Source organism: Pseudomonas sp. HLT2-19-2 (assembly GCF_054898005.1).
In genome coordinates this window covers 229,218-286,385 of the sequence record NZ_CM142712.1, presented here as the reverse complement: position 1 = coordinate 286,385, position 57,168 = coordinate 229,218, and the positions used below count along the sequence as shown (strand labels likewise).

At 56.2% G+C, this 57,168-nt stretch carries 54 protein-coding genes and 1 pseudogene (2 of these 55 running past the window's edge); 33 read left to right on the top strand and 22 right to left on the bottom strand.

The window, feature by feature from the left end; all coding sequences use genetic code 11:
* The 4 genes from glyS to ACYZTU_RS01310 all read left to right on the top strand — a co-directional run.
* Positions 1–187: the final stretch of a glycine--tRNA ligase subunit beta gene (gene glyS / locus ACYZTU_RS01325; protein WP_461967478.1), read on the top strand. Its footprint begins 1,868 nt before the window's first position; only the last 187 of its 2,055 coding nucleotides appear in the window; the start codon falls outside the window, past its left edge; its stop codon occupies positions 185–187.
* Positions 188–191: 4 nt separating this feature from the next.
* Positions 192–731: a D-glycero-beta-D-manno-heptose 1,7-bisphosphate 7-phosphatase gene (gmhB, locus tag ACYZTU_RS01320; protein ID WP_461971200.1), complete on the top strand. Its 540-nt coding sequence runs from the start codon at positions 192–194 to the stop codon at positions 729–731.
* Between the two features lie 82 nt (positions 732–813).
* Positions 814–1,593, top strand: a complete 780-nt coding sequence (locus tag ACYZTU_RS01315; protein ID WP_461967476.1) for a lysophospholipid acyltransferase family protein — start codon at positions 814–816, stop codon at positions 1,591–1,593.
* 992 nt (positions 1,594–2,585) lie between these two features.
* Positions 2,586–4,019 carry an aminotransferase-like domain-containing protein gene (locus ACYZTU_RS01310; RefSeq protein ID WP_461967474.1) on the top strand — a complete coding sequence of 478 codons (1,434 nt, stop codon included), beginning with the start codon at positions 2,586–2,588 and terminating at the stop codon, positions 4,017–4,019.
* Between the two features lie 14 nt (positions 4,020–4,033).
* Here the strand turns inward: ACYZTU_RS01310 and ACYZTU_RS01305 are convergent, their stop codons facing one another.
* The 7 genes from ACYZTU_RS01305 to ACYZTU_RS01275 form a co-directional block, all read right to left on the bottom strand.
* Positions 4,034–4,330, bottom strand: coding sequence for a hypothetical protein (locus ACYZTU_RS01305; RefSeq protein WP_461967472.1), 297 nt, complete (start codon positions 4,328–4,330; stop codon positions 4,034–4,036).
* A 76-nt stretch (positions 4,331–4,406) separates the two neighbouring features.
* Positions 4,407–5,207: a class I SAM-dependent methyltransferase gene (locus tag ACYZTU_RS01300; protein WP_461967470.1), complete on the bottom strand. Its 801-nt coding sequence runs from the start codon at positions 5,205–5,207 to the stop codon at positions 4,407–4,409.
* Positions 5,208–5,322: 115 nt separating this feature from the next.
* Positions 5,323–6,222: a DMT family transporter gene (locus ACYZTU_RS01295; RefSeq protein WP_461967468.1), complete on the bottom strand. Its 900-nt coding sequence runs from the start codon at positions 6,220–6,222 to the stop codon at positions 5,323–5,325.
* Positions 6,223–6,285: 63 nt separating this feature from the next.
* Positions 6,286–6,909, bottom strand: coding sequence for a 2OG-Fe(II) oxygenase (locus ACYZTU_RS01290; RefSeq protein WP_461967466.1), 624 nt, complete (start codon positions 6,907–6,909; stop codon positions 6,286–6,288).
* Between the two features lie 2 nt (positions 6,910–6,911).
* Positions 6,912–7,991 carry a hypothetical protein gene (locus ACYZTU_RS01285; protein WP_461967464.1) on the bottom strand — a complete coding sequence of 360 codons (1,080 nt, stop codon included), beginning with the start codon at positions 7,989–7,991 and terminating at the stop codon, positions 6,912–6,914.
* A 158-nt stretch (positions 7,992–8,149) separates the two neighbouring features.
* Positions 8,150–9,349, bottom strand: coding sequence for a hypothetical protein (locus tag ACYZTU_RS01280; RefSeq protein WP_461967462.1), 1,200 nt, complete (start codon positions 9,347–9,349; stop codon positions 8,150–8,152).
* A 4-nt stretch (positions 9,350–9,353) separates the two neighbouring features.
* Entirely contained in the window at positions 9,354–10,094 is a 741-nt protein-coding gene (locus tag ACYZTU_RS01275) for an SDR family NAD(P)-dependent oxidoreductase (RefSeq protein WP_461967460.1), read from the bottom strand.
* A gap of 233 nt (positions 10,095–10,327) precedes the next feature.
* Here ACYZTU_RS01275 and ACYZTU_RS01270 point away from each other — a divergent pair.
* Positions 10,328–10,734: pseudogene (locus tag ACYZTU_RS01270) on the top strand (transposase); the annotation flags it as partial.
* A gap of 450 nt (positions 10,735–11,184) precedes the next feature.
* Here the strand turns inward: ACYZTU_RS01270 and gyrB are convergent.
* Genes gyrB through dnaA form a run of 4 tightly spaced genes read right to left on the bottom strand, consistent with a single transcriptional unit; the run spans position 11,185 to position 17,395 of the window.
* Positions 11,185–13,602: a DNA topoisomerase (ATP-hydrolyzing) subunit B gene (gene gyrB / locus ACYZTU_RS01265; RefSeq protein ID WP_461967458.1), complete on the bottom strand. Its 2,418-nt coding sequence runs from the start codon at positions 13,600–13,602 to the stop codon at positions 11,185–11,187.
* Positions 13,603–13,607: 5 nt separating this feature from the next.
* The gene (recF, locus tag ACYZTU_RS01260; protein WP_449644461.1) at positions 13,608–14,711 is read right to left on the bottom strand and encodes a DNA replication/repair protein RecF; all 1,104 of its coding nucleotides are present in this window, start codon (positions 14,709–14,711) and stop codon (positions 13,608–13,610) included.
* A gap of 20 nt (positions 14,712–14,731) precedes the next feature.
* Positions 14,732–15,835, bottom strand: coding sequence for a DNA polymerase III subunit beta (gene dnaN, locus ACYZTU_RS01255; protein ID WP_461967456.1), 1,104 nt, complete (start codon positions 15,833–15,835; stop codon positions 14,732–14,734).
* A gap of 39 nt (positions 15,836–15,874) precedes the next feature.
* Entirely contained in the window at positions 15,875–17,395 is a 1,521-nt protein-coding gene (gene dnaA / locus ACYZTU_RS01250; RefSeq protein ID WP_461967454.1) for a chromosomal replication initiator protein DnaA, read from the bottom strand.
* Positions 17,396–17,962: 567 nt separating this feature from the next.
* Here dnaA and rpmH point away from each other — a divergent pair.
* The 21 genes from rpmH (at position 17,963) to glmS (ending at position 38,127) form a co-directional block, all read left to right on the top strand.
* Positions 17,963–18,097: a 50S ribosomal protein L34 gene (gene rpmH / locus ACYZTU_RS01245; RefSeq protein WP_003213577.1), complete on the top strand. Its 135-nt coding sequence runs from the start codon at positions 17,963–17,965 to the stop codon at positions 18,095–18,097.
* Between the two features lie 16 nt (positions 18,098–18,113).
* Positions 18,114–18,515: a ribonuclease P protein component gene (gene rnpA / locus ACYZTU_RS01240; protein ID WP_027926203.1), complete on the top strand. Its 402-nt coding sequence runs from the start codon at positions 18,114–18,116 to the stop codon at positions 18,513–18,515.
* On the top strand, positions 18,508–18,753 hold the full coding sequence (yidD, locus tag ACYZTU_RS01235; RefSeq protein WP_074872215.1) for a membrane protein insertion efficiency factor YidD: 246 nt from the start codon (positions 18,508–18,510) through the stop codon (positions 18,751–18,753). The genes rnpA and yidD overlap by 8 nt, the downstream gene beginning before the upstream one ends.
* A gap of 2 nt (positions 18,754–18,755) precedes the next feature.
* Entirely contained in the window at positions 18,756–20,441 is a 1,686-nt protein-coding gene (gene yidC, locus ACYZTU_RS01230; protein ID WP_461967452.1) for a membrane protein insertase YidC, read from the top strand.
* 79 nt (positions 20,442–20,520) lie between these two features.
* On the top strand, positions 20,521–21,891 hold the full coding sequence (mnmE, locus tag ACYZTU_RS01225) for a tRNA uridine-5-carboxymethylaminomethyl(34) synthesis GTPase MnmE (RefSeq protein ID WP_461967450.1): 1,371 nt from the start codon (positions 20,521–20,523) through the stop codon (positions 21,889–21,891).
* A 550-nt stretch (positions 21,892–22,441) separates the two neighbouring features.
* Positions 22,442–24,334, top strand: a complete 1,893-nt coding sequence (gene mnmG, locus ACYZTU_RS01220; protein WP_461967449.1) for a tRNA uridine-5-carboxymethylaminomethyl(34) synthesis enzyme MnmG — start codon at positions 22,442–22,444, stop codon at positions 24,332–24,334.
* Positions 24,331–24,975 carry a 16S rRNA (guanine(527)-N(7))-methyltransferase RsmG gene (rsmG, locus tag ACYZTU_RS01215; RefSeq protein WP_461967447.1) on the top strand — a complete coding sequence of 215 codons (645 nt, stop codon included), beginning with the start codon at positions 24,331–24,333 and terminating at the stop codon, positions 24,973–24,975. Before mnmG ends, rsmG begins: the two co-directional genes overlap by 4 nt.
* Positions 24,976–24,993: 18 nt before the next feature.
* Positions 24,994–25,791 (top strand): ParA family protein, encoded by a 798-nt coding sequence (locus ACYZTU_RS01210; protein ID WP_461967445.1) that lies wholly within the window; start codon positions 24,994–24,996, stop codon positions 25,789–25,791.
* Between the two features lie 9 nt (positions 25,792–25,800).
* Positions 25,801–26,673, top strand: coding sequence for a ParB/RepB/Spo0J family partition protein (locus tag ACYZTU_RS01205; RefSeq protein WP_131059035.1), 873 nt, complete (start codon positions 25,801–25,803; stop codon positions 26,671–26,673).
* 147 nt (positions 26,674–26,820) lie between these two features.
* Positions 26,821–27,228 carry a F0F1 ATP synthase subunit I gene (locus tag ACYZTU_RS01200; protein ID WP_007948092.1) on the top strand — a complete coding sequence of 136 codons (408 nt, stop codon included), beginning with the start codon at positions 26,821–26,823 and terminating at the stop codon, positions 27,226–27,228.
* 16 nt (positions 27,229–27,244) lie between these two features.
* Positions 27,245–28,114 carry a F0F1 ATP synthase subunit A gene (gene atpB, locus ACYZTU_RS01195; RefSeq protein WP_282379783.1) on the top strand — a complete coding sequence of 290 codons (870 nt, stop codon included), beginning with the start codon at positions 27,245–27,247 and terminating at the stop codon, positions 28,112–28,114.
* Positions 28,115–28,247: 133 nt separating this feature from the next.
* Positions 28,248–28,505 (top strand): F0F1 ATP synthase subunit C, encoded by a 258-nt coding sequence (atpE, locus tag ACYZTU_RS01190; RefSeq protein WP_002555987.1) that lies wholly within the window; start codon positions 28,248–28,250, stop codon positions 28,503–28,505.
* 56 nt (positions 28,506–28,561) lie between these two features.
* Entirely contained in the window at positions 28,562–29,032 is a 471-nt protein-coding gene (locus ACYZTU_RS01185; RefSeq protein WP_008027535.1) for a F0F1 ATP synthase subunit B, read from the top strand.
* Positions 29,033–29,044: 12 nt separating this feature from the next.
* Positions 29,045–29,581, top strand: coding sequence for a F0F1 ATP synthase subunit delta (locus ACYZTU_RS01180; RefSeq protein ID WP_309675632.1), 537 nt, complete (start codon positions 29,045–29,047; stop codon positions 29,579–29,581).
* 21 nt (positions 29,582–29,602) lie between these two features.
* On the top strand, positions 29,603–31,147 hold the full coding sequence (gene atpA, locus ACYZTU_RS01175) for a F0F1 ATP synthase subunit alpha (RefSeq protein ID WP_282379785.1): 1,545 nt from the start codon (positions 29,603–29,605) through the stop codon (positions 31,145–31,147).
* 50 nt (positions 31,148–31,197) lie between these two features.
* Entirely contained in the window at positions 31,198–32,058 is an 861-nt protein-coding gene (gene atpG, locus ACYZTU_RS01170; protein WP_283182329.1) for a F0F1 ATP synthase subunit gamma, read from the top strand.
* A 27-nt stretch (positions 32,059–32,085) separates the two neighbouring features.
* Positions 32,086–33,465 carry a F0F1 ATP synthase subunit beta gene (gene atpD, locus ACYZTU_RS01165; RefSeq protein ID WP_461967443.1) on the top strand — a complete coding sequence of 460 codons (1,380 nt, stop codon included), beginning with the start codon at positions 32,086–32,088 and terminating at the stop codon, positions 33,463–33,465.
* Positions 33,466–33,510: 45 nt separating this feature from the next.
* Positions 33,511–33,936: a F0F1 ATP synthase subunit epsilon gene (locus ACYZTU_RS01160; protein WP_008155716.1), complete on the top strand. Its 426-nt coding sequence runs from the start codon at positions 33,511–33,513 to the stop codon at positions 33,934–33,936.
* Between the two features lie 115 nt (positions 33,937–34,051).
* A complete protein-coding gene (gene glmU, locus ACYZTU_RS01155; protein ID WP_461967441.1) occupies positions 34,052–35,419 on the top strand; it encodes a bifunctional UDP-N-acetylglucosamine diphosphorylase/glucosamine-1-phosphate N-acetyltransferase GlmU in 1,368 nt (455 codons plus the stop codon).
* 97 nt (positions 35,420–35,516) lie between these two features.
* Positions 35,517–36,293 (top strand): DeoR/GlpR family DNA-binding transcription regulator, encoded by a 777-nt coding sequence (locus tag ACYZTU_RS01150; protein WP_461967440.1) that lies wholly within the window; start codon positions 35,517–35,519, stop codon positions 36,291–36,293.
* Between the two features lies 1 nt (position 36,294).
* Positions 36,295–38,127 carry a glutamine--fructose-6-phosphate transaminase (isomerizing) gene (gene glmS / locus ACYZTU_RS01145; protein ID WP_461967438.1) on the top strand — a complete coding sequence of 611 codons (1,833 nt, stop codon included), beginning with the start codon at positions 36,295–36,297 and terminating at the stop codon, positions 38,125–38,127.
* A 196-nt stretch (positions 38,128–38,323) separates the two neighbouring features.
* Here the strand turns inward: glmS and ACYZTU_RS01140 are convergent, their stop codons facing one another.
* From ACYZTU_RS01140 to ACYZTU_RS01105, 8 genes are all read right to left on the bottom strand, one after another.
* The gene (locus ACYZTU_RS01140) at positions 38,324–39,478 is read right to left on the bottom strand and encodes a spermidine synthase (protein WP_461967436.1); all 1,155 of its coding nucleotides are present in this window, start codon (positions 39,476–39,478) and stop codon (positions 38,324–38,326) included.
* A 48-nt stretch (positions 39,479–39,526) separates the two neighbouring features.
* Positions 39,527–40,831: an MFS transporter gene (locus ACYZTU_RS01135; protein ID WP_461967434.1), complete on the bottom strand. Its 1,305-nt coding sequence runs from the start codon at positions 40,829–40,831 to the stop codon at positions 39,527–39,529.
* 46 nt (positions 40,832–40,877) lie between these two features.
* Positions 40,878–42,005: a molybdopterin-synthase adenylyltransferase MoeB gene (gene moeB / locus ACYZTU_RS01130; RefSeq protein WP_461967432.1), complete on the bottom strand. Its 1,128-nt coding sequence runs from the start codon at positions 42,003–42,005 to the stop codon at positions 40,878–40,880.
* Between the two features lies 1 nt (position 42,006).
* Positions 42,007–42,279, bottom strand: coding sequence for a MoaD/ThiS family protein (locus ACYZTU_RS01125; protein ID WP_461967430.1), 273 nt, complete (start codon positions 42,277–42,279; stop codon positions 42,007–42,009).
* Between the two features lie 4 nt (positions 42,280–42,283).
* Positions 42,284–43,054, bottom strand: a complete 771-nt coding sequence (locus ACYZTU_RS01120) for a hypothetical protein (protein ID WP_461967428.1) — start codon at positions 43,052–43,054, stop codon at positions 42,284–42,286.
* Complete coding sequence (locus tag ACYZTU_RS01115) at positions 43,029–43,730, bottom strand: TfuA-like protein (protein WP_461967426.1); 702 nt, start codon at positions 43,728–43,730, stop codon at positions 43,029–43,031. The genes ACYZTU_RS01120 and ACYZTU_RS01115 overlap by 26 nt, the downstream gene beginning before the upstream one ends.
* Entirely contained in the window at positions 43,711–44,928 is a 1,218-nt protein-coding gene (locus ACYZTU_RS01110) for a YcaO-like family protein (RefSeq protein ID WP_461967424.1), read from the bottom strand. Before ACYZTU_RS01110 ends, ACYZTU_RS01115 begins: the two co-directional genes overlap by 20 nt.
* Before the next feature lie 93 nt (positions 44,929–45,021).
* Positions 45,022–45,198, bottom strand: a complete 177-nt coding sequence (locus ACYZTU_RS01105; RefSeq protein WP_461967422.1) for a hypothetical protein — start codon at positions 45,196–45,198, stop codon at positions 45,022–45,024.
* A gap of 745 nt (positions 45,199–45,943) precedes the next feature.
* Between ACYZTU_RS01105 and ACYZTU_RS01100 the strand changes: the two genes are divergently transcribed.
* The 5 genes from ACYZTU_RS01100 to ACYZTU_RS01080 all read left to right on the top strand — a co-directional run bounded on the left by ACYZTU_RS01100 (position 45,944) and on the right by ACYZTU_RS01080 (position 53,048).
* Complete coding sequence (locus ACYZTU_RS01100; protein ID WP_461967421.1) at positions 45,944–46,867, top strand: LysR family transcriptional regulator; 924 nt, start codon at positions 45,944–45,946, stop codon at positions 46,865–46,867.
* Positions 46,868–46,978: 111 nt separating this feature from the next.
* Entirely contained in the window at positions 46,979–47,605 is a 627-nt protein-coding gene (locus tag ACYZTU_RS01095; protein WP_461967419.1) for a glutathione S-transferase family protein, read from the top strand.
* A gap of 63 nt (positions 47,606–47,668) precedes the next feature.
* A complete protein-coding gene (locus tag ACYZTU_RS01090) occupies positions 47,669–49,699 on the top strand; it encodes a 2Fe-2S iron-sulfur cluster-binding protein (RefSeq protein WP_461967417.1) in 2,031 nt (676 codons plus the stop codon).
* A 51-nt stretch (positions 49,700–49,750) separates the two neighbouring features.
* A complete protein-coding gene (locus ACYZTU_RS01085) occupies positions 49,751–50,944 on the top strand; it encodes a DUF3142 domain-containing protein (protein WP_461967415.1) in 1,194 nt (397 codons plus the stop codon).
* Positions 50,931–53,048, top strand: coding sequence for a hypothetical protein (locus tag ACYZTU_RS01080; protein ID WP_461967413.1), 2,118 nt, complete (start codon positions 50,931–50,933; stop codon positions 53,046–53,048). Before ACYZTU_RS01085 ends, ACYZTU_RS01080 begins: the two co-directional genes overlap by 14 nt.
* 3 nt (positions 53,049–53,051) lie before the next feature.
* Here the strand turns inward: ACYZTU_RS01080 and ACYZTU_RS01075 are convergent, their stop codons facing one another.
* Positions 53,052–53,681: a LysE family translocator gene (locus ACYZTU_RS01075; RefSeq protein WP_461967411.1), complete on the bottom strand. Its 630-nt coding sequence runs from the start codon at positions 53,679–53,681 to the stop codon at positions 53,052–53,054.
* A 145-nt stretch (positions 53,682–53,826) separates the two neighbouring features.
* Here ACYZTU_RS01075 and ACYZTU_RS01070 point away from each other — a divergent pair, with 145 nt between their 5' ends.
* Complete coding sequence (locus ACYZTU_RS01070; RefSeq protein ID WP_347803289.1) at positions 53,827–54,300, top strand: Lrp/AsnC family transcriptional regulator; 474 nt, start codon at positions 53,827–53,829, stop codon at positions 54,298–54,300.
* A 350-nt stretch (positions 54,301–54,650) separates the two neighbouring features.
* On the opposite strand, the gene ACYZTU_RS01065 is transcribed toward ACYZTU_RS01070, so the two are convergent.
* Together ACYZTU_RS01065 and ACYZTU_RS01060 are read right to left on the bottom strand one after the other, a co-directional pair.
* On the bottom strand, positions 54,651–55,337 hold the full coding sequence (locus ACYZTU_RS01065) for a DUF4225 domain-containing protein (RefSeq protein WP_461967409.1): 687 nt from the start codon (positions 55,335–55,337) through the stop codon (positions 54,651–54,653).
* Positions 55,330–55,830, bottom strand: coding sequence for an Hcp family type VI secretion system effector (locus ACYZTU_RS01060; protein WP_461967408.1), 501 nt, complete (start codon positions 55,828–55,830; stop codon positions 55,330–55,332). Before ACYZTU_RS01060 ends, ACYZTU_RS01065 begins: the two co-directional genes overlap by 8 nt.
* A 249-nt stretch (positions 55,831–56,079) precedes the next feature.
* Between ACYZTU_RS01060 and hflK the strand changes: the two genes are divergently transcribed.
* A protein-coding gene (gene hflK / locus ACYZTU_RS01055; protein WP_461971198.1) for a protease modulator HflK crosses the window boundary here: on the top strand, positions 56,080–57,168 show its 5' portion. Its footprint extends 870 nt past the window's final position; the window shows 1,089 of its 1,959 coding nt (coding positions 1–1,089); it begins with the start codon at positions 56,080–56,082; the stop codon falls past the right edge of the window.

Sequence of the window (57,168 nt, the reverse complement as noted above, 5' to 3'; positions counted from 1 at the left end):
GGCCGCTGCGCGTCAGTACAGCGAATCGCTGGCGCGCCTGGCCGCCTTGCGTGAGCCGGTGGATGCGTTCTTCGAAGCAGTGATGGTCAACGCTGAAGATGCCAAGGTCCGCGCCAACCGTTATGCGTTGCTGGCACGTCTGCGTGGGCTGTTCCTCGGTGTCGCTGACATTTCGCTGCTGGGCTGAGGGGTTGCTGTTGAAACTGCTGATTCTCGATCGTGACGGGGTGATCAATTATGACTCCGACGCCTACATCAACTCGGTGGAGGAGTGGATTCCGCTCCCCGGTGCGATCGAAGCCATCGCGCAGTTGAGCAAGGCCGGCTGGACGGTAGCAGTGGCCACCAACCAGTCGGGCATCGCTCGCGGCTATTACGACATCGCCACCCTGGACGCCATGCACGAGCGCTTGCGCTCGCTGGTGGCGGAGCAGGGCGGTGAAGTCGGGCTGATCGTCTATTGCCCGCATGGGCCGGACGATGGCTGCGATTGCCGCAAACCAAAACCCGGGATGTTGAAAACCATCGCCGCTCATTACAACGTATCGCTGACGAATCTATGGTTCGTCGGCGACAGTCTCGGTGACCTGGAAGCCGCCAAAGCCGTCGATTCTCAGCCAGTTTTAGTTAAGACCGGGAAAGGCGAAAAGACTTTGGGCAAAACCCTACCGGCGGGCACCTTGATTTTTGACGATCTAGCGGCGATTGCCGCAGAACTTATCCACAATTAGAGCGTTTTCGAGATTCCTGACCAAGGATTGATCGGGAGTGTGCTTTATATAGACGGGCAGAGCCCGCACGGTAAACGTCGCCATGTCGATATTGCAGGCCATCAGATCCTTCCTCTTTTACCTGCTGCTGGGCACCAGCTCTTTGCTTTGGTGCAGCCTGAGCTTTTTTATCGCGCCTTTTCTGCCGTTCAAGGCCCGATATCGCTTCATTAATGTGTACTGGTGCCGCTGCGCCCTGTGGCTGAGTAAAGTCTTTCTCGGTATCAGCTACGAAGTGAAGGGTGCCGAGAACGTGCCAGACCAGCCCTGCGTGATTCAGTCGAACCACCAGAGCACGTGGGAGACGTTCTTTCTCTCGGCGTACTTCGAGCCGTTGAGCCAGGTGCTCAAGCGCGAATTGCTCTACGTTCCGTTCTTCGGCTGGGCCATGGCCATGCTGCGACCGATCGCCATCGACCGCGACAACCCGAAAGCGGCGCTCAAGCATGTGGCGAAGAAGGGCAATGAACTGCTGAAAGACGGTGTCTGGGTCCTGATCTTTCCAGAGGGGACACGTATTCCTTACGGGACGATCGGAAAATTCTCTCGGGGTGGTACCGCTTTGGCGGTCAACGCCGAGCTTCCTGTGCTGCCGATTGCGCACAATGCTGGCAAGTTCTGGCCGAAAACCGGTTGGGCGAAGAAGCACGGCGTCATCACCGTAATCATCGGCGCGCCAATGTACGCCGAGGGTAGCGGGCCGCGAGCCATTGCCGAGCTGAATGAGCGGGTCCAGGCCTGGAACGAGCAAATGCAGCGTGAAATGGGTTCGCTGCCTCCGGCCCCACAAGCACCGGCTGCTACCGATCAAGTGGCTGTCTGAGATTCTGTGGATAACCTGTGTACCGTTTTACCGAAAACTAACGTTTTTTTATCATATCTTTATGATTTATATACATATTTATTAAGATCATAAAACTCGGTAAATGGTGCATAAGTTTTTTTCGGGCGCAAAAAAACCGGCTGATATAGCCGGTTTTTTTATGGGCGCGATTTGCGATATTTTCGCTTCTGCGATCATTTTTTGAAGAGATAAAAAAGGCCAACACTAGGTCTTGGCCTTTTTCGTCAGGTAGGTTCGCTGATGTAGGTTCACAAAATAGATGTAGCCCAGCAAACGTTGGCAGAAATCATCTTTTTTATAAGTCCGCCGGCTGGGATTCACAAAGTAAATGAGAAAAGCCTACTCGCCTAACAGAATAGATGCGTCCGAGTAGAAACGTACTCACTTCAACCTTCAGCCGTTCAACCGTTCAACCGTTCAACCGTTCAACCGTTCATCCAGCGCGTTTGTGTATATAAAGGAAGGAAACGTAAATTTGGCGGTGGAGCGCGCATGCCACTGATCCTCAAATCTGTAGTGGTCTTTTGAGGTGAGTCAGGCTAAGACTGCAGATGACAGCATCTAAATTCTTCTGCTGCAGAAAATCGATTTCCTAGGAAGAAGGTCGAAGCTCATGAGCGCGTATGCAGCTATTCTGGGGAGTGAGCCTGCGCCGCTAACAACGTCGCCCGGCTGTCCAAGCGAAGTTTACCGTTGACTTTCAGTGATACGCAGTTCGACTCAGTACCCGCAGTCGGCAAAAATATATGACTAAAACGACGTTCATTCACGATTTCACAAAAGGCGGGCGCTGCGCCGGGCGATACGAGAACAGGCCAAAACATTTGCCAGCTCTGCGGCATACGGTGGAAACTCCGCTTAAAAGACCCTAAGTTTTGCTGGACCGTCGAGTGCTTTCAGGAGGACAGTCGATCACCATCTTCAGGTTGACCAGTTTCTACTGATGGCGATTATTTCAGTAAAGGATTGAGATGTTCGAGATAGATCGCAACAGCAAAATGTTATTGGTGGACCAGATCCAAAGCGAAATCATCGGCCGGATTGAATCTTTTCAATGGATTCAGGGCAGCCGATTGCCATCAATCAGGGCGCTTTCCAAACAATTAGGCGTTAGTATTTTCACGGTGAGCAGTGCCTACGAGGATCTAGTTGCACAACAGGTCATCGAGTCCCGACCTGGTGCGGGCTACTACATTCTCGCGTCCGCTCTTTCGGGCGCTTCCAAAGACTTGGATAAGATCAGCGCGCCGTCCAGTTTGCACGCCGGGTTTCTTTACCGGGCGCTGGACCCGTGTCAATACGATATTCCTGTCAGTTCAGGTTATTTCCCACCTGCTTGGTTGGCGGATGCAGTACCAGTATCAGTGACCGGACGACTGATTCGGAGCACACTGTCGTGCAGTACTCCGGCTCCCGCTGCGGGAAGGCAGGAGTTGCGATCGGTGATTGCGCGGAAGCTGCGGGAAATACAGATCAACGCTTCCAGTAGCCAGATTGTGGTTACCGTGGGGGCCACCCATGCATTCTCGCTGATTCGCTGTGTCATGCTTGAGCCTGGCGATTACCTGTTGGTCGAGGACCCAAGCTACTTGCTGCTCCAGTTGCGGCTGATCAAAGACCGGGATTTCAATATCATCACAGTCCCCCGCATGGCAGATGGTCCGGACCTAGATGCCATGGAGGCCATGTTGATCAAGTATCGGCCAAAGCTGTTTCTTACCCAGACCTTGATCCACAATCCTACAGGCGGCAATACCTCGCCGGCCAAAGGGTTCAAGATTCTTTCGCTGGCGCAGAAGTATGACTTTCATATTGTCGAGGACGATATCTTCGGTTCGTTATGTGTCAGGCAAACACTGCGCTTGAGCAGTCTGGATGAATGGAATCGCACCTTCTATATCAGCGGGTTCAGCAAGGTGCTTAGCCCCGCGTTGCGCCTGGGCTATGTGGTGGCACCGCCAAAGTTTGTCGAACGTCTGATCGAGCAAAAAATGTACAACGTGCTGTGTGGTTCATCATTGGACGAGACGATAGTGACCTCCACCCTGGAGTCCGGCCGCTATCGACACCATCTGGATGCGTTGCGCCAGCGGGTGATGCAGGAGCGTGTCCGAGCGCGGGAGTGGCTGGGCAAGAAGGGCGTGGTGTTTGATGATTCCGGTGCTGAGGGGGTGTTCTTGTGGGGGCGGTTTCCCCGGCATGTGGACCTACGCCGCCTGGTCGAGCAGGCGCACGATGCTCGGATTTTCTTGGCACCGGGATCATTGTTCAGCAACACGCGCGATTACGATCAGTACATTCGCCTCAACGTCAGTCATTGCAACGATATCCGCTTCAAGCGCTTCATCGACGCCCAACTGGACTGCGAAACGCCGCTCCCGACCCAGATTGAACAGGGCGCTTGACCCTCAAGACTTGGTTAGTGCCCGGTATCATGAGGCGTGCGTTGCGCCGGTTCGAGTTTCTGTTGCCAACGCTTGAAGTAATCCGCCAGGGTTGCCACCTCTCCCAGATCCTCATAGGAGTAGATGTTGCCCGTGAGGATCTGCACGTCATCGTCGTCGTGGAGCAGTTGAATCGATGAATCCTCAACGATTTCCAACCCGTTGACCACCAGGCTGATGTCATCGATCCAGTACAACGGTTTGCCGTCCTGGCCCAACCATACCTGAGCGTCGGCGTAAAACGACTTCAGGGCCAATCCATTGATTTTCATGGGCATATCGTTAACCCCGTCTCGACTGCAGAGAGTGTCCTTGATGCCTGCTGATGGATGACATCAGCCGTATTCTTCAGGTCAAACCGCACGGGCCAGACCTTTTTTCAGCCCTGAAACGCAGCCGTGTGTAGTCCACCTGCCAATGTCCGCTGGAGTCCAGGCGGCGGCTGACCAGTTCCTCCGTGACTTCCTCCAGAAACTGCGCTCGGGCATCCACCGGCAATGCGGCCAGGTAGGGGCTGCCATAGTTTTTTATCCATTCGCTGACCGGGTAATCCAGCACCATCGGACGCTCGAACCAACTGATGAACGTGACGTGGAACCCCGCGTTCTCCAACACCTGTTGGTACTCGTGGGCTGTGGGCAAATACCAGGGGTCAATCTCCTGCGCATCGACTGATCTGCGCTCCAGCGCGTCATGGATTGCTTGACGGATCGACATGGCATTCTTCGCACCGGAAAACTCGCCGACAAAACGCCCGCCGGGTTTGAGTGCCATGAAAACGCCATGGGCTACGTGATCGGCATGGCGCATCCAATGCAGGGCGACATGGCTGAATACCGCATCAAATTCCTGGTGGAAATAGAGTTCTTCGGCATTGCCCAACTTCACTTCAAGGCTGCGCGAACGTGCGGCTTGCACCTTCTCGGGGCTGGAGTCGAAACCCACCACCTCGGCGCCTTGGCATACGAGTTGTTGGCTCAAATAACCATCACCACAGCCGATGTCCAGCACCCGCTCGCCAGCTTTGAGTGCCAGCAGCTCGACCGCGCCATTGGCCCGGTGAATATGCGAGCAGGTGTTGATTTCATAAGGTAAGGCGTCCCTTTCCTGCGACGCGGAGAAGGGCCGAAAAAAGCTTGAGGCGGTCATGGGATGATCTCCGTCTGGGGGGAGGTGATGTCACTGGCGGGCTACGGCCCCCCATAGGCATCACGTTCGGCGAAGTGAAAAAAACGCGCGCCGGTTGCCCGGCGCACGGCCCTGTTCAGATGCGTTTGGACAACCAGACAAGCACGATCACCACGACACATGCAGCCGGGGTCAGCCAGTTCCAAAGCTCTCCCATCAGCCAGATCGAAAAGGCAAAAGTGAAGAACGGCTGAAGTAACTGCAACTGGCTGATGCGTTGGATCCCCCCCAAGGCCAGGGCACGGTTCCATGAAAAGAAGCCCAGCAGCGAGTTGACCAGCGCCAGGAAGAGCAGGGCCGCGACCCCTTGGACAGGCAGGTTGGCAATAGTTTCTCCGTCATACAGCCAGAGGCTGACCGGAAGCAGTACGGGCAGGCTGATGACCAGAGTCCAGCACATGACCTGCCAGCCCGGCAGTTCCTTGGACAGCGCGCCACCCTGGGCGTAGCCAAAGCCGGCCAGCAGTACGGCGCCCAGCAGCGCCAAGTCACCGATGTAGATATCCTCGACGTTCGAGTTGATCACGGTATAGGTCATGACCACCAGGAAACCCAGGCTCGACACCAGCCAGAACATTTTGGAGGGTCGGGTCCCTGTGATCAGCGTGCCGAAGATTGCCGTAGACAGCGGCAGTGCCGCGAGCACCACGCCGCCGTGACTGACCGGGACGTATTGCATGCCCAGTGCGGTAAGGATCGGAAACCCATAAACGATGCCGGTGGATGTCAGCAGCATTCGTTTGATTTGGGATCGATTAGGCAGCGTGGCGCGGCCGAGAATCAAAAAGGGAATTGCCGCAAACGCTGCCAGCACCGAGCGGAAAAAACCGACCTGCAAGGCGCTTAGGTCGCCCGCCAGAATCTTGGCAGCCGGTAGGGTCATCGCAAAAGCCGCGACCGAAATGAGACCCAGAAAGTAGGCTTGCATATCCTGGTTCTTTGATTCTTGAAAGCTGGCGACATTGGTTTGCGTCATGGGACGTTTCCTTTGGTTTCGCCGGGGGGTGCATCCGTCCGTGCGGGCGGATGCACACGCCGGTCAGATCTGTTTGTTATTGAGGTTGGGTTTGTCCAGTGGGCTGGTGCTCAGGAAAAATACCAACGATGAACGAGTGCCACTTTCCACCTTGCGCACCCCATGGGGGATTTCGCAGCGATTGATCAGCACATCGGCATAGCCGGTTTTAAACTGCGACTCCTGACCTTCATGCTCGATGAAGAACTCGCCGCCTTCGTATTGCCTGCCGAACTGAATGACCACGGAGTAGCGATATTCTAGGTTGCTGTAGGTATCAATGTGCTTGCCGATGTAGTTGCCAGCCTCCAGCAAGTTGGATTGGCAGCGACGGATAAAACACTCGCCCTCCATGATGCCGTTGAAAAACTCACGACTCTTGCCTGACGAGAGGATTTCCACTACCCGTTCGCCATACGGCGCATTTCGATACACGGGCAACTGGCCTTTTTGATCTTCCATAAAGCGTCCCACCGCCAGAAAATTCTCTTCGCCCACATCGCCGATTTCTATGATGGTTTTCGGGATGACCTGGCAGGCGGCCTCCATGTAATCCATATCCTCTTTGGAGAACAGTTGTGACGCTTTGAGAGAGGCGTAGGCGCTGCTGTGCAGCTGTTGGTTCGCCGCTTGAATCGTGTCTTGCATGGTCAGGCTCCTTGAGAGGTGGACGTGGGATACGGGCAGTTAAAAGTGTCAGAGACAGTGGTTTCGAGAGGTCCGAAAGGCTCATGCACCCCGCGGCACAAGTGGTCGCGAATCAGGTACAGCCCCGCCATGAACCCCCAGACTTCCAGGAACGGGCCATAGGGCGAGGGTTGTTGCTCGATACTGGCGCGGTAGTTGGCAATGTGCCGGAAATGCACGTTAGGGCGACGGTGATGCGCGTCGTGGTTGGGCAAGTCTTGCGGGTACACATACAAACGTACCGGCAAGTCCAGGCACACACACTTCAAGCCCCAGATCACACGGGCGATGATGCCGCGCTCCGGTGGTTTGCGGCCCTGGAAGCGACCCCATGTCAGGCGCCCGTAGCGGTCTTTTTCGCTGCGCCCGGGGTCGCGCTGATAAAACCAGAGATGCTCGGTAAACAATTGCAGCCACATGGAGTGCTCAAACAGCACGGCGCGAGGGATCACGTACATCAAGGCGAACGCCGGGAGCCAGCCCGCAGCCCACAAGAGCGCCAGCATCAACCCCCAGAAGCACCCGCGAAACAGCGTTTCACGGCGGTCAAGACGGACGAAGCAGTCAAGCCATGTCTCCCGCCATTGACTCAGCAGGTACGCAGGACGAAACGGTGTGCAGCAGACTCGCGACCAGTACGCCAGTTCGGACATTCCCGGGTAGAACCCTTGTGCCTGGATAAAGCGTTGGTCGGGGTCTTCGTCAGAACACAGCACACGTATATTGTGGTGCTCGCGCACATGGCTCTGGTTATAGCGCTCCCAGTCTTGGTACAGCAGCGGCGAGGTCAGGAAAAACCTGGCGTAGCGTTGCGCGCGTGTCTTGTCCTTGAGTACGGCGCCGTGCGTAAGGTAGTGAAAAGTGGCTTGCATGCTGCGCAGGCGATTGACCATCAAGCCCCAGGCCATTAGCACTAGCAGGACTGCGGTACCGGTATCGAAAGCACCCTCCAAAACGGCCTGGCCGAGCATGACCAGGGCGATCATCACGACCCATGTAAAGCACAGATGAGCCACCAGGTAGGGTTCCCCGGTTCTGTTCATTTCACGCTGCAATGCCTCGGTGCTCAGTGCCTGTCCCTTTCCCGTCAGCCACGTCCAGAACGTCTGAAATGGCAGGTGGGCATAGGCGGCCCGAACATCGCCCCGTGGCCCGTACTGACAGTAGTGAGTGCAGTGACGTGCACTGTTACCCGGACTCATCAGTAGACTCTGGTCAGGTAAAGGACGGGGATGGTGCTGTATAGCCAATAGAATGGCTGCATGCGGTTGTGATCAGCGCCGATGACAATGGGATTTTTCCACTGCTTGGCAAACACTTTGCCAATCGCCGCGTATTCCGCCCCCTGGGCATACAGCACCTGCATCAATTCATCATTGCTGCGCTGCTGATGCCAGGCCTGATAAAGCGCAAGCCTCGCGTTCAAGATCGCGGCGTAGTCCAGATCGTTGTCAACGATGCAGCCGTTATCGCGGTTTGCCAGGCGCTGCTGGGCCTCAACGGTCAACGCATTCCAGCTGTCCTCACCGCCGGCCGCCTCAGCGATCATGATCGTTTCAGTATCGTGCCCGAGGACGTCGAGGATCTTCTGCTGGCTGATTCGCAGTTTATGGGCGAAGCCTTCACGTGTTTCCTTGAGACGGCTCAACGTACGGGCGTCGAACCCTTCAAAATCCCCGGCGGCGATGGCGATCCGTGTATCAATGCCGTGTTTTTGCAGCACGGCCTGTAAGTCGGGCAGCGTCTTGACGACACGTCCGGCGACCAACCCGATACTTTCGCCCAAATAGTCGAAGGTGTAGCGGAGTCGGCCATTCTTGTTCTCGTAGCCATAATCAGGACAGACTGGGGAAACCAGCGTGATGGTTTCTCCGGCAAGTCCCTTGGCCAAGGTCTCAGCGAAACGCGCGACAAAGTGAGGCGCCGACTGGGCGAATGACAGACGTTCAAAAGCCTGTTCCAGGTCCACCACCAGTTCGTCCGGCAGCGCTCGCATCGCCGGGTAACGCACTTTCAAGGCCGGCGTCGTCGCCGTGTTGTCATTGACCGCGCACAGCAGCAAGTTCAACAGCGACGGGCGGCTTTGATTGATATACGGCTTTTCCAGAACTAGCGTTTTCTTGTTTTGATGGGTACGAACTTCCCATTGAAAGCCGGGAAACTTTGACTGAATAAAACGATAAAACGGCATGTAGCGCGGAAGTCCGGTGGCTTCATCGTCCGAATGTCGAAACCGGGCATATACCGCCGACAGTTTTACAACTTCTTCTTCAATGCAAAGTGCCTTGACCAGATCAGAGGGCGGTAGTTGGGAAAGCGATATGGGTGACAATACGCGCTTGCTGATGAGTTTGTGGGTAAGTTTATTTCTAACGTAATAGCGTGCGAGAGATTGGCTCATGGAGTCACCGGTACGAAAGTTCCTGGTCAGCAGGCATCAGTTCAATAAGATTGATATTGACGTGTGGCGGCTGTTGCAGCGCCCAAAGGATCGACTCTGCAACATCCATTGGCTCAAGCGGCGTCAGAGTGCTATACGCCCGCTCGGCCATGGTCGCGTCACCGGCACACTGAACGAGCGCAAACTCCGAGCGGGTCTTGCCGGGCGCAATGTTGGTCAGCCGTACTTTAGTGCCTACCAACTCCGTGCGCAGACACCGTCCAAAGTGATCGACAAATGCCTTGGATGCCGCATAAACATGGCCGCCCTTATAGTGATAATGAGCGCCAATGGAAGTGAGGTTGATCACATGCCCGCAGCCGCTTTTTATAAGGGTTGGTAATAGCGCTCTCGTGACATTGATCAAGCCCTTAATATTGGTATCCAGCATGGTTGACACATCGTCATCAGAAACATCCAACAGCGCGCCTTGGCCCTGGATTAAACCAGCACAGTTGATGAGTTTGCTGATCTGTGCAAAGTCAGCAGGAAGATCTTTAAGGCGAGTCTTGAGCAACGCGTTGTCACGAACGTCAATGCTCAACGAGTAAAAGCGTCCGCGGAATTCATCGGCCATGGCAGACAATCGTTCGGTACGCCGTCCGATGCCAATGACCTTGAATCCCTGCGCAATCAACCTGTTGGCACACGCCAGCCCAATGCCCGATGTCACCCCAGTTACGACGACCGTTGCGTCATTATTCAATTGAAGCGCCTTTTGATTTTTTTATGGATAACCGAGAGCAGAAGCGTCGGTGCCTAGTGAACACGTAGATTAGAAAGCATCACGGGCGGTGTACCGGTACGGCGATGGCAGGGAGCAGCAAACTGTCTGGTGCCGCGACCATGACAGTTGAAGGGCGTTCTATTTTTAGAAATCGTGAAGGGGGGGACTTTTGTAGTGGTCTAATGAAACCGGACACCCATTTAGGCGAGAATGCTCGCCGTTCACTCGGCGTCGGCGAGTCGGCACTACGCTGTTGGGTCGACCAGGTTCAGCAGGAGCGAAAAGGCGTTACCCCGCAGAGCAAAGCGCTGACACCGGAATAGCAGAAAATCCAGGAGCTGGAAGCCCGGATCACCCGGCTTGAACGGGAATAATCGATATTAAAAAAGGCTACCGCGCTCTTGATATCGGAAGATCACGAGCGTACGCGCTGATCAATCAGCTGAGCGTCCATGAGCCGGTTGATTGGCTATGCAACGTATTTGAAATCAACCGCTCAAGTTACTACGCCCACCGCCTAAAGCGCCGAACGCCGGATGTCGAACGACTTCGGTTGCGCAGCCGGGTGAGCGAGTTGTTTTCACAAAGTCGCAGTGCTGCCGGCAGCCAAGAGATTGTGTAGTTTTCTGAAGTAGTCCTTCGACACCTTGCCTTCCCAAACAACTAAACAACCTTCTTTGACGCTGCTCACCACGCTGTCCCGATTGAAACGCCCCCACATTGCCACGAGCCGAAATGTCTTCTCGATTTCCCATCCCGATCACTTCATCTGTGACGACCTGAATGAATCCGTTGGGGAATGAAGGCGAGGGTGCCTAACGCGAAAATATCAGTCTGCACCAGCTACTCGAATCCAAAGGGCAACGGGTACTTGGGGGAGGATGCAGATGAGTGACCCGCCGCATTTTGGACACACGAACAGCCTTCCCGTCTTGCACTTTGGACGAGGAAGGCTCCAGCTAGATTCCCCAAAAAAAAAGGCCAACCCCCATGGGTTGGCCTTTTTTCAAACGTGGCGAAAGCAGCATATTGAGAAATTCGGCAGCTTTTTTGTGATCCTACAGCTGAATCAGAAGTCCAGGTTAGAAACCGCCAGGGCGTTGCTTTCGATGAAGTCACGACGAGGCTCGACCGCATCACCCATCAGGGTGTTGAAGATCTGGTCTGCGCCAATGGCGTCTTCGATGGTCACTTTGAGCATCCGGCGCTGGCTTGGGTCCATGGTGGTTTCCCACAGCTGATCCGGGTTCATTTCACCCAGACCTTTGTATCGCTGGATGGTGTGACGCTTGGTGCTTTCGGTCATCAGCCATTCAAGGGCTTCCTTGAACTCGGTGACCGGCTTCTTGCGCTCGCCACGCTGGATGTACGCGCCGTCGTCCAGCAAGGTGCTCAGTTGAGCGCCCAGAGAAACCACAGTCTTGTAATCGTTGCTGCCGAAGAAATCGCGGTTGAAAGTGACGTAGTTCGACAAGCCGTGGGAGATCAGTTCGACCTCAGGCAGCCAGACATTACGTTCACGGTCTTCACGCAAGCTGGCTTTGTAAACCAGGCCAGACTTCTCGACGGTGCGCAGACGAACTTCGTACTGGGCCAGCCAATCCTGCATCGCTGCGTGATCGGACAGTTGCTCCATGCTCACTGCCGGCAAGTAGATGAAGTGTTCGGTCAGTTCCTGTGGGTACAGGCGCGACAGACGCTTGAGGGTCTTCATCACCAGACGGAAGTCATTCACCAAACGCTCAAGGGCTGCTCCGGAAATACCCGGTGCTTCCTCGTTCAAGTGCAGGCTCGCGTCTTCCAGGGCCGACTGCGTCATGTACTCTTCCATGGCGTCGTCGTCTTTGATGTATTGCTCTTGCTTGCCCTTCTTGACCTTGTACAGCGGTGGCTGAGCGATGTAGATGTAACCGCGCTCGATCAGCTCCGGCAACTGACGGAAGAAGAAGGTCAGCAGCAGGGTACGGATGTGCGAACCGTCGACGTCAGCATCGGTCATGATGATGATGTTGTGGTAACGCAGCTTCGCGATGTTGTACTCGTCGCGGCCAATACCGCAGCCAAGCGCGGTGATCAAGGTTCCCACTTCTTGCGAAGAGATCATCTTGTCGAACCGCGCCTTCTCGACGTTCAGGATCTTGCCTTTCAGCGGCAGGATGGCCTGGGTTTTACGGTTACGTCCCTGCTTGGCGGAACCGCCAGCAGAGTCACCTTCCACGAGGTACAGTTCGGAAAGGGCAGGGTCTTTTTCCTGGCAGTCAGCCAGTTTGCCCGGCAGGCCGGCGATATCCAGCGCGCCTTTGCGACGAGTCATCTCGCGGGCTTTACGTGCCGCTTCGCGAGCGCGAGCCGCATCGATCATCTTGCCGACGACCAGCTTGGCTTCGTTCGGGTTTTCCAACAGGAAGTCGGAGAAATACTTGCCCATTTCCTGTTCGACCGCGGTTTTCACTTCGGAAGAAACCAGCTTGTCTTTGGTCTGGGAGCTGAACTTCGGATCCGGCACTTTTACCGAGATGATCGCGGTCAGGCCTTCACGGGCATCGTCACCGGTGGTCGCGACTTTGTGCTTCTTCGCAAGACCTTCAGCTTCGATGTAGGTGTTCAGGTTGCGCGTCAGTGCGGAACGGAAACCCACGAGGTGAGTACCGCCATCGCGCTGCGGAATGTTGTTGGTGAAGCACAACAGGTTCTCGTTGAAGCTGTCGTTCCACTGCAGGGCGATTTCCACGCCGATGCCGTCTTCACGCTGGACGTTGAAGTGGAACACCTGGTTGACCGGCGTCTTGTTGGTGTTCAGGTATTCAACGAACGCACGCAGACCGCCTTCATACTTGAACAGCTCTTCCTTGCCGCTGCGTTCATCCTTGAGGACGATACCGACACCGGAGTTGAGGAAGGACAGTTCACGAATCCGTTTGGCCAAGATGTCCCAGCTATAGTGGATATTCTTGAAGGTTAGATCGGACGGTTTGAAGTGAATCTGGGTGCCGGTGGTTTCGCTTTCACCGACGATTTTCATCGGTTCTTGTGGAACACCGTGAATGTAGGTCTGTTCCCAGATCTTGCCGCTGCGGCGCACCGTGAGAACAAGCTCTTCGGACAGCGCGTTCACCACCGACACACCTACACCGTGCAGGCCGCCGGATACTTTGTAGGAGTTGTCATCGAACTTACCGCCGGCGTGCAGCACGGTCATGATGACCTCGGCTGCCGAAACGCCTTCCTCTTTGTGCACATCTACCGGGATGCCACGACCGTTGTCGCGAACGGTGATGGATTCGTCCGGGTGGATGATAATGCTGATGTCGTCGCAGTGGCCGGCGAGAGCTTCGTCGATCGAGTTATCGACCACTTCGAACACCATGTGGTGCAGACCGCTGCCATCGTCGGTGTCACCAATGTACATACCGGGACGTTTGCGTACGGCATCCAGGCCTTTCAGCACTTTAATGCTCGTTGAGTCGTACGTATTTTCTTCGCTCAATGCCTTCACTCCCGATGGTCGTGGGTCTGGGTGATACGGCCCTGTTCCACGTGGAACAGAGCGACTGGCGTTTCCGTCTGCCAGCCTTCCCTCAATAATTCGTGATCTACACAGGTGATAAACACCTGGCAGCGTAAGTCTTCCAGCAAGCGGCAAAGCGCGCGACGGTGGTGCTCGTCCAATTCGGACGGCAGGTCATCCACCAGATAAATACACTGGCCGCGTCGGGCCTGGCTGACCAAATGCCCTTGGGCAATCCGCAAAGCACAGACCACCAGCTTCTGCTGACCCCGGGACAAGATGTCTGCGGCATTGTGTGCGCCCAATCTAAGACGCAAATCAGCACGCTGTGGTCCTGCCTGGGTATGACCCATTTGCTGATCGCGCTGAAGGGACCCGGTGAGCACTGCACTCAGTTCGCGGTCTTTGTCCCAACCTCGGTAATAGCTGAGCGTTAAGCCCTCGAGCTCAACCAGTTCGCTCAAGGTCTGTTCAAAGACTGGTTTCAAGGCTTTGATATAAGCGCGGCGGTATTCATCAATTTCAGCGCTGGCCTGGCACAGTTCCCTGTCCCAAACCGCTTGCGAAACGGCGTCAAGTGTACCATGCCGCAGCCAAGAGTTTCTCTGGCGCAGGGCCTTCTGCAAGCGCTGCCAGGTAGACATGAACCGTGGTTCCACGTGGAACACGCCCCAGTCGAGAAACTGCCGACGAATCTTCGGCGCGCCTTCCAGCAATCGGAAGCTGTCTGGGTTGATCAACTGCAGTGGCAGGATTTCCGCCAGTTGCGCCGCGCTGCGTGCGTTCTGCCCGTCGATGCGGATCTGAAACTCCCCTTGGCGGTCGCGGGAGATCCCCAAGGCGCTGTGCCCGCCCTCGGCCAATTCAACCTGGCCAAACACCGTGCACGCCAATTGCTCGTACTGAATGACCGGCAGAAGACGGCTGCTACGAAACGAACGGGCAAGCCCCAGCAGGTGAATGGCTTCCAGTACACTGGTTTTGCCGCTGCCGTTGGCGCCGTAAAGAATGTTGATTCGGGGGGAGGGGGAGAAGGTCACCGGGTGCAGATTGCGCACCGCGGTGACCGAGACGCGACTTAAGGACATCTAGCTTCTGCTGAGCATGATTACAGACGCATCGGCATGACAACGTAAGCCGAGTCGTCGTTGTCAGACTCTTGCACCAGCGCACTGCTGTTGGAGTCGGACAGGATCAGACGAACCTGCTCGGTGGTCATCACACCCAGCACGTCAAGCAGATAGCTCACGTTGAATCCGATTTCCAGATTGCCGCCGTTGTATTCAACGCCCACTTCTTCTTCCGCTTCTTCCTGCTCCGGGTTGTTCGCTTGAATCTTCAGCTGGCCGTTAGCCAGTTGCAGACGAATGCCGCGGTACTTCTCATTGGACAGAATCGCAGTACGGCTGAAGGCTTCACGCAGAGCCTGGCGATCGCCGAGTACCAGTTTGTCGCCGCCCTTAGGCAGGACGCGCTCGTAGTCAGGGAATTTGCCGTCGACCAGTTTCGAGGTGAAGGTGAATTCGCCAGTGGTGGCGCGGATGTGGTGTTGACCCAACACGATGCTGACAAGGCCATCCGGTTCGGTCAGCAGGCGCGCCAGCTCGAGAATACCTTTGCGTGGAACGATGACTTGATGACGATCCGGCTGACCGATATCGGCCTGCATTGAGCACATGGCCAGGCGGTGACCATCAGTGGCCACGGCGCGGATAATGCCAGCCGAAACTTCCAGCAGCATGCCGTTGAGGTAGTAACGCACATCCTGCTGAGCCATCGCGAAGCTGGTGCGTTCGATCAGGCGACGCAGTTTGCTTTGCTCAAGGCTGCACGTCAGCGAGCCTGGGCCTTCTTCCACAGTCGGGAAGTCATTGGCCGGCAGTGTCGACAGGGTGAAGCGGCTACGGCCGGCCTTCACCACGAGCTTCTGCTCGTCGACCTTGATGTCGATCAGCGCATCGTTCGGCAAGCTCTTGCAGATGTCCATCAGCTTGCGCGCAGGCACAGTGATAGAACCTGGATCCGCAGGCTCTTCGAGTTGCACACGACCGACCAGCTCGACTTCCAGGTCGGTACCGGTCAGCGACAGTTGCTGGCCTTCGACAACCAGCAGCACGTTGGAGAGCACCGGCAAGGTCTGTCGACGCTCGACGACGCCTGCGACCAGTTGCAGGGGTTTCAACAGGGCTTCGCGTTGAATGGTGAAATGCATGGTCTCGTCCCTTGCCTTAATAAGCTGCGCTGGTGTTCATCAAGTGGTCAGTGTACGCAGCAGGTTCTTGTAGTCCTCGCGAATGTCCGCGTCGGATTCCTTGAGTTCGTTGATCTTGCGGCAGGCGTGCAAAACAGTCGTGTGGTCTCGGCCGCCAAACACGTCGCCGATTTCTGGCAGGCTGTGGTTGGTCAGTTCTTTGGACAAAGCCATGGCGACCTGACGCGGACGAGCTACCGAGCGCGAACGACGTTTAGACAGCAAGTCGGAGATCTTGATCTTGTAATACTCAGCGACAGTGCGCTGAATGTTATCCACAGAGACCAGTTTGTCTTGCAGTGCCAATAGATCTTTCAGGGATTCGCGAATCAGCTCGATGGTGATATCGCGGCCCATGAAGTGCGAGTGGGCGATTACGCGTTTGAGCGCGCCTTCCAGCTCACGGACGTTGGAACGGATACGCTGGGCGATGAAGAACGCCGCGTCATGGGGCAGATCGACTTTGGCCTGATCGGCCTTTTTCATCAGGATCGCCACGCGGGTTTCCAGCTCCGGCGGCTCGACGGCGACCGTCAGGCCCCAACCGAAACGGGATTTGAGTCGCTCTTCGAGGCCTTCGATTTCTTTCGGGTAGCGGTCACTGGTAAGAATGACCTGCTGGCCACCTTCAAGCAGGGCGTTGAAGGTGTGGAAAAACTCTTCCTGGGAACGTTCCTTGCGGGCGAAGAACTGAATGTCATCGATCAACAACGCATCCACCGAACGGTAGAAGCGCTTGAACTCGTTGATCGCGTTCAGCTGCAGGGCCTTGACCATGTCCGCCACGAACCGCTCGGAATGCAGGTACACGACCTTGGCATTCGGATTCTTCTTTAATAGGTGGTTACCCACAGCGTGCATCAAGTGGGTTTTACCCAAGCCGACGCCACCATAAAGGAACAGCGGGTTGTAACCGTGCTTGGGGTTGTCCGCCACTTGCCAGGCCGCAGCCCGTGCCAGTTGGTTTGACTTGCCCTCGACGAAGTTTTCGAAGGTAAAGGTGCGGTTCAGGTAGCTGGTGTGCTTGAGCGCACCTTCGACCTGCACCGTGCGCTGTTCGGCGCGAATCGGTGCCTGTTGCGAACTGGCACCGGCCATCGGGTCGAAGCTGTCACGTGAAGGCTCTTGATTAACCTCGGCAATTTTTTGCGTCGAACGCTTGGCCGGGGCGGCTACCGAGGATGGCGCCGGTGCGCTGGCAGGTGCGTGAGCGGCCTGAGCCTGTGAGGCAGCGGCGGCCAACGGAGCATTCGGGGCGGCACGTGGTGCCGAACTGCGTTTGCTGCCTATTAATAAGGAAAGCGCCGGCGCTGTGCCATTGCCATTCTCATCCAGCAGTTCAAGGACGCGGCCCAGGTACTTTTCGTTGACCCAGTCGAGAACAAAACGATTCGGTGCGTAAACACGCAACTCGTCGCCTTCGGCTTCGACCTGTAGTGGACGGATCCAAGTGTTGAATTGTTGGGCAGGCAGCTCATCGCGCAAAAGCTCCACGCACTGCTGCCAAAGTTCCACTGACACGGATATCCCCTAAGTTGAAAGCCGGTGAGGCAAAAACAAGCCGCCATTGTAGCCGACCAGACGCCGACTTATCCACATGAAGGTTGTCTACTGCCCAAGAAGAATCAGTGCGTTATACGAAAAAAAGACGACCAGCGGTCTGTGCATAAGCTCTGTGGATAACCGGGTCTAAGGTCGTTGCACAAGTGGGGGCAAAACTCGGTGGATAACCTCTCTGTGGATAAGTCCCCCTTTCACACACAGCTTATCCGATAGTGCAGCACAGGCTGAACACCGTTTTCCACTGTACTTGTCATTCTCTGTACATCACGTATTTAAAGGGCTAATGGCAGTTATCCACAGAGAATCGTGCCCTTAGCTTTTATAAGCGTTATAGAAAAGCTTTAAATACTTTCCTTTTTAATTTTTATATCTATCGAAGGACCCGGGGCAGGAAAACGCCTGGAGATCTATTTATAAGGAAACGCTGGTTGGAAATTGACCTAGAGGCTTGCTTTCTCTAGAATCCCCGGTCTCTTAAAACGGGGGCCATTCCGGCCCGTTGTGGACGAACCAGGTAACACGACAATGAAACGTACTTTCCAACCAAGCACTATCAAACGCGCTCGTACCCACGGTTTCCGTGCTCGCATGGCTACCAAAAACGGTCGTGCCGTCCTGTCGCGTCGTCGCGCCAAAGGTCGTGCGCGTCTGGCAGTTTGATAATCCGGCACTGGAGGTGAGTCAGGACTTCAGTCGGGAAAAGCGCCTGCTTACTCCCCGGCATTTCAAGGCAGTCTTTGACTCCCCTACCGGCAAGGTTCCGGGGAAAAATCTCCTGCTCCTTGCGCGCAACAACGATCTTGATCACCCCCGTCTCGGGCTGGTTATCGGGAAAAAGAGCGTAAAGCTCTCCGTCGAGCGCAATCGCCTCAAACGTCTGATGCGCGAATCGTTCCGTCTGCACCAGGATTCACTGGTCGGCTGGGACATTGTTATCGTCGCGCGCAAAGGTTTGGGGGACGTAGAAAACCCCGAATTGATTCAGCATTTCGGCAAACTCTGGAAGCGTCTGGCACGCAGCACGCCAGTACCAGCAGTCAAAACCGAAACTGTAGGGGTCGACAGTCCCGATGCGTAAACTGGCACTCGTTCCGATCCAGTTTTATCGCTATGCCATTAGTCCTCTGATGGCCAGTCACTGTCGCTTCTACCCCAGTTGTTCCTGCTACGCGTATGAAGCCATAGAAAATCATGGCCTTCTGCGCGGTGGCTGGCTGGCCTTTCGTCGTTTAGGTCGCTGTCATCCGTGGAATCCCGGTGGTTATGACCCGGTTCCATCTATCCCTACCTCCCGTTCTTCTTCGATGGCCGAGTAATCATGGATATCAAACGCACGATCCTGATCGTCGCCCTGGCAATCGTGACCTACGTTATGGTTCTTAAATGGAACCAGGACTATGGCCAGGCTGCCCTGCCGACTCAGAATGTTGCTTCCAGTACTACCGCACCGGGCCTACCGGATACGGCGACTGGCAATAATGCTTCTGTCAGTGACGACATTCCACGCGCCGCAAGCGAAACCAGTGCAACTGCACCTGCTGAAACGCCAGTGGCTGCAAGCAAAGACCTCATCCAGATCAAAACGGATGTGCTCAACCTGGCTGTCGATCCACAAGGTGGCGATGTTGCCCAGTTGACGCTGCCACTGTATCCACGTCGCCAGGACCATCCGGACATTCCATTCCAGCTGTTCGATAACGGCAACGAACGGACTTATCTGGCCCAGAGCGGTTTGATCGGCACCAACGGTCCGGACGCAAATCCTGCAGGTCGTCCGGTTTACTCCTCAGAGAAGAAGGTTTACCAGTTGGCTGACGGTCAGGACCAATTGGTCGTAGACCTGAAGTTCAGCAAGGACGGCGTCAACTACATCAAGCGTTTCACCGTGAAACGTGGCCTGTATGACGTAACCGTTTCCTACCTGATCGATAACCAGAGCGCTCAGCCTTGGTCCGGTGCAATGTTTGCGCAGTTGAAGCGTGACGCCAGCTCCGATCCTTCTTCCAGCACGGCGACCGGCACCGCGACTTACCTGGGCGCCGCCCTGTGGACAAGTAACGAGCCGTACAAGAAAGTGTCGATGAGCGACATGGACAAGGCTCAGCTGAAAGAAACCGTAACCGGTGGTTGGGTTGCCTGGTTGCAGCACTACTTCGTGACCGCATGGATTCCGGCCAAGGGCGAAAATAACGTCGTCCAGACCCGTAAAGACAGCAAAGGCAACTACATCATCGGCTACACCGCCCCGGCGATGACTGTCGCGCCAGGTGCAAAAGCCGAGACCAGCGCCGTTCTATACGCCGGTCCGAAAAGCCAGGCTGTGTTGAAAGAGTTGTCCCCAGGTCTGGAACTGACCGTCGACTACGGCATTCTGTGGTTCATTGCCCAGCCAATTTTCTGGCTGCTGCAACATATCCACGCGCTGATCGGCAACTGGGGCTGGTCAATCATCTTCCTGACCATGCTGATCAAAGGGATCTTCTTCCCGCTGTCGGCAGCCAGCTACAAATCCATGGCCCGCATGCGTGCAGTGGCACCGAAACTGGCCGCGCTGAAAGAGCAACATGGCGACGACCGGCAGAAAATGTCGCAAGCCATGATGGAACTGTACAAGAAAGAGAAGATCAATCCGCTGGGTGGTTGCTTGCCAATCCTCGTGCAGATGCCGGTTTTCCTTTCGCTGTACTGGGTTCTGCTGGAAAGCGTTGAAATGCGCCAAGCGCCGTTCATGCTGTGGATTACTGACCTGTCGATCAAGGATCCGTTCTTCATTCTGCCGATTATCATGGGTGCAACCATGTTCATCCAGCAGCAGTTGAACCCGACACCTCCGGATCCGATGCAGGCCAAGGTGATGAAGCTGATGCCAATCATCTTCACCTTCTTCTTCCTGTGGTTCCCGGCTGGTCTGGTGCTGTATTGGGTCGTGAACAACTGCCTGTCGATCGCCCAACAGTGGTACATCACTCGTAAAGTCGAAGCGGCTACTAAAGCAGCTGCCTGATTTACACTGTGAATAACCACTCAAAACGCCCCCTAGTGGGGCGTTTTGCTATCTGTCACTTTTGTCTGGATACCGGTTTATGAGCGTTCCTCGTGAAACCATTGCCGCCGTCGCCACCGCGCAGGGTCGCGGCGGTGTGGGCATCGTCCGCATTTCCGGGCCGCTGGCGCGCGTTGCGGCCAAAGCCTTCAGCGGTCGTGAACTCAAGCCACGATTCGCCCACTACGGCCCATTTCTCAGTGAAAACGATGAGGTCCTGGATCAAGGCATCGCACTGTATTTTCCGGGCCCGAACTCGTTCACCGGTGAGGATGTGCTGGAACTTCAGGGCCATGGCGGTCCGGTAGTTCTGGATATGCTGCTTCAGCGTTGCCTGGAACTCGGCTGTCGGTTGGCACGGCCAGGTGAATTCAGCGAGCGGGCGTTCCTCAACGACAAACTCGATCTGGCTCAGGCCGAGGCAATTGCCGACTTGATCGAGGCGAGTTCTGCACAGGCTGCACGAAATGCCCTGCGTTCCTTGCAGGGCGCATTTTCCGAGCGTGTGCATAACCTCACCGAGCAACTGATTGGCCTGCGCATCTACGTCGAAGCGGCTATCGACTTCCCGGAAGAAGAAATCGACTTCCTCGCCGATGGCCATGTACTGAGCATGCTCGACAAAGTGCGTGACGAGTTATCCACCGTACTCCGAGAAGCCGGGCAGGGGGCCCTGCTGCGTGACGGGATGACCGTGGTGATCGCTGGCCGGCCGAATGCCGGTAAATCTAGTTTGCTCAACGCCTTGGCCGGACGAGAAGCAGCGATCGTGACCGAGATTGCCGGTACCACCCGGGATATTCTTCGTGAACATATCCACATTGATGGCATGCCGCTGCACGTGGTCGACACCGCAGGTCTGCGAGATACCGACGACCAGGTGGAAAAAATCGGCGTCGAACGAGCGTTGAAAGCGATCGGTGAGGCTGATCGCGTGCTGTTGGTGGTCGATGCAACCGCTCCTGAGGCACTTGATCCGTTCGCGTTATGGCCGGAATTCTTGGAAGTCCGTCCGGATCCGGCGAAAGTCACGCTAATCCGTAACAAGGCTGACCTTACTGGCGAAGCCATTGCCCTGGAAATCAGCGAGGATGGCCACGTCACCATCAGCCTGAGCGCCAAGTCCGCAGGTGAAGGGCTGGAATTGCTGCGTGATCATCTCAAGGCCTGCATGGGCTACGAACAGACCTCGGAGAGCAGCTTCAGTGCTCGTAGGCGTCACCTTGACGCGTTGCGTCATGCCAGTGCTTCCCTCGAGCACGGCCGTGCGCAGTTGACCCTGGCCGGTGCCGGCGAACTGCTGGCCGAAGATTTGCGCCAGGCTCAGCACTCTTTGGGTGAAATCACCGGGGCATTCAGCTCCGATGACCTGCTGGGACGAATCTTTTCCAGCTTCTGTATCGGTAAATAATCCTTCCGTAGTCCACAGACAGGCCATTCGTGCCTGTCTGTTCCCTCCTTTTCCTGAATTGTCCTCCAGTGCCAGTCAGATTCTTTCTGCTTGTGTGGATTTTCCGTGTCCAGAATTTGCTAATTCAGCGTTTTTCTGTGGATTAAGCCCTGTGAATAACTGCCACTAAGGCCAGTTGATAACAGGGCCCCAAAACTGAAGATAACCGCCCCTGTGGATAACCACCGCTTTAATCCACAGGCTTAAACTGGTTATCCAAGGGCCTTATTGGCACATGGTCACAGGGTTTTGAATCTCTGTACATATTGAATATAAAGGCCTGTAGAGATCTATCCACAGAAATGGTGCTCAGTAGAAATAAACATAAAAACAAAGATTTAATAAATTTCTTTCTTTTTAATTTCTATAACCGCGACTTCTCCACAGCTGGTTAAATTTTGTGCAAAGGGTTCTTTAGGAAGGGCGAAGTCCCTATACTTGCCGCCCAGGTCCAAAAACCTGAGCTCAAACTATTCCTGATTACCTAACTGAAGCAGGCACGAGGTGCGTGGTGGATTTCCCTTCCCGTTTTGAAGTGATCGTCATCGGCGGCGGTCATGCCGGTACCGAGGCAGCACTGGCCTCAGCACGTATGGGTGCAAAAACCCTGTTGCTGACGCATAACGTGGAAACCCTCGGCGCCATGAGTTGCAACCCCGCTATCGGCGGCATTGGCAAAAGCCACCTGGTCAAGGAAATCGATGCCCTCGGCGGCGCGATGGCCATCGCCACCGATAAAGGTGGTATTCAGTTTCGCGTGTTGAACAGCCGTAAAGGCCCGGCCGTGCGAGCGACTCGCGCTCAGGCTGATCGGGTTCTGTACAAGGCCGCTGTCCGCGAAATCCTCGAAAACCAGCCGAACCTGTGGATATTTCAACAGGCAGCCGACGACCTGATCGTCGAGCAAGAACAAGTGCGCGGTGTTGTCACTCAAATGGGCCTGCGTTTCTTCGCGGACTCCGTGGTGTTGACCACTGGCACCTTCCTCGGTGGACTTATCCACATAGGCATGCAGAATTTTTCCGGTGGCCGTGCCGGTGATCCGCCGTCGATCGCCCTGGCTCACCGATTGCGTGAAATGCCACTGCGGGTTGGTCGACTGAAAACCGGCACACCGCCGCGTATCGACGGTCGTTCGGTGGATTTCTCGGTGATGACAGAACAAGCCGGCGATACGCCGATCCCGGTGATGTCGTTCATGGGTTCCAAAGATCAACATCCGAAACAGGTCAGCTGCTGGATTACCCACACCAACGCCCGCACCCACGAAATCATTGCCGCCAACCTTGATCGCTCGCCGATGTATTCCGGTGTGATCGAAGGAATTGGCCCGCGTTACTGCCCGTCGATCGAAGACAAGATCCATCGCTTTGCCGACAAGGAAAGCCATCAGGTCTTCATCGAACCGGAAGGCCTGACGACCAACGAGCTGTACCCGAACGGGATATCCACATCCCTGCCGTTCGACGTGCAATTGCAGATCGTGCAATCGATCCGCGGCATGGAAAACGCGCACATCGTTCGTCCGGGTTACGCCATCGAGTACGACTACTTCGACCCGCGTGACCTGAAGTACAACTTGGAAACCAAAGTCATCGGCGGTCTGTTCTTCGCCGGGCAAATCAACGGCACCACCGGCTACGAAGAAGCCGGCGCCCAAGGTTTGCTGGCCGGGGCCAACGCCGCACTGCGTGCTCAGGGCAAAGATGCCTGGTGCCCGCGTCGCGACGAGGCGTACATCGGGGTGTTGGTCGACGACCTGATTACCCTGGGTACCCAGGAACCGTATCGGATGTTTACGTCCCGCGCCGAATACCGCCTGATCCTGCGCGAAGACAACGCCGATCTGCGCTTGACCGAAAAAGGTCGCGAACTGGGTCTGGTGGACGACGCGCGTTGGTCGGCGTTTTGCATCAAACGCGAAAGCATCACGTTGGAAGAGCAGCGCCTGAAAAGTACTTGGGTTCGCCCGGGTACCGAGCAGGGCGATGCGATTTCCGAGAAGTTCGGTACGCCGCTGACCCACGAATACAACTTGCTCAATCTGCTGAGCCGTCCGGAAATCGACTACGCTGGTCTGATCGCCGTGACCGGTGGGGGCGCAGAAGATCCGCAAGTCGCCGAGCAGGTCGAAATCAAGACCAAATACGCCGGTTACATCGATCGCCAGCAGGATGAAATCGCACGGCTGCGGGCCAGCGAAGACACAAAACTGCCTGTGGATATCGATTACACGAATATTTCCGGTCTCTCCAAAGAGATCCAGAGCAAGCTCGGTGTGACCCGTCCAGAGACTCTGGGCCAGGCGTCGCGTATCCCGGGCGTGACGCCGGCAGCGATTTCGCTGTTGATGATTCATTTGAAAAAACGCGGCGCGGGCCGTCAGTTGGAGCAAAGCGCTTGAGTTCGTTGGTCACCTCGCAACATGCAGAAGAGTTATCCACAGGTGCTCGCCAACTCGGCGTGACACTGACAGAAACCCAGCATGCGCAGCTGCTGGGTTATCTAGCCCTGTTGATCAAATGGAACAAGGCGTACAACCTGACCGCCGTACGCGATCCGGATGAAATGGTTTCCCGTCACTTGCTCGATAGTTTGAGCGTGATGTCGTTCGTCAAAAACGGTCGCTGGCTGGACGTGGGCAGCGGTGGTGGCATGCCGGGTATCCCGATGGCCATTCTGTTTCCAGAGTCCCAAGTGACCTGCCTGGACAGCAACGGCAAGAAAACCCGCTTTCTGACTCAGGTCAAACTCGAACTCAAACTGGATAACCTGCAAGTTATCCACAGTCGCGTCGAAGCTTTTCAGCCTGCACTGCCGTTCAACGGGATCATTTCCCGGGCATTCAGCAGCATGGAGAACTTCAGCAACTGGACTCGTCACCTCGGCGACGCCGATACGCGTTGGTTGGCAATGAAGGGCGTTCATCCGGCCGATGAGCTGGTAGCATTGCCGGCAGACTTCCACCTCGATAGCGAACATGCCTTGGCCGTACCCGGTTGCCAAGGCCAACGCCATCTGCTGATACAGCGCCGCACGGCATGATTGGGAACACAAGCAAGAATGGCTAAGGTATTCGCGATAGCGAACCAAAAGGGTGGTGTGGGCAAGACCACCACCTGCATCAACCTCGCAGCTTCCCTGGTCGCTACCAAGCGTCGGGTGCTGTTGATCGATCTCGATCCACAGGGCAACGCCACCATGGGTAGCGGTGTGGATAAACATGGCCTGGAAAACTCGGTCTACGACCTGCTGATCGGCGAATGCGATCTGGCCCAGGCCATGCACTACTCCGAGCACGGTGGTTACCAACTGCTGCCGGCCAACCGTGACTTGACCGCGGCCGAAGTGGTTCTGCTGGAAATGCAGATGAAGGAAAGCCGCCTGCGCAGTGCGTTGGCGCCGATCCGTGAAAACTACGATTACATTTTGATCGACTGCCCGCCGTCGCTGTCGATGCTCACGCTTAACGCACTGGTTGCGGCTGACGGGGTGATTATCCCCATGCAGTGCGAGTATTTTGCGCTCGAAGGCTTGAGTGACCTTGTGGATAACATCAAGCGCATCGCAGAACTGCTGAACCCGAACCTGAAAGTCGAAGGCCTGTTGCGGACCATGTATGACCCGCGCCTGAGCCTGATGAACGATGTTTCGGCGCAGCTCAAGGAACACTTCGGCGAGCAGCTCTACGACACGGTGATTCCGCGCAACATCCGCCTGGCCGAAGCGCCAAGCTATGGCATGCCGGCGCTGGTGTACGACAAATCATCGCGGGGCGCCATTGCCTATCTGGCATTGGCCGGCGAGATGGTTCGCCGTCAACGCAAAAACTCACGCACCGCCGCTGCTCAGGCAACTTAAGGAATCCCCATGGCCGTCAAGAAACGAGGTCTCGGACGTGGACTGGATGCACTGCTGAGCGGTTCGACTGTCAGCTCGCTGGAAGAACAAGCGGTGCAGGCAGATCAGCGTGAGCTGCAGCACCTGCCCCTGGACCTGATCCAGCGCGGCAAGTACCAGCCGCGTCGGGACATGGACCCACAGGCCCTGGAAGAGCTGGCACAGTCGATCAAGGCTCAGGGCGTGATGCAGCCGATCGTGGTTCGTCCGATCGGCAGCGGTCGCTTCGAAATCATCGCAGGCGAACGTCGTTGGCGCGCCAGCCAGCAGGCTGGCCAGGAAACCATCCCGGCAATGGTTCGCGATGTGCCGGATGAAACCGCGATCGCGATGGCACTGATCGAGAACATCCAGCGCGAAGACCTCAATCCGATCGAAGAAGCGGTGGCCTTGCAGCGTTTGCAGCAGGAATTCCAGCTGACTCAGCAACAAGTGGCCGAAGCGGTGGGCAAATCACGCGTCACTGTGGCCAACCTGCTACGCTTGATCGCGTTGCCGGAAGTCATCAAAACCATGCTGTCGCACGGCGACCTGGAAATGGGTCATGCCCGTGCGTTGCTCGGTTTACCGGAGAATCAACAGGTTGAAGGGGCGCGACACGTTGTCGCACGGGGGCTGACTGTGCGTCAAACTGAAGCACTGGTTCGCCAGTGGTTGAGTGGCAAACAGGAACCTGCTGAACCGGTAAAGCCGGACCCCGATATTGCTCGACTCGAACAGCGTCTGGCTGAGCGCCTAGGCTCTGCGGTGCAGATCCGCCACGGGAAAAAGGGGAAGGGGCAGTTGGTGATCGGTTACAACTCCCTCGATGAGCTTCAAGGTGTGCTTGCACACATCCGCTGAAACATTTCCTCATGTAGCGAGCAGGTGGAAATCACTACCTGACAGTTGAATAGGGGCAGAACCGCCCCTATACTTTGCGCGCATTTTGTCGGCACAAATTATGCCAAGTTATTGAATTCTGGCAGCCGATCATTGGGAGTAAAAACGATGGAGAGCCGCACGCCAAACCGCTTGCCGTTCCATCGTCTGGCAGTTTTTCCGGTATTACTGGCTCAATTTGTCGTTTTGGTACTGGCCGCTTTGGCGCTTTGGTACTGGCATGGAGTCGTAGCCGGGTACTCAGGACTTTGCGGAGGCCTGATAGCCTTGCTGCCCAATGTTTATTTCGCTCACAGGGCATTTCGGTTTTCCGGCGCCCGGGCAGCTCAAGCCATCGTCCGGTCTTTTTATGCCGGCGAGGCGGGCAAACTAATTTTGACGGCAGTGCTCTTTGCATTGACGTTTGCAGGTGTGAAGCCATTGGCGCCGCTAGCTGTATTCGGCGTCTTCGTGTTGACCCAACTGGTCAGCTGGTTCGCGCCCCTGCTGATGAGAACAAGACTTTCGAGACCTTAGGGCGTTTGAGGCAACCATGGCAGAGACAACCGCTTCGGGCTATATCCAGCACCACTTGCAGAACCTGACCTTCGGGCAGCTACCTAACGGCGGCTGGGGCTTTGCGCACACCGCAGCAGAAGCCAAGGAAATGGGCTTCTGGGCTTTCCACGTCGATACGCTTGGCTGGTCGGTCGCGTTGGGTCTGATCTTCGTTCTTCTTTTCCGCATGGCGGCGAAGAAGGCGACTTCGGGTCAGCCTGGTGCTTTGCAGAACTTCGTTGAAGTATTGGTCGAATTCGTCGATGGCAGCGTGAAAGACAGCTTCCATGGCCGTAGCCCGGTGATTGCACCGCTGGCACTGACCATCTTCGTCTGGGTCTTCCTGATGAACGCCGTCGACCTGATCCCGGTCGACTGGATTCCTCAGCTGGCCATCCTGATCACGGGTGATGCGCACATTCCGTTCCGTGCCGTATCGACCACTGACCCGAACGCTACCCTGGGCATGGCCCTGTCGGTGTTCGCGTTGATCATTTTTTACAGCATCAAGGTCAAGGGCATCGGCGGCTTCATCGGCGAATTGACCCTGCACCCGTTCGGCAGCAAGAACATTTTTCTTCAAGCCTTGCTGATTCCGGTGAACTTCCTGCTGGAGTTCGTGACACTGATCGCCAAGCCAATCTCTCTGGCACTGCGTCTGTTCGGCAACATGTACGCCGGCGAACTGGTCTTCATTCTGATCGCTGTGATGTTCGGCAGCGGTCTGCTCTGGCTTAGTGGCCTGGGTATAGTTCTGCAGTGGGCGTGGGCTGTGTTCCACATCCTGATCATCACCCTGCAGGCGTTTATCTTCATGATGCTGACCATCGTTTACCTGTCGATGGCGCACGAAGAAAACCATTAAGACCAGTCTTGACTAGTCTGATGTCCCACTCGGTCAAACGAGTGGGTGCCCGAACAGGGCTATGAAACGATTTGTTTTACCGCTTTAAAATCTAAAAAACCTAAACCATACGACGTAAAAGTCGGGAGGAAAGATGGAAACTGTAGTTGGTCTAACCGCTATCGCTGTTGCACTGTTGATCGGCCTGGGCGCACTGGGTACCGCAATTGGTTTCGGCCTGTTGGGTGGCAAGTTCCTGGAAGGCGCAGCGCGTCAGCCAGAGATGGTTCCAATGCTGCAAGTTAAAATGTTCATCGTTGCCGGTCTGCTCGACGCCGTGACCATGATCGGTGTTGGTATCGCTCTGTTCTTCACCTTCGCGAACCCATTCGTTGGTCAACTCGCTGGCTAATCACTCGAACCTTCGAGTAATTGGTGTGATGTGCAACGAACGAGCGAGGTGTTGGCGTGAACATTAATGCAACCCTGATTGGCCAGTCCGTTGCGTTCTTCATTTTTGTACTGTTTTGCATGAAGTTCGTGTGGCCTCCGGTCATCGCGGCTTTGCACGAACGTCAGAAGAAGATCGCGGATGGACTGGACGCTGCCGCCCGAGCAGCTCGCGACCTGGAGTTGGCCCAAGATAAAGCGGGTCAACAACTGCGCGAAGCTAAAGCTCAGGCAGCCGAAATCATTGAGCAAGCCAAGAAACGCGGTAATCAGATCGTTGAAGAGGCTGTTGAAAAAGCCCGAATCGACGCTGACCGTGTGAAGGTTCAGGCTCAGGCCGAGATCGAGCAGGAACTGAACAGTGTCAAAGACGCGCTGCGTGCCCAATTGGGTGCTCTGGCCGTTGGCGGCGCTGAGAAGATCCTGGGTGCCACAATCGATCAAAACGCGCACGCGGAGCTGGTAAACAAACTGGCTGCTGAAATTTAAGCGAGGGCGATCATGGCAGAATTGACCACGTTGGCCCGACCTTACGCTAAGGCAGCCTTCGAGCACGCCCAGGCCCACCAGCAACTGGCCTCTTGGTCAGCCATGCTCGGCCTGGCTGCAGCAGTGTCGCAAGACGACACTATGCAGAGCATGCTCAAGGCCCCGCGACTGACGAGCGCAAACAAGGCCACCACGTTTATTGACGTGTGTGGCGACAAGTTCGATGCCAAGGCACAGAATTTCATTCACGTCGTTGCCGAAAACGACCGTCTCCCGCTTTTGCCGGAGATCGCCGCTCTGTTTGACCTGTACAAGGCCGAACAAGAGAAATCGGTAGACGTGGACGTAACCAGTGCTTTTGCATTGAACCAAGAACAGCAAGACAAACTCGCCAAGGTTCTCAGTGCACGGCTCGGCCGGGAAGTGCGACTGCACGCTGCGGAGGATGCCACCCTTATTGGTGGTGTCATCATCCGCGCCGGCGACCTGGTAATCGATGGCTCGATTCGCGGCAAACTCGCGAACCTTGCCGAAGCATTGAAATCTTGAGTTTGAAGGGGCAGCAGAGCAATGCAGCAACTCAATCCTTCCGAAATAAGTGAAATTATCAAGGGCCGCATCGACAAACTCGATGTGACCTCCCAAGCCCGTAACGAAGGCACTGTCGTCAGCGTATCTGACGGTATCGTGCGGATTCACGGTCTGGCCGACGTAATGTACGGCGAGATGATCGAGTTTCCGGGCGGCGTCTTCGGTATGGCTCTCAACCTGGAGCAAGACTCTGTAGGTGCCGTTGTATTGGGCTCTTATCAGTCTCTGGCTGAAGGCATGAGCGCCAAGTGCACTGGCCGCATCCTCGAAGTTCCGGTTGGTAAGGAACTGCTGGGTCGCGTAGTCGACGCACTGGGTAACCCTGTTGACGGCAAAGGTCCGCTGAACAACACCGAGACCGATGCGGTCGAGAAAGTTGCTCCAGGCGTGATCTGGCGTAAGTCGGTAGACCAGCCTGTACAGACTGGCTACAAGGCTGTCGATGCCATGATCCCTGTCGGCCGTGGCCAGCGTGAGCTGATCATCGGTGACCGTCAGATCGGTAAAACCGCTCTGGCGATCGACGCGATCATTAACCAGAAAGACAGTGGCATCTTCTGCGTCTACGTAGCTATCGGTCAGAAACAATCGACCATCGCTAACGTGGTTCGCAAGCTGGAAGAAAACGGCGCACTGGCTAACACCATCGTCGTGGCTGCGAGCGCTTCGGAATCTGCAGCACTGCAATTCCTGGCACCGTACTCCGGTTGCACCATGGGTGAATTCTTCCGCGACCGCGGTGAAGACGCGCTGATCGTTTATGACGATCTGTCCAAGCAAGCAGTGGCTTACCGCCAGATTTCCCTGCTGCTGCGCCGTCCACCAGGCCGTGAAGCTTACCCAGGCGACGTGTTCTATCTCCACTCCCGTCTGCTGGAGCGCGCATCCCGCGTTTCGGAAGAGTATGTAGAGAAGTTCACCAACGGCGCAGTGACCGGCAAAACCGGTTCCCTGACCGCACTGCCGATCATCGAAACCCAGGCTGGCGACGTTTCCGCGTTCGTTCCGACCAACGTGATTTCCATCACCGACGGTCAGATCTTCCTGGAATCGGCCATGTTCAACTCCGGGATCCGTCCTGCTGTGAACGCCGGTGTTTCGGTATCCCGTGTGGGTGGTGCCGCTCAGACCAAGATCATCAAGAAGCTCTCCGGTGGTATCCGTACCGCTCTGGCTCAGTACCGTGAACTGGCGGCATTCGCCCAGTTCGCTTCTGACCTGGACGAAGCGACCCGTAAGCAACTTGAGCATGGTCAGCGCGTTACCGAGCTGATGAAGCAGAAGCAATACGCACCAATGTCGATCGCTGACATGGCGCTGTCGCTGTATGCCGCTGAGCGTGGGTTCCTGACTGACGTTGAAATCGCCAAGATCGGCAGCTTCGAACAAGCGCTGATTGCTTTCTTCAACCGCGATCACGCCGATTTGATGGCGAAGATCAACGTGAAGGGTGACTTCAATGACGAAATCGACGCTGGCCTGAAAGCCGGTATCGAGAAGTTCAAGGCCACCCAAACCTGGTAAGCCGCAGCGGGAGCCGCAAGGCTCCCGCTTGCTAACCTGATAGGTGTTACATGGCAGGCGCAAAAGAGATTCGCAGTAAGATTGCGAGCATCAAAAGCACGCAAAAGATTACCAGCGCCATGGAAAAAGTGGCGGTCAGTAAAATGCGCAAGGCACAAATGCGCATGGCTGCTAGCCGTCCTTACGCGGAGCGCATCCGCCAGGTTATTGGTCATTTGGCCAACGCCAACCCGGAATATCGCCACCCCTTCATGATCGAGCGTGAAATCAAGCGCGTCGGTTATGTTGTAGTGAGCAGCGACCGTGGTCTGTGTGGTGGCTTGAACACCAACCTGTTCAAGGCCCTGGTCAAGGACATGGCGGTAAACCGCGATAACGGCGTCGAGATCGACCTGTGTGTTGTTGGTAGCAAGGGTGCGGCTTTCTTCCGCAACTTCGGCGGTAACGTCGTTGCAGCTATCAGCCACTTGGGTGAAGAGCCGTCGATCAATGATCTGATTGGCAGCGTCAAGGTGATGCTGGATGCCTACCTGGACGGCCGTATTGATCGCCTGTCCGTGGTGTCCAACAAGTTCATCAACACCATGACGCAACAGCCTACTGTGGAGCAGTTGATTCCACTGGAGGCAACCGCGGATCAATCACTCAAGCACCACTGGGACTATCTCTACGAACCGGACGCTAAAGAGCTGCTTGACGGCTTGATGGTCCGTTACGTTGAATCACAGGTCTACCAGGCGGTGGTCGAGAACAACGCGGCTGAACAAGCTGCGCGGATGATCGCGATGAAGAACGCTACCGACAACGCCGGTGATTTGATCAGCGATTTGCAGCTGGTCTACAACAAGGCGCGTCAGGCTGCGATCACCCAAGAGATCTCGGAAATCGTCGGCGGCGCTGCCGCGGTTTAACGGTTCAAATATTCAGAGGATCCAGCTATGAGTAGCGGACGTATCGTTCAAATCATCGGCGCCGTTATCGACGTGGAATTTCCACGCGACAGCGTACCGAGCATTTACAACGCGCTGGAAGTACAAAGCGCGGCCGGGACTACTCTCGAAGTTCAGCAACAGCTGGGCGACGGCGTGGTTCGTACCATTGCGATGGGTTCCACCGAAGGCTTGAAGCGCGGTCTGGAAGTCAAAGACTCCGGCGCAGCCATCTCCGTACCGGTCGGTAAAGCGACCCTGGGCCGGATCATGGACGTTCTGGGCAACCCGATCGACGAAGCTGGCCCGATCGACACCGAAGAGCGCTGGGGCATTCACCGTCCTGCGCCAACCTTCGCTGAACAAGCTGGCGGCAACGACCTGCTGGAAACCGGCATCAAGGTTATCGACCTGGTTTGCCCGTTCGCCAAGGGTGGTAAAGTCGGTCTGTTCGGTGGTGCCGGTGTAGGCAAAACCGTAAACATGATGGAACTGATCCGTAACATCGCCATCGAGCACGCCGGTTATTCCGTGTTCGCCGGTGTGGGTGAGCGTACTCGTGAGGGTAACGACTTCTACCACGAGATGAAGGATTCCAACGTTCTGGACAAAGTGGCACTGGTTTACGGTCAGATGAACGAGCCGCCGGGTAACCGTCTGCGCGTAGCACTGACCGGCCTGACCATGGCCGAGAAGTTCCGTGACGAAGGTAACGACGTACTGCTGTTCGTCGACAACATCTATCGTTACACCCTAGCCGGTACTGAAGTATCCGCACTGCTGGGCCGTATGCCTTCCGCAGTAGGTTACCAGCCGACCCTGGCCGAAGAGATGGGTACTCTGCAAGAGCGTATCACTTCGACCAAAAACGGTTCGATCACCTCGATCCAAGCGGTATACGTACCGGCGGATGACTTGACTGACCCGTCGCCAGCGACCACCTTCGCCCACTTGGACGCCACCGTCGTTCTGTCCCGTGACATCGCTTCCCTGGGTATCTACCCAGCGGTCGATCCACTGGACTCGACTTCGCGTCAGCTGGACCCGAACGTGATCGGTCAGGACCACTACGACACCGCTCGCGGCGTTCAGTATGTTCTGCAACGTTACAAAGAACTGAAGGACATCATTGCGATCCTGGGTATGGACGAGCTGTCGGAAACCGACAAGCAGTTGGTAAACCGTGCTCGTAAGATCCAGCGTTTCTTGTCGCAGCCGTTCTTCGTGGCTGAAGTCTTCACCGGTGCTTCGGGTAAATACGTTTCCCTGAAAGACACCATTGCTGGCTTCAAAGGCATCCTCAACGGTGACTACGACCACCTGCCAGAACAAGCGTTCTACATGGTCGGTGGCATCGAAGAAGCGATCGAGAAAGCCAAGAAACTGTAATCCCGGCGCCCGGCAACGGGCGCTAATTTAGGTTGAGGCAATCAGATGGCTATGACAGTCCATTGCGATATCGTCAGCGCGGAAGGGGAAATCTTTTCCGGCCTGGTCGAGATGGTGGTTGCGCACGGTGCACTGGGTGATCTTGGTATCGCCCTGGGTCACGCGCCGCTGATCACTAATCTCAAGCCGGGCCCGATCCGCCTGATCAAGCAGGGCGGGGAAGAGGAGGTGTATTACATCTCCGGTGGTTTCCTCGAGGTTCAGCCGAACATGGTCAAGGTGCTTGCCGACACTGTGCAACGTGCCGCCGACCTGGACGAAGCCTCCGCTCAGGAAGCCGTTAAGGCTGCCGAGAAGGCCTTGCATGACCGTGGTGCAGAATTCGATTACGGTTCTGCTGCCGCACGTCTGGCCGAGGCTGCAGCTCAGCTGCGCACCGTCCAGCAGATCCGCAAGAAGTTCGGCCACTAATAGGCCCCACTTGTTGTGCGATTGATTAAAAAGGGTAGCCTCGGCTACCCTTTTTTCTTTTCCGACATTCATAACCTGGTCGCAGCCGCTGACCATCCAGGATTGGTAGCCAGTCATGTCTTTAGAAATCGTTATCCTCGCTGCTGGCCAAGGCACTCGCATGCGTTCGGCGTTGCCGAAAGTTCTGCACCCGATTGCCGGCAATTCGATGCTTGGCCATGTTATCCACAGCGCCCGGCAACTTGATCCACAGCGCATCCACGTCGTGATCGGCCATGGCGCCGATGCCGTGCGTGAGCGTCTGGCGGCGGATGATTTGAATTTCGTCCTGCAGGACAAACAGCTGGGGACCGGTCATGCGGTGGCGCAGGCTGTGCCGTTCATCAAGTCCGACACGGTGCTGATTCTCTACGGTGACGTGCCGCTGATTGAAGTCGAAACCCTGCAACGTTTGTTGAAGAAAGTGGCGCCGCAACAACTGGGTTTGCTCACCGTTGAACTGGACGATCCAACCGGCTACGGCCGCATCGTCCGTGACGCGGCTGGACAGGTCACCGCTATCGTCGAGCAGAAAGACGCCAACGAAGCTGAACGCGCAATCACCGAAGGCAACACCGGTATTCTGGCGCTGCCTTTCGAACGTCTTGGCGACTGGATGAGCCGCCTCTCCAATAACAACGCCCAGGGCGAGTATTACCTGACCGACGTAATCGCCATGGCGGTCAGCGATGGGCTGGTGGTGGCCACCGAGCACCCCCACGATGCCATGGAAGTGCAGGGTGCTAACGACCGCAAGCAGCTTTCCGAGCTTGAGCGTCACTATCAGCTACGCGCCGGTCTTCGTTTGATGGCTCAAGGCGTGACCCTGCGCGACCCAGCACGTTTTGATGTGCGCGGTGAAGTCACCGTCGGCCGCGACGTGCTGATCGACATCAACGTGATCCTCGAAGGCAAGGTCGTTATTGAGGACAACGTAGTTATCGGCCCGAACTGTGTGATCAAGGACAGCACCCTGCGCAAAGGCGTGGTGATCAAGGCCAACAGCCACATCGATGGCGCAATTCTCGGTGAAGGCAGCGATGCCGGTCCGTTCGCTCGTTTGCGCCCAGGCACAGTGCTGGAAGCAAGAGCCCATGTGGGTAACTTCGTTGAGTTGAAAAACGCTCATTTGGGCGAGGACGCCAAGGCCGGCCACCTGATTTACCTGGGGGATGCGGAAGTTGGTGCGCGCACCAACATCGGGGCTGGCACCATCACCTGCAATTACGACGGCGCCAACAAATGGAAAACCGTGTTGGGTGAAGATGTGTTCATCGGCTCCAACAACTCGTTGGTCGCACCTGTGGATATCTCTGCGGGTGCAACGACTGCTGCGGGTTCGACGATTACCCAAAATGTGGATAACGCGCAGTTGGCGGTAGGCCGAGCGCGGCAGAAGAACATCGACGGCTGGAAGCGGCCGGTGAAGATCAAAAAGAGCTGAGTTATCCACAGCTCTTTTTATCGCCTTAGGCTTGACGAAGTTTCGCCGATAGGTTTTGATTGCTTCCGTTATCTTTCGAATCGAAACTTACCAAGCCATGTCGAAACGCAATACACCTCAACGCCGTCACAATATCCTCGCCTTGCTCAATGAGCAGGGCGAAGTCAGTGTGGATGAGCTGGCCAAGCGCTTCGAAACTTCGGAAGTTACGATCCGCAAGGACCTCGCGGCGCTTGAAAGCAACGGCTTGCTGCTGCGCCGTTATGGCGGAGCGATCACCCTGCCTAAAGAGCTGGTGGCCGACATCGGTCAGCCGGTGTCCAAATACAAGCAGGCTATCGCCCGCGCCGCCGTTATGCGGATTCGCGAGCATGCGCGGATCATCGTCGATAGCGGCAGCACCACGGCGGCGATGATTCCGGAACTCGGCCAACAAGCGGGTCTGGTGGTGATGACCAACTCCCTGCATGTCGCCAACGCCTTGAGCGAGCTCGAGCATGAGCCGGTGCTGTTGATGACCGGTGGCACCTGGGACCCGCATTCCGAGTCCTTTCAGGGGCAGGTGGCCGAGCAGGTACTACGCTCTTACGACTTTGATCAATTGTTCATTGGTGCCGATGGCATCGACCTGGTTCGCGGCACAACCACCTTCAACGAATTGCTGGGACTGAGCCGGGTCATGGCTGAAGTCGCCCGCGAAGTGGTCGTCATGGTCGAGGCCGACAAGATCGGCCGCAAGATTCCTAACCTGGAACTGCCCTGGAGCAGCGTCCATACCCTCATTACCGATGATCGCCTGCCGCTTGCGGCACGGGATCAGATTCAGGCTCGCGGAATCAACTTGATCCTCGCGGCTGTCAGTCAGGAGAAATAGCATGTGTGGAATTGTTGGCGCAGTTGCAGAACGTAACATCACTGCCATCCTGCTCGAAGGCCTGAAGCGCCTGGAATACCGTGGCTATGACAGTGCCGGTGTGGCGGTCTACACCAATGATGAAAAGCTTGAGCGTCTACGCCGCCCGGGCAAGGTCAGTGAATTGGAACTGGCGCTGGCCGAAGCACCGCTGGTCGGCCGCCTGGGTATCGCCCACACCCGCTGGGCCACTCACGGTGCGCCGTGCGAGCGCAACGCTCACCCGCATTTCTCCGGTGATCTGGCGGTGGTGCACAACGGCATCATCGAGAACCACGAAGCCCTGCGCGAGCAACTCAAAGCCTTGGGTTACGTGTTCACCTCGGACACCGACACTGAAGTCATTGCTCACCTGTTGAACCACAAACTCAAGGATCTGCATGATCTGACCGTGGCCCTGAAGGCTACTGTCAAAGAGCTGCACGGTGCTTACGGTTTGGCGGTCATCAGCGCTCAGCAACCGGATCGTCTGGTCGCCGCCCGTAGCGGCAGCCCGCTGGTCATCGGTCTGGGCCTGGGTGAAAACTTCCTGGCTTCCGATCAGTTGGCCCTGCGCCAGGTCACTGACCGCTTCATGTACCTGGAAGAAGGCGACATTGCCGAAATTCACCGGGACAGCGTGCAGATCTGGGACGTGAGCGGCCAAGTCGTCCAACGCGAATCCGTGCAGTACCGCGATGGCGCCGAAGCCGCTGACAAGGGCGAATTCCGCCACTTCATGCTCAAGGAAATTCACGAGCAACCGGCTGTGGTGCAGCGCACCCTGGAAGGTCGCCTGAGTCCGAACGGCGTGCTGGTGCAAGCGTTCGGTCCACAGGCTGCCGAGTTGTTCGCCAAAGTGCGCAACGTGCAAATCGTCGCGTGTGGCACCAGCTACCACGCCGGCATGGTTGCCCGTTACTGGCTCGAAGAACTGGCCGGCATCCCGTGCCAAGTCGAAGTCGCCAGCGAATTCCGCTACCGCAAGGTAGTGGTGCAGCCCGACACGCTGTTCGTGACCATCTCCCAGTCCGGCGAAACCGCTGACACCCTGGCTGCCCTGCGCAACGCCAAGCAACTGGGTTTCCTCGCCAGTCTGGCGATCTGCAACGTCGGCATCAGCTCACTGGTGCGTGAGTCTGACCTGACACTGCTGACCCAGGCCGGTCGTGAAATTGGCGTGGCCTCGACCAAAGCCTTCACTACTCAATTGGTCGGCCTGTTGCTGCTGACCTTGTCCTTGGGCCAGGTTCGCGGGACGTTGGCCGAAGGCGTCGAAGCCACGTTGGTTGAAGAGCTGCGTCGCCTGCCGACCCGCCTCGGCGAAGCCCTGGCCATGGACAGCACCGTGGAGAAAATCGCCGAGCTGTTCGCCGAGAAAAACCACACCCTGTTCCTTGGACGTGGTGCGCAATTCCCGGTAGCGATGGAAGGGGCTCTCAAGCTCAAGGAAATCTCCTACATCCACGCCGAAGCCTATCCGGCCGGCGAGCTGAAACACGGCCCGTTGGCGCTTGTGGATAACGACATGCCAGTGGTCACCGTGGCACCCAACAACGAGTTGCTGGAGAAGTTGAAATCCAACCTCCAGGAAGTCCGCGCCCGTGGTGGTCAGCTGATTGTCTTTGCAGACGAGCAGGCCGGCATGACCAATGGTGAAGGCACTCATGTTATACAGATGCCACACATCCACGACACCCTGTCGCCGATCCTCTACACCATTCCGCTGCAGTTGCTCTCGTATTACGTGGCCGTATTGAAAGGCACCGACGTTGACCAGCCGCGTAACCTGGCGAAGTCGGTGACGGTGGAATAAGCGATTTACGCAGGAGCACGACAAGTGCTCCTGCGTAGTTGTTCCTGTACTGCGTTGTCGGAAAATATTCAAAAAACTGTCAGAAAAATCCCAGAAAAAATCCCCTTCAATACAACTCGCTTTGCACTCAACGTTAGGCATAGCGTGGCTTTGCTGAAACCTCTTCTGCCGTAGATTTCCTTTTCTGATTTAGGTCTCATGGTCGCGGGGTGGGAACACTAGCTGACAATCGCTCTAGCGCCCGCCGAAAACCTTCCACTTTGGCTGTATCTCCTCGAGTTCTGTGGGTAATGACGCCATAGGCATAAGGGAGTAAACCTTCCAGCCAATCTCGTGGCTGGATTTCTACACTGTTCTCCAATGTCGACACGACCCAGTCGGGCAGCCACGACACATCGCGGTCCGAGAAGTTGACTTCGCCTGCGATCAGCAACGCCAGTGTCGTGCGCAGCGAAGACTTGTCCTTCAATAATCGTTCTTGGAGCGCTTGGCATGCGTCCGGGTTATCCAGTAACACGCGAAGGTCGTTCGGCTTGCTCAGCTTCAACGCGGTTGGAAGCAGCGCAGACAAGGCTGGTAACGAGTCCACCCAGCGTTTTTGCACCTCCAGATCAATGCCGACGAAATCCAGCGCCGGGGGCACAAGCGGCGCGTGACGGATAACCGTGGGTGTCAGGTAGCGGAGGCGAAGGCTCATGATGTCCATGAAGAGCCGGTCACTGGCGCATAAAGACTCCAAGGCAGGTGCGGTGTGCGGTGTCGTTGATAGCGGCGGTCCGATAATGAACGTCGCATTGCGTCGGTGGGGCAGATAATGAATGTCGCCCCAGCTGTTGTTCAGGCAGTGGGCGAGCCAAGCTTGGGGCGCAGGGCCGTTGAACGGGTCCAGGTTCATGGGGACGCCAAAACCGTTGAACACCACGTGACCGAGGGGATTGAGGCGGCTCTTCAATAGTTGGTGGAACCCGTGATCAAACACAATCGGGGCGTAACCGCTCTGGGTGTAGAGGTCGACAATAATGACGTCGTACCGATCGGGGGTGACGACCAGGAAGTGCGCGGCATCGGTGAGCACGCTGTCAAACTCGATGTGTGCTGCAACTCGGTTCCGGTTGTCGAGGCTGCGCACGAGTGCGGTCTCATCCAGATCAACGGCCAATAGACTGGCCACTCTGGTGCTGGCTGCGATTGGCGCCAGCGCTGCACCGTCCGAAAGCCCCAGCATCAGAACCGAGATTCGATCTTTGGACGGATCCCCCAGGAAACCGGTACAGCCCATGTCGTCATAATATTGGCCGCAGAAGATCGGTTCATGTCGAGCAGATTTAGGTCGATCCTTGAGGTCCGGCATGGTGAAAGGCAACTCCGTTTGTTAGAGGCGGGGGTACGGCGAGGCACGTCAGTGCGCAAAAGCTTCAGGGTATTTGTCTAGGTAGGCATCGTTGAGCTGCGTATCCGGGGAACGCATGAAAGTTTTGAAATCGGGTACCAGAAAGACCATCAGAGACAGCAGCAGCACCATGACGCCCAGCAGTGTGATGGTCAGTGCGACCCCCAGAGAGGCGATCAGGGTGTTCATCGCAAAACTGCCCAACGGGCTGGCCGCCGCAGACAGAAATGAAACCGTGGCAAAAATCCGGTTGCGATGGAGCTTGGGTGTCGCCAGCAACCTCACTGCGGAGGTGGGGATGTTGATCAACATCAGGCCTACGCCGCCGCAGAAAAAGGCCGCGGGTACGATGAGCGACGATGAAACGGTGCCGACCACCACTAGGTTGCACCCCAGTAATGCAAAACCTGCGGACACACACATGTCACGGGGGACCCTTTCGGATAACCAGCCGATGATCTTGTAACTGCCCGCCAGAATGCCCAGTCCGAAGCACGAATCCAGAAGACCAATGTAAGTGACCGGGTACTGGATGACGTCCTTTACGTACAGTGGGATCAGGATGGTGAAGAAAGGAAATAGGGCAAAGTTGATCAGCATTGCAATGATGGCCAGGTAAAATTCGACTTTCACTCCGTAAACCACTTTGAAGCCGGAATAAATCATGGTGAAGCCGCTGGCTCCCTGCGCTTTTTCGTCTTGGCCAGTGGCACCGATGTGGCTCGGGATGGTCGCGATCAACGCCCCGGCGATGAGAATCGCAAAAAAATCGACAGCAAAGGCGAACGTGATACCGAACCCGTAAATCAACACGCTGGCCAGTACCGGCCCCAGCAGAATCGAAAAGGACGACATCACGCTTTTGGTCCGAAAGGCCAGGGAGACTTTATCGTCGTCTGCAAATAAAGGAATGATCGATGCCTGGAGAGGGTCGCGCACGCCGACGATCGCACTGCTGATCATCATCAGTGCGCTCACCGCCCAAGGGTTGAACGACCCCGTGGCGGACAACACCACCATCAATAGCGCTGTCAGCAGGCTGAGCCATGAGGCCAGCTTGATGATCAGGATTTTGTTGTACTTGTCCCCCAGCCATCCAAGCAGGGGTTTGGCTAACACCTCCGCCGCGATGGAACAGGCAATCATGTTGGCGAAGTAGAGCGCAGAGCCTGTTTCCTGCAAGGCCCACCAGGCCACCGCCAGTTGATTGCACCGTCCACCCAAAACCATCAGCAAAAAGCTGAATTGCACTTTCAGCAAACGCCGGTCGATGCCGGGAAAGCCCCATGTAATACCTGAAAAATTTGTACTCATTGACGTTCCTTTTATTCAGATAGGGCTACTGCGCAAGCAGGGGCGTTCAAGAAACGACGGAGTGACGTTCATCTGGGTAGATCGCCAGATATCGCTCGATACCACCCTCAAGGCTATAGAGTTCCGCTTCCTGGTTGACGCTGCGAACTGCCAATAGGGCCGCCTTGCTCCTGACGCCGGATTTGCAATAGAAAACGATACAGCGGGTGGGATCGAGTTCTTCATGGCGCTTGATAATGTCTTTGAGCTGAATCAGTTTGCCGCCCAGCGAACCTTGCTGATGCTCGCTGACGTCCCGTACATCGACCAGTTGAAATGGCGCTTGTGTCGCTATCCAGTCATGCAGTGTGTCGGGTGACAGCCAGTAGCTGTCGCGCCACTCAGGTGTGGTCGTGGCGCCAAGCGCTCTCGTAAGACGCCGGTCCCGTGTTTTTTTGTTGATGTTCAACAGCTGGAAAGTGTTGTCCAGACAGTCGATAGACAACAATTGCCCGCTCAAGGGCTCCCCGGTACGGAGGATGAGCTTGAGTACTTCATTGGTCTGAAAGCAACCGAGCAACCCAGGTATGACGCCAAGAACGCCCGCTTCCGAGCAGTTTTGTGTCAAGTGCGGTGGCGGCGGTGTTTCGAACAGATCCCGAAAGCACGGCCCCCATTGTTGGGTGTGCCGGTTGTAATAATTAAATACCGACACTTGGCCCTCGAACTGACTGATCGAGGCATAGACCATCGGTTTTTCGCACTCGATACAGGCATCACTGATGAGGTATTTGGCGTCGAAGTTATCAGTGGCGTCGACGATGATGTCGTAGTCCGCCAGCAACGACAGGACATTGTCCGGGTTCAGCATCGTAGCAACGGTGTGGACGATGATGTCCGGGTTCAACTGGTTGATGCGGCGCTTGGCTGCCCACACTTTCAGGTCGCCTACATCAGCAATCGCATAAAGAATTTGTCGGTGCAGATTACTGACGTCGACGATGTCGTTATCAACGATGCCGATAGTCCCGACGCCAGCACCTGCCAAGTACAGGAGTACCGGGCAGCCCAACCCCCCGGCGCCGACCACCAGGACTTTGCTGTCTTTGAGGCGCTGCTGCCCCTGCACACCGACCTCGCTGAGTATGATTTGGCGGGCGTAACGGGAGGTGTCTGTCTTCAGGTTGCATTGCATGTCAGCCACCTGCCACTGCGTTGATGAGAATCAATTGCGCGTTGCTATCCAGGAGACAACGGCGGTCATGCTCGCTGGTCACGCGCATGCCGTCGACGAACAACCCCACGAACGGCCGCGGGTACAGGTCCTCAGAGAAGACCGGGCCAATCAGGGCGGGAAACCGTGCGGCCAGATTGTTCAGTACATCGTTGACACACAACCCCTCAGTGGCGTGTGTTTTATGTTGATCGGTGTAGGACATAAACTGCCGGGGAAAGTGTACGACTGCCATGGGGTCATCCTTGAACGGTGTCGGTTATCATGTCGCTGGAAAACATATCCAGCCTTGAGGTGATCAGTTTTCCGATTTCGGAAAGTTCGGCCGACGCCTGGAGAGTGGCCAGACTTTTGAGAAAATACTGGTGCAAGTAGTCGAGTCGTTCGGGACGAGATCGCACGGAACCGCTGGCCAGCAACCGCCTGTGGTAGTTCACGGCGCTGGCCGCAAACAGGCACGCCAACAAGACCCCCCTGGGATTCTTGCCGCCAGTTCCTGATGGCAGTATGTAATTGTTTGAACTGTCCTTGAGCTGAAAGTCGTAAATCTCGGCGATCAAACTGGACCAGATATGGGACAGTTCATGTACCAGTAACTCTTCAAGGTCCGTAATGCTGGTAAACGCGGCTTCGCCCAGAAACATTTGTTGCGGCAGTACGGGATTGGTAAGGCTGACTTGTTGATTCAGCAATTTATGTATTTTAACCGGCAAGTCAAATAACATTGTCCATTCCGGTAGCAAGGCTTTGAGGTTGCTCTTCGCTTCGGCCAACATGATCTGTTCTGCATTGCCTAACGCTTGATAGGGTGGAAAAACGGGCGCACCTTTGACGTGCCTGTTATACAGGGCGGTGGCATAGTCTGGTTGCAAATAGCTGGTTAGAGGTAACTCGCCGCCCTCGATATTTTTACGTACAACGGCGACGAGCGTTAACAGTTTTTTGCTATTGAACATTGGGTGCACAAATGGCAAACCGTTTATTTCAAACAATATCGCTGATGGGGACATTTTTTTTTACCTTCCTCGTCCATGGTTGCAGTTTGAGAAATTCGATCAAGTCCAAGCTCTTTATTCTGTACGCAGAAAAGTTTGCCAAGGAGGTGTCTATTTTTTTCTCCGCGACAGGAAGTGCCAGTAAGGCTTCTTTCAAACAATTTAATGTTCGATGTCCGTACCACATGTTCTTCAGGTAGTGAAGTATGTGTTGTTCTTGTGCTGACGTAATGATGCGTTCAGTCGTCCACTGTTTTAAGAACTGTCTGATATGAATAAGGGGTTCACTGAGCGAAAGAAAAGGCTCTTGTGCTTGATGTATCAGGGTCACTTCGTCGTCGGACATGTCCGGATCGCTGGCGAATTGTCGATACACTTCACCAAAGCCTTTCATTCCCAGCGTATCCATTTCACAGGCGCGAATAGCCCCCATGGACGATAATCCCCAAATGCGCCAACCCGCGTGCAGGGCGTCGAGTATCTCGGCATGGCCGACCGCAGGGTGTGCATGGAACACGCCATCGACAATGGCCAGATTCGAGGGGGGCGATTGCGCCACCAGGCGTTCGATATCGCCGCGTTTGACTGGCGGGCGTACCACCAGGCCGCTACTGCACAGCAATTGGCTGTCTATTCCTTGCAGGGAGGGGCCAGCAAGCAGTGTGCACAACTCAAGCGCTTTGTTTGACATACGTCATTAACCTCGGACCGACCCTTTTCAGGCCGGGTTCAAAGGCTTCAAGCCCCGGAATAATAATTCTGACCACAGTGATGTCGTCCGTCGCTTTGCTGAGTAAGACCCTTAACACGGTACTGAGCCCGACGCGCTGCAACCGCTCGAAGAGCAACTCCCAGGCAGATTCAAGCGTGGGGATTGCGGATTCCTGGCAATCGATGGAGGAGTAATCGATCATCTGTTCACGGGAGGTGGCCACGCCACGTAAGCGTGAGATGGCCTGAAGTTCGACCGAACGGCCCTTCTTCTCGAAGTATTTGACGCGCTCTATGATGTCGTCCCGGCCTCCGTGGATGTGGCTTAAACGGCTTTGGGCCGCCTCACAGATGGCCCGGATCAAGGCGATTTCCTTGATGGGATGTAACCCTGAGCCGGTGGCCACAGAGATGGGCGCTTGGGAAGACTCTTCCATGATAAAAGCCTGAAAGTAGGCCAGGCCAAAACAGTTCTCGGTGTAACGGACCGACAGGCTCAAACCCGCGTCATTGATTTTATTGAGTAGGGCGGCGGTTTCTAAACTGTAGCGGTCCAGATTGATGAGGCGGGAGCGGTCATGCAGGTGATTAAAGGCTTGAACATCGCGCTCCATGAGTTCGCAAACAGCGTGTACTGAGGCTTCCACCAAGTCATTGCCTGAAGCCAGGCCACTGGAGCTTTCCCCGAAGAGTTGTTGCCCGGGGTTTTTGGGGTAGGGAATGAACACCAGCTCGGCGGGTGCAAGCACCTTTTGCTTGCGCAATACATCTTCAACTTCGATGGCCATGATGAGCGAGTCGGCGTCGGCAGAGACGCCATACAACATGCAGAACTGATTGAACGCTATTCGTCCTTCGTGGCTTTCAATGAGTTGCCTCGGCGTGGTCTTTAACAGTTTCAGTTGCGCCGTATTGTATTGGGCAAGGCTGAACTCGATGGCTTCCATGTATGCGCCTATCTTGGCTTCTGCTGGTCTGAGGCCTTTGCCCGCATTTACGCACAGCGAACCCTTCAATGCACCGGGTCGTATACTGGCAAACACCGGAATGCCAATGCGGTCCAGCCAAGTTGTGTCGGTCACTCGGGTAATGCCAACGCGTGGGGCTATATTGTTGACGATAATTTTTAATGTTTCTTCGGCACTGCGGCGACGAAGGCTCGAACTAAGCCTTTGCATAATGGGTCACCTCTTAGTGATTGAAGGTATCAGTAAGTATCATGTTCGACACAATAGAAAACGGGAGGGAATTACTTCCCCCCCCCCGTTTTTTCAGGCTGCGATTTTTACGTCTTCAGCCAGAGCCAGCGTCAATACGTTGTTGTTCGACTGATGTGCCACAAAGCCGGCGTGCATGAGGCTCTCATCGTTCAGAAGGACGGAAAATTTCTCCGCAGTTTCCGGGTCCAGTTGAAGCTCGAAGGTTACATCATTAACTTTAGAATCCATTAACTGTTACTCCATCCTTAGTATTGCGTTTGAGAAGGTCTGTTGCGCAACACCTAGAGTTTTTGCAGATGAGGGCGGGAATGTCAAAGAATTAATTTATATCCTCAATCGGGTCTGGTTTAACTGTAATTGTATTTCGGACGGTGCCTGCACGAACAAGAGAATATTCTTACAGGCGTGCGGGTAATCGAAGGAAGTTTTAATTGTGTTTTTTTGTGAGCCGAAAAGTAGGTTTGTTGCATAGACGCATGATTAATAACTGGTAATTTAAATTCTTGAATGGTCTTAATGTGGTTTATCCACGGATTTCAGTTTTCTTATTTTTTCTCACTTGAAGGCGCTTCGGTAGGAACAAGCTAAACGATTTACTTTTTCGCAATGGCTCCGGCGACATCGTCGATTTTTTTCAATTTCGCTGAATTTACCTACAGTCTCGTCATCTCATTATTTAAGAACGTCCTAGATTGCGACCGGAATTCGGTTGCGTAGCAGGACCAGGCGGTAGTGAAAGATGCGGTTGTCTAGCGACCTGAATTATCCATCGGCATGTGCAGAACCCCTTGGATACTCTGATCACCGCTCGGGCTGATGCCAGATAGTTTCGATAAAGCTTGGCTGATTTAAATTGTCGCCAGAACGCATGCATGTCCATGACCTAAGCGTAATCTCTCGCTTTGGAATCAGGGTCAACATACAAGGAGCTGCCGCAGGCTGCGATCTTCTGATTTTTAATGAGGACACAAATATGGACCGTTTCCAGGAAATGCAGGTCTTCGCCGCCGTCGCCCAAGACCAAGGCTTCTCGGCGGCGGCGCGGCGTTTGGGCTTGTCAGCAGCCAGTGTCACTCGCGCAGTGGCGGCGTTGGAGAAACGCATCGGCACGCTGCTGCTGACGCGCACCACCCGCAGTGTGCATTTGAGCGAGGCGGGTCAGCGTTACCTGGAAGACTGTCGGAGGATTCTCGCCGAGGTGCAGGAAGCCGAGGATTCGGCGGCGGGCAGTCACGCTCAACCGCGTGGGCAACTGACAGTCACCGCGCCGGTGTTGTTCGGTGAATTGTTTGTCACGCCGGTGATGGTGGATTATCTGACGCAATTTCCTGAAGTCTGCATCAATGGGGTGCTGGTCGACCGAGTGGTCAGCATGGTCGAGGAGGGCATCGATGTCGCCGTACGGATCGGTGAGCTACCCGACAGTAATCAGCATGCGATTCGCGTGGGTGAGGTTCGACGGGTGATTTGCGGCTCGCCGGACTTCCTGACGGCCCACGGTCGACCTCGACATCCTCATGATCTGGCTCAAGCGCCAGTTATTGCGACGTCCTCTATCGGTCAGTTGAGAACCTGGCCATTCCTTGAAGGGGGAGAACCACTGAGTGTTCGACCGGAGCCGCGCTTGGTGGTGACGGCGAATCAGGCGGCCATTACGGCGGCATGCCTGGGATTGGGGCTGACCCGGGTTCTGTCCTATCAAGTGGCAAGCAAAGTCGCCGCCGGTGAGCTGGAAATCGTTCTGGCTGACTTCGAACTGCCGCCGTTGCCTATCCATGTGGTCTATCAGGGCGGGCGCAAGGCTCCTGTGCGGATCCGCAGTTTTGTGGACTTCGCGGTGAGCGCGCTGCGTGAACACCCGTCCTTGCAGGCGCGAGAGGGTTATTTCGCTGGATGAAATAATGGATTGCGTTTGCTGGTTATTCTGTTGTTTGGATTGCGGGTGGAAGATGGCTCCCCATCGGTGCTGATCTCTCTTTAACAGCGCCACTATCCAGCGGAGTCAACCATGCAAGCCATCAAGCTCTACAACTTCCCACGTTCCGGCCACGCTCACCGTGTAGAACTGATGCTGTCCCTGCTGCAACTGCCGACCGAACTCATCTTTGTCGATCTGGCCAAGGGCGCGCACAAGCAGTCGGGTTTCCTGGCGCTCAACGCTTTTGGTCAGGTACCGGTCATCGATGATCAAGGCGTGGTACTGGCCGATTCCAACGCGATCCTGGTTTATCTGGCGCAAAAGTACGGTAACGGCCGTTGGTTGCCAGCCGATCCGGTCGGCGCGGCGAAGGTTCAGCGTTGGTTGTCGATTGCCGCTGGGCCGATTGCCTTTGGCCCCGCCAGAGCCAGGCTGATCACGGTGTTTGGTGCGCCTTACAACGCTGAAGAGGTGATCGCCTATTCCCACACCGTGCTCAAAGTGATCGATCAGGAACTGGCGACAACGCTGTATCTGGCGGGCGCCGAGCCAACCATTGCCGACGTTTCGGCCTACAGCTATATCGCCCATGCGCCCGAAGGCAATGTGTCGCTGGAAGACTACGCCAACATCCGGGCCTGGCTGGCGCGGGTCGAAGCCTTGCCAGGTTTTGTCGGCATGCCGCGCACCGTTGCCGGTCTGCAAAAAACTGCCTGATGCCTGCGGCCCGACACTGTCGGGTCGTTCACACTGCGCCGATGGCGCAGGGGAGAAGCCTTTATGGACCGTTCACTCTGGCACGCCGGCGAGAAACAATTGCAGGCTCATGTGGGCATTGCCGAGCGGATGGAGGTGCTCGGTCGTAAGGTAATTCGCAGCGAGATGCCGGACCAGCACCGCACGTTCTATGAGCAACTGCCGTTCATGCTGTACGGCGCGGTGGATGCCGACGGTAATCCTTGGGTCAGTATTCTTGAAGGGCAGCCGGGCTTCGCTCACTCGCCCGAGCCAGGTGCACTGCAATTCCGCAGCCTGCCGGGCGCTGATGATCCTGCGCAACTGACGGAGGGCGCGGCGATCGGCCTGCTGGGGATCGAACTGCACACCCGTCGCCGCAACCGCCTCAACGGCCGAGTCGGCGCGATGACTGCGAGCGGGTTCGATGTGGCGGTGGAGCAGTCCTTCGGCAATTGCCCGCAATACATTCAATTGCGGCAGTTTCGCTCGGTGCCACTGGCGGATCCGTCGACTCGCGTCGCGCAACACCTCAACGCGCTGGATGATGTGGCCAAAACCCTGATCGCGGGAGCCGATACGTTCTTTGTCGCCAGTTACGTGGACGTCGATGGCCAACGTTCGGTGGACGTTTCTCACCGCGGCGGCCAGGCCGGTTTTGTACAGGTAGAAGGTAATCGCCTGACCATTCCGGATTTCGCCGGCAACCTGTTTTTCAACACTTTGGGCAACCTGCTGCTCAATCCTCGGGCCGGGTTGTTGTTTATCGATTTTAATTCGGGGGACCTGCTGCACCTCAGCGGTCGCACCGAAGTCATTCTTGAAGGCCCACAGGTCGAGGCGTTTCAAGGGGCTGAGCGCTTGTGGACATTTGAAGTGGAAAGCGTGGTGCGTCGCCCCGCCGCGCTTGCTCTGCGGTGGCGCTTCGACGGCGTTTCACCCACCAGTTTGCTGACCGGCACCTGGGAGCAAGCCAACGCCCGTCTGCAAGCTCAGGCCTTGGGGGATCGCTGGCGGCCGCTGCGAGTGGTGCGCATCGAAGCGCAAAGCCACAACATCCGCTCAATCTATCTGGAGCCTGCCGATGACGCGGGGTTGCCAGTGTTTCAGGCCGGGCAGCATTTACCCCTGCGCTTCAACATTGGCGGTGATGTGCATATCCGTACGTACAGCCTGTCGAGCGCGCCGTCCGATGATTTTTTCCGCATCAGCGTGAAGCGTGACGGTTTGGTGTCTTCGCACCTGCATGAACAGGTGCGCGTCGGTGATCTGTTGGAGGCTCGCGCGCCTCAGGGGCATTTCACCGTGGCACCTAATGAACGTCGGCCGCTGGTGCTTCTGGCTGCCGGGGTAGGCATCACGCCGCTGCTGTCGATGCTGCGCGAGGTGGTTTATCAAGGCCTGCGCACCCGCCGCATCCGGCCGACCTGGTTCTTCCAGAGTTCGCGCACGCTGGCCGATCAAGTGTTTCGGCCTGAGCTGGATCGCTTGCTCGATGAGGCGGGTGATGCGGTCAGGGTGTTGCGCCTGCTAAGTCAGCCGGAGGCAGAGGCCCGAGAGGGTGAAGACTTCGATCTGACCGGGCGGATCGACACCGCGTTGCTCAAGACCCTCCTTGAAGTGGAGGACTACGATCAGCTGGATTTCGTCCTCTGTGGTCCGAGCAGTTTTACCCAGGGGCTGTATGACAGCCTGCGGGAAATGGACATCCGCGATGCAAGGATTCACGCCGAAACCTTCGGCCCCTCGACCTTACGTCGGGTGCCGGACCCCGACGCGGTGGTCATCGAGCAACCGCCCGCTGCGACGACCTCCGTGCCGGTGGTGTTTCAGCGCTCGGCTAAAGAGGCCCGCTGGCAACCCGACGGTGGCAGTTTGCTGGAGTTGGCGGAAAGCCGTGGGTTGCGCCCGGAATTCAGCTGCCGCGGCGGTTCCTGCGGGACCTGCAAGACGCGTCTGATCAGCGGCCAGGTGAATTATCCACAGCCGCCGGCAGAAGTGCCGGACGACGGACACGTGCTGATTTGTTGTGCGATTCCGGCGCAGGGGTCGCAACCTTTGGTCCTAGACCTGTAGCATCTGCCGAACGCAGCGTCTGGCCGCTGCGACAAAGGATCAGATTCGGTTATGTATTTTTTCGCTCGTCTGTCGGCCTTGATTGTCGCGGTGGCGTTGCTCAACGGTTGCGAACGACAGGACGCGCCACCGCTCGATCAGCAACTCTACGTCTGGCAACGACAATGGACGCCGGCCCACGAAGCGGCGCTGAGGGACAGCCGCGCTGACTTTTCCACCCTGCGGGTGCTGGCCTTGCAGGCATTCCCTGAGGCGGGTTGGAGCCGGGCGCGGATTGACCCGGCGCTGCTCAAACGGGATGGTCGGCCGCTGATCGCGGTGATTCGTCTTGATGGCCAACTCAGGTCGCTGGATCAGGACGAAGTCACCGCGCAGATCCAGCAGGTGCTCGGCGATTGGCAAAGGCAGGGGCTGACTCTTTCCGGCGTGGAAATCGACCACGATGCGGGCAATGCCCGGCTTGCGGCCTATCGGGAATTCCTCACGCATTTGCGCACGGTGCTGCCGGTCTCTATTCCGCTGAGCATCACCGCGTTGCCGGCCTGGCTCGACAGTCCCGAGTTGCCGGCGCTGTTATCCACAGTCGACAGCAGCGTATTGCAGGTGCACGCGGTGAGCGATCCGCGTCTTGGCTTGTTCGGCCCGGATCAGGCTCGTAAATGGACCAAGGCCTGGAGCCGCATCACTTCGAAACCGTTCTATCTGGCGCTGCCGGCCTATGGTGTGGCGTTGTTGCCGGGCGGCGGTGCGCCGGTAGTGGAAAGCGAAGTGCCCATCGAACGGGGCGGCAAACGCCGGGAGTTGCTCGCCGATCCGCAGCAACTGAGTCGGCTCGGGACCGAGTTGCGCAATGATCCACCGGCTCATCTGGCGGGCTTGATCTGGTTTCGTCTGCCGCTGGCCAACGATCGCCGGGCCTGGAGCATGACGACCCTGGGCGCCGTAGCTCGTGGCAATGCCCTCGACAGTCACCTGGCGCTGAAATTTTCTGAGCAAGAAGGCCTGTATAACATCAGCCTCAGCAATCAAGGCAACCTCGACAGCGCCTGGCCCGAAGCCCTGACCCTCGCGGTGCAAAGCTGTGATGGAGCTGATGCGCTGGCTGGTTATGCGTTGCAACAGCGTCCGGATCTGCTTACCTTCACCCGCCTGCGCGACGGTCGAATACCGGCCGGCGAGCAGCGGGCCATTGGTTGGGCTCGTTGCGCACATATTGATCAAGGAGGTTCGAATGTTTACCCGTAACTGGCCGCGTCATCTGCTTTGTCTGAGCCTCAGTCTGCCGCTGGGTTCGGCGCTGGCCTGTGGGCCGGACTTCCCGATGCGTCTGCTGGACAACCGCGGCCAGTCGCTGGCGGAGCTGCCGGAAGGTAACTTCAGATTTGAAATCAGTCGCCTCGGGCGTGCGGTCGCCGGGCTGAAGAACGTCACCGAAACCGCCTATAGCATGGATGCGCCCGACTATGTAGAACAGCGGGATAAGGCTGAGCAGGCCGGTTTGACGGCTGAACAGCAGGTGCTGGTCAAACAACTGCGCAGCCTGACCGATGCGCATCAGGTCGAGATTCAGGGCGCGAGCCTGCCGGCTGAGCTCACGCTTTATCTGGCCGGCGCTGTGTCATTCAATGCCGGTGAATTTGGGCTGGCAGCCGAGTACTTCCAGAAGGTGTTGGCATTGCCGGCGAATCAACGGGCGTTGCGCAGCACTTGGGCTGCTTACTCGTTAGGCCGGGCGCTGTTTGCCATGAGCTCGGAAGCGGACGCTGGCCCCGACCTGTTGGCTCAATCTCGAAAGGCCTTCGAACAGACCCGTCAGTTAAGCATCGACGGCTTCAGTGACCCATTGGAATTGGGTGTCGCCAGTCTTGGCGAAGAGGCCCGCGTCGCCCGCACGACCGGCGACTGGAACAGCGCCATCGAACTCTACGCCACGCAAAACCTCCAGGGTTCGGCGGTGGGTTACACCTCTCTGAAACTATTGATGGCCGATCTGACGGCGCTGCCGGAGGATCAACTGGCCGCTTTGCTCAACGGCAAACCGGTGCAGCAACTGGTAACGGCGTCCTTGATCAGCCGACTGGGCTGGTCATTCGGTGATCAACCGCCGAACGAATTGAAACTGATCAAACTGCTGCAAAACAGCACCCGCGGCAGCCTCGATAACGCTGATCGCCTGGCGGCGGTGAATTATCAACAGGGCAACTACGCGAACGCCAAGGCCTTCCTCGAACACGCCGGTGATGGCGGACTGGCGTGGTGGCTGCGGGCCAAACTGGCAGTGCGCGATGGCGATAAAAATGCGGCTGCCGCGGCGTATGCCAAGGCTGCTCAGGCCTTCCCGCAGAATGAATCCTGGGGTGAGCGGCGCACGCCAGACTGGGACTTCGAAACGCTTCAGCCCAAGTGCCGGGTTGAGGGTGAAAGCGCGATCCTCGCCCTTCAACGTGGGGACTACCTGCAAGCGTTCGATCAGCTCTATCGCAGCAACGGCATTTACTGGCCCGACGCCGCGACGGTCGCCGAGCGCGTGTTGACTGTCGATGAGCTCAAGCAATACGTCGACACTCAGGTGCCGGCGCCGCCACCTCTGACTCAGGAGGATCGCCATAACTATGTGCAGTTGCCGGTGGCGGCGAAATTGCGCAATGTGCTTGGGCGGCGCTTGCTGCGCGAAGAGCGATACGACGAAGCGCCAGCCTACTTCGATAACGTCGACTTGCAGGCCAGGGCCAAGTGGTACGGGCAGTTGCGCAACGAAGCCGAATCAAAATGGTGGCCGACCAAACGGGCATTCGCTTACTACCATGCCGCGACAGTGGCCCGTTTCGACGGAATAGAGCTGTTGGGCTACGAGATGTCCCCGGATTACGCGACCTTCGGTGGCAATTACAGTCTGGAAGCGCCCGTGCTCAAGGTCGGACCGCTGATGGCCGAGGGTGAAGTGCAGCGCCAGCAAGCCACGGTGGCGCAACCAGATGAGCGTTTCCATTACCGTTTTGTCGCCACGGCGCTGGCGAGCAAAGCCGCTGATCATCTGCCCCACAGCAGTCAGGCGTTTGCTTCGGTGCTATGCAAAGCTTCGTCGTGGGGCACCAGCGTGCAAGAGCAAAGCACGTTCTACCGTCGTTATGTCAAGGAAGGCCCGTATGTGGTCTGGGCCGGCGATTTTGGTCATCAATGCCAGGACCCGGACTTTCAGAGCGCCGACAAGCGCTATGTGACCCAAGTGACCGACGCCGCGTACTCGCAGCTACGGCCCTACAAAAAAACGTTGCTGATTGGCGGTGTGATCGCGGCCACGGTAGCGGCGCTGTTGCTGATCAACCGCCGCCGACGTAAGGCGCGGTAAGGTTTAAGCCTGTTGCACAAAGGTCAGCCGCACGGCGAAGCCGATCAACAGGCTGCCAAACAGCCACTGCTGCAGGCGCTGGGCTGAAGGACTGCGTTGCAGCCAACGGCCCAACGCTGCGCCGGTGAGTGCGTAAGCGCTGTCAAACAACAAACCGACACCGACCAACACCACACCCAGTGTCGCAAATTGCGCGAGCACCGGCCCGGCGTGTGGATCAATGAACTGCGGCAGCAGCACTGAGCAGAACAGCAGTGCTTTGGGATTGAGCAGGTTGGTCAGCAAACCTCTTTGGATCGCTTCGCGCCAGCGAGGTTTCTCGGTAACGGCGTCTACTCCGTTCAAACTCGGCAGCATTGTGGTTCGCAGGCATTGAATGCCGATCCATAGCAAGTACGCGGCCCCGGCCAGGCGCACCACGTCGAAAGTCCAGGGTGCTGCCTTGAACAGTGCCGCCAGCCCCAACGCCGCCAACGCCACATGGCAGCCTCGGGCAATGCCCAGACCCACCGCTGTGGCCAGCGCCGCGCCTTTGCCCTGACGGGCACCGGTTTGCAACAGCAGGATCATGTCCGGGCCCGGCAACAGATAGACCACCGCCAGCGCCATGAAAAACAGCCAGAGTCCTGCCACGTCGCACCCCATTCGTTGTCGATTCGGTACGGCCAGTCTAGGGCTGAAGGGCAGGGTAGGTGGTTGCGTAGTTCGCTTCTAAAATGCATCTGGTTGGCATAACCTGCCACTGAATTGCATATAAACAATCAGGATCTACCAAACCATGAAACTGGACGCCTACGACCGCAAGATTCTCGCAGCCCTGCAGCGGGACGGTCGCCTGAGCAATGTGCAACTGGCTGACGAGATCGGCCTGTCCGCTTCGCCGTGTTTGCGCCGGGTACGGATGCTCGAAGAAGCCGGGGTGATACGCGGTTACCAGGCCAATCTGGATCGCGACGAAGTAGGGCTCGGGCTGACGGTGTTTGTTGGGGTCAAGGTCGAACGGCACAACGACGAGCAGGCCGAAGCCTTTCGCCTGGCCGTGACGGCACTACCCGAGGTGATTTCGGCGTTTCTGGTGTCAGGGGAATCGGATTTTCTGCTGCAAGTGGTGGTGCCGGACTTGCGCGCCTATGACCGTTTTCTCACGGGACGTTTGCTGAAATTGCCGGGTGTGAGTGATATCCGCAGCAACTTTGCGATTCATACGGTGAAGACGCCGGGGGCGTTGCCGCTCGAGCATTTACCGCAGTAGATCGCGAAGACGGATTGACCCAATACTACGCAGCGGTTGAAACTTAAAAGGGAATTGATTAATCCTAGTGGATAAACTAGCCTTGTGTTTTATATGTGTGAAACTCTTTAATCATGAATTTTGAAAATATCCGTTACTATTTTGCAGTGCTTCTTTTGGTTCTTGGGACCAATGGTCTTTACGCGGTAGTTATTGTGTGGGTAATAAAATATTTCATACCAATGGAAGGCATGATTTTGCACATTGCTTATATAGTTACTTATGGTCTTCTCTGCTTTTTCTGGTTTCGTTTTTTAGTCAAAAAATTACGTGGCGTAATTTGATTTAAAAGGCGGCATAGCGTCTTGTGTCTATTCGGATTTTTCTTTAGAAAGCATTGAATTTAATGTGATGTAGTCAACAAGCGCCTCGAAAAATAAAGCTACTTTCCCTGTTTGTATGTACGCCCTTTCATGGTTTATCGGGTCATGTCTGAAGAGCTGCACTGAGTCCGGTTTGCGTACTAGTCTAAAAACACCAACACCAGACAATAATAAGTCCATAGAACCATAGAGCATATCTCCCTCGTACTTGCCTCCCAAAGCGTCTTGATAAACGCGCCGCACAGGCCCCTGCACGCCAGGTGTTTCAGGGCCGTTATAAATATTGCCAAAGCCTTCATAGATATTATTGGCGCCATGCGCAATAAACACTCCACCCAATGGCGCGGCCCACCCACCTGAGCCTACGGTAACCGCCACACCGACCTCAACTTGCATGGTGCCAGCGACAACACCTATGCCATTTTGAGCATAAAAAATCGCCTTGGAAGTTAGCTCTGCATATTCGTTTGTTATCGATTGGACTCCCTCCCATGCAGTGATGAGCCCTTCATCAACGGTTTTGATAACTTCGTTGGCATAAGAAGAAATCATCGAATTGAATTGCAGCTGCGTAATACCGTCATGAAAATGTGTAGCGCCTACTGTGCAGCCTAATGCAACCAGGTCCGCAGCGGCTTTGGTGACGTCATGGATATCACATGACGTCTCATTCATCTTCGTTCCCCCACGTGCTATAGGCACTTGTACCCGCTTGGATGTGCGTCCAACTGATATCTCGATAACGAATGGACACCAGCTCTTGCGGCTCCGTGTCGGACATATGGATAGCGTGCGGGATCTGAAGACTTACATTAGCAATACGACCGCCCGTTATTTTCACTGAATAATATTTATCCTGGCCACCGGCAGGAGACGTGCGATAAAAATCAATCTTGCATTCAACTTCTTCACCCTCAGCCAGAGCGCTGGCTAGCAGTGGCGAAGATTTATCAATGTTTTTGGTAATGGCAATAGGCATATGTTTGCCTCGCCCGCCTGACGTACTGCCATCACTGCCCGTTAACATGCTATGGGCGTAAGCCAACACCATGATTTCGTCTTCATGCCCAAACTGGCATTTGTTACCGATAGAGTCTTGGCTGGAGCAGCCGGAAGAAATCAGACCCTGCTTTTTACCGGTAATAGTCATATAGCTATGACTCGCCATGAGCTCACTCCTTGTTGTCAGAATGGGGGGGAGTTTAAGGCAGAGGAGGTAGCTACTTATGTAGGCCGTTTCTGAAAATGCGTGTATTTCTTACGAACGTAATATTCGCGTTCAACAGCATTTCGGTAAAGGCTTCAGCCAAGCGACAGGTTGAGCGCCTTCAGATTGCGCATTTAAGAACGGAAATTTCACGGCTTTCGTTATATCGTAACGAATTGTGATGTGAGCAACGATAAACACTGGAGTGGTATGCAAGTCGATCTCGATGTCGATGGGACGCAAGTAGCCGGACTGCCGCGTTTTCAGCAAGCGGTTTTTCAGGGGCGACGATTGCGTCAGTTCGCAATCGGTCTGGGCGCTCTTGCGGCGTCAGGTTGGCTGCTGGCGTTTTTTGTGGGGCTGTTTGCGCCGCAGTCGCTCTGGCCAGCGTTGCTGGTTAATCAGAGCGCCGGTTTGCTGGTGCTGGTCGCTGGTTTGCAATCGGCTTGGTGGGGGACACAATGGCGTGCGCGAGCGATGAACCCCGTAGTGCAGGAGCTCGTTGCAGATGATGTCGTCGCCCCGGTTGGCTGGTACGAACGTCTGCTCGATCGGATCAGTCAGCGATGGTTGCGAATGCTGGTGCAGATTGGCCCGCCGACACTGTGGCTTGGCGGCTGGTCGCTGTTGACGCTATTCACCATAGGACAGGTCTGGAACCTGGCGTTGCCGCCGACCGCACTGGGATTGTCGGCCAGTGTCGGTGCTGCGCTATCGTTGTTGCTGGCCTTTGGTTTGCTGGTGCTGGAACGTCAACTGGCCCAGGAAAACGTCGCCCAATGGCCCGAAGCGGGGTCGTTGGCGCAGCTGACACGGGTGGCGATCATTTGCCTGGTGGTCGGCGCTTTGTGCCTGTTGTTGGGGAGCGAAACCTCGGTCTGGCCGGCGCGTCTGGCAGTACTGATTGGCCTGCTGCCGGGGCTCGTCGCCGCCGAACTACTGTTGCGCGCCATGCTGTCGTTGTTCAGTCCGCAACGCGAACAACTCGAACCTGCCTTGTTGGCGCGAAGCTTCGTCGCCGACATGCTGCGCTGGCCGCCGCAACCTTTGCTGGCGTTGCAGCACGAGTTGCACAACCGTTTCGGCATCGACCTGCGGCAGATCTGGGCCTTTACCTACATGCGTCGCGCATTTCTACCGGTGCTGGCCGTGGTCTCGATTGTGGGTTGGTCGCTGACCGGCATTCACGAAATACCGCTGCAAGGGCGGGGCATCTATGAGCGTTTCGGTAAACCGGTGGAAGTGTTCGGTCCTGGTTTACACGCGGGTTTGCCCTGGCCTCTGGGCCGAGTGTTGAGC

Bases quoted from the DNA above. Each gene is read 5' to 3' on its own strand.
- ACYZTU_RS01315 (WP_461967476.1), top strand. From the start codon at position 814: ATGTCGATATTGCAGGCCATCAGATCCTTCCTCTTTTACCTGCTGCTG.
- ACYZTU_RS01310 (WP_461967474.1), top strand. From the start codon at position 2,586: ATGTTCGAGATAGATCGCAACAGCAAAATGTTATTGGTGGACCAGATC.
- ACYZTU_RS01305 (WP_461967472.1), bottom strand. From the start codon at position 4,330: ATGAAAATCAATGGATTGGCCCTGAAGTCGTTTTACGCCGACGCTCAG.
- ACYZTU_RS01300 (WP_461967470.1), bottom strand. From the start codon at position 5,207: ATGACCGCCTCAAGCTTTTTTCGGCCCTTCTCCGCGTCGCAGGAAAGG.
- ACYZTU_RS01295 (WP_461967468.1), bottom strand. From the start codon at position 6,222: ATGACGCAAACCAATGTCGCCAGCTTTCAAGAATCAAAGAACCAGGAT.
- ACYZTU_RS01290 (WP_461967466.1), bottom strand. From the start codon at position 6,909: ATGCAAGACACGATTCAAGCGGCGAACCAACAGCTGCACAGCAGCGCC.
- ACYZTU_RS01285 (WP_461967464.1), bottom strand. From the start codon at position 7,991: ATGAACAGAACCGGGGAACCCTACCTGGTGGCTCATCTGTGCTTTACA.
- ACYZTU_RS01280 (WP_461967462.1), bottom strand. From the start codon at position 9,349: ATGAGCCAATCTCTCGCACGCTATTACGTTAGAAATAAACTTACCCAC.
- recF (WP_449644461.1), bottom strand. From the start codon at position 14,711: ATGTCCTTAAGTCGCGTCTCGGTCACCGCGGTGCGCAATCTGCACCCG.
- dnaN (WP_461967456.1), bottom strand. From the start codon at position 15,835: ATGCATTTCACCATTCAACGCGAAGCCCTGTTGAAACCCCTGCAACTG.
- rpmH (WP_003213577.1), top strand. From the start codon at position 17,963: ATGAAACGTACTTTCCAACCAAGCACTATCAAACGCGCTCGTACCCAC.
- yidD (WP_074872215.1), top strand. From the start codon at position 18,508: ATGCGTAAACTGGCACTCGTTCCGATCCAGTTTTATCGCTATGCCATT.
- yidC (WP_461967452.1), top strand. From the start codon at position 18,756: ATGGATATCAAACGCACGATCCTGATCGTCGCCCTGGCAATCGTGACC.
- mnmE (WP_461967450.1), top strand. From the start codon at position 20,521: ATGAGCGTTCCTCGTGAAACCATTGCCGCCGTCGCCACCGCGCAGGGT.
- ACYZTU_RS01210 (WP_461967445.1), top strand. From the start codon at position 24,994: ATGGCTAAGGTATTCGCGATAGCGAACCAAAAGGGTGGTGTGGGCAAG.
- ACYZTU_RS01205 (WP_131059035.1), top strand. From the start codon at position 25,801: ATGGCCGTCAAGAAACGAGGTCTCGGACGTGGACTGGATGCACTGCTG.
- ACYZTU_RS01200 (WP_007948092.1), top strand. From the start codon at position 26,821: ATGGAGAGCCGCACGCCAAACCGCTTGCCGTTCCATCGTCTGGCAGTT.
- atpB (WP_282379783.1), top strand. From the start codon at position 27,245: ATGGCAGAGACAACCGCTTCGGGCTATATCCAGCACCACTTGCAGAAC.
- atpE (WP_002555987.1), top strand. From the start codon at position 28,248: ATGGAAACTGTAGTTGGTCTAACCGCTATCGCTGTTGCACTGTTGATC.
- ACYZTU_RS01180 (WP_309675632.1), top strand. From the start codon at position 29,045: ATGGCAGAATTGACCACGTTGGCCCGACCTTACGCTAAGGCAGCCTTC.
- atpA (WP_282379785.1), top strand. From the start codon at position 29,603: ATGCAGCAACTCAATCCTTCCGAAATAAGTGAAATTATCAAGGGCCGC.
- atpG (WP_283182329.1), top strand. From the start codon at position 31,198: ATGGCAGGCGCAAAAGAGATTCGCAGTAAGATTGCGAGCATCAAAAGC.
- atpD (WP_461967443.1), top strand. From the start codon at position 32,086: ATGAGTAGCGGACGTATCGTTCAAATCATCGGCGCCGTTATCGACGTG.
- ACYZTU_RS01160 (WP_008155716.1), top strand. From the start codon at position 33,511: ATGGCTATGACAGTCCATTGCGATATCGTCAGCGCGGAAGGGGAAATC.
- glmU (WP_461967441.1), top strand. From the start codon at position 34,052: ATGTCTTTAGAAATCGTTATCCTCGCTGCTGGCCAAGGCACTCGCATG.
- ACYZTU_RS01150 (WP_461967440.1), top strand. From the start codon at position 35,517: ATGTCGAAACGCAATACACCTCAACGCCGTCACAATATCCTCGCCTTG.
- glmS (WP_461967438.1), top strand. From the start codon at position 36,295: ATGTGTGGAATTGTTGGCGCAGTTGCAGAACGTAACATCACTGCCATC.
- ACYZTU_RS01140 (WP_461967436.1), bottom strand. From the start codon at position 39,478: ATGCCGGACCTCAAGGATCGACCTAAATCTGCTCGACATGAACCGATC.
- ACYZTU_RS01135 (WP_461967434.1), bottom strand. From the start codon at position 40,831: ATGAGTACAAATTTTTCAGGTATTACATGGGGCTTTCCCGGCATCGAC.
- moeB (WP_461967432.1), bottom strand. From the start codon at position 42,005: ATGCAATGCAACCTGAAGACAGACACCTCCCGTTACGCCCGCCAAATC.
- ACYZTU_RS01125 (WP_461967430.1), bottom strand. From the start codon at position 42,279: ATGGCAGTCGTACACTTTCCCCGGCAGTTTATGTCCTACACCGATCAA.
- ACYZTU_RS01120 (WP_461967428.1), bottom strand. From the start codon at position 43,054: ATGTCCCCATCAGCGATATTGTTTGAAATAAACGGTTTGCCATTTGTG.
- ACYZTU_RS01115 (WP_461967426.1), bottom strand. From the start codon at position 43,730: ATGTCAAACAAAGCGCTTGAGTTGTGCACACTGCTTGCTGGCCCCTCC.
- ACYZTU_RS01110 (WP_461967424.1), bottom strand. From the start codon at position 44,928: ATGCAAAGGCTTAGTTCGAGCCTTCGTCGCCGCAGTGCCGAAGAAACA.
- ACYZTU_RS01105 (WP_461967422.1), bottom strand. From the start codon at position 45,198: ATGGATTCTAAAGTTAATGATGTAACCTTCGAGCTTCAACTGGACCCG.
- ACYZTU_RS01100 (WP_461967421.1), top strand. From the start codon at position 45,944: ATGGACCGTTTCCAGGAAATGCAGGTCTTCGCCGCCGTCGCCCAAGAC.
- ACYZTU_RS01095 (WP_461967419.1), top strand. From the start codon at position 46,979: ATGCAAGCCATCAAGCTCTACAACTTCCCACGTTCCGGCCACGCTCAC.
- ACYZTU_RS01090 (WP_461967417.1), top strand. From the start codon at position 47,669: ATGGACCGTTCACTCTGGCACGCCGGCGAGAAACAATTGCAGGCTCAT.
- ACYZTU_RS01085 (WP_461967415.1), top strand. From the start codon at position 49,751: ATGTATTTTTTCGCTCGTCTGTCGGCCTTGATTGTCGCGGTGGCGTTG.
- ACYZTU_RS01080 (WP_461967413.1), top strand. From the start codon at position 50,931: ATGTTTACCCGTAACTGGCCGCGTCATCTGCTTTGTCTGAGCCTCAGT.
- ACYZTU_RS01070 (WP_347803289.1), top strand. From the start codon at position 53,827: ATGAAACTGGACGCCTACGACCGCAAGATTCTCGCAGCCCTGCAGCGG.
- ACYZTU_RS01065 (WP_461967409.1), bottom strand. From the start codon at position 55,337: ATGAATGAGACGTCATGTGATATCCATGACGTCACCAAAGCCGCTGCG.
- ACYZTU_RS01060 (WP_461967408.1), bottom strand. From the start codon at position 55,830: ATGGCGAGTCATAGCTATATGACTATTACCGGTAAAAAGCAGGGTCTG.